This window comes from Pseudomonas imrae, from assembly GCF_046352735.2.
GTDB classification, from domain to species: Bacteria; Pseudomonadota; Gammaproteobacteria; order Pseudomonadales; family Pseudomonadaceae; genus Aquipseudomonas; species Aquipseudomonas imrae.
The window spans coordinates 4,524,235-4,581,905 of sequence record NZ_CP110853.2 but is presented as its reverse complement, the minus strand read 5'-3'; the positions used below and the strand labels follow the sequence as shown (position 1 = coordinate 4,581,905).

The following is a 57,671-nucleotide window of genomic DNA, read 5'->3' as shown; positions in this document are numbered from 1 at the left end:
CTGGCCGGACTCAATCAGCAGTGGCGAGACCAGAATCGCATACGGCGATCGGGCGCGGGCCAGATGGCTGCGAATCTCGTCGCCAATCAGTGGATGCAGGAGTGCTTCCAACCAGCGGCGCTCATCCGGCACCTGGAAAATACGTTTGCGCAAGGCCGCACGATCCAACTGGCCATCAGGCAGCAGGATCTCGGCGCCAAAATGCTCGACGATACTCGCCAGCGCCGGCCGGCCGGGCTCCACTACCCAGCGGGCAGCGTGGTCGGCGTCGATAAGGTCGACGCCAAGGTCGATGAAGTGCTGGGCCGCTGCGCTTTTGCCGCTGCCGATGCCGCCAGTGAGGCCAAGAACCCAAGGTGTCACAGTAGAAGTGGTCATCTGAAACCGGCGGACTGCAAATAGAAGTTGGTTATTTGACCACCCCAGAGCAATGCAATCCAGCCGGCAGTGGCCAGATAAGGCCCGAAAGCCAGGGGCGCTGATGTCTGGGTGCCGCGCAGGCGCATCAGTATCAACCCCGATATGGTGCCGGCCAGCGAAGCGAGCAACAGTGTCATCGGCAGGATTTGCCAGCCCCCCCAGGCGCCGAGCATGGCCAGCAGCTTGAAGTCCCCTTGGCCCATCCCGTCCTTTCCGGTGACCAGTTTGAATACCCAGAATACCGACCACAGGCTCAGGTAGCCGGCAATGACACCCCAAAGTGCGTCGGACAGAGAAGTGAACAGGCCAAAGGAATTGAGGATCAGCCCGAGCCAAAGCAGCGGCAAGACCAGCACGTCGGGCAACAGTTGATGATCGGCATCGATCAGGCTCATGGCCAGCAATCCCCAGCTCAGCAGCAACACGGCGCCCGCCGCCCAGCCAAAGCCGAAATGCCAGGCAACGAAAGCCGAGACAAGCGCGCATGCCAACTCGGTGAGGGGGTAGCGCGCACTGATGGAGGCTTTGCAGTGCGCACAGCGACCTTTAAGCAGCAGGTAACTGAGCAGCGGGATGTTTTCCCAGGGACGAATCGGCTGGGCACAGTGTGGGCAGCGGGAGCCAGGGTGCATCAGGTTGTAGGTTGCGCCGACCGGTTCGTGCTCAAGCCCGAGGATGTCGCGGGCCTGGGCGCGCCAATCCCGTTCCAGGATTATTGGCAGGCGCCATGCCAACACATTGAGAAAGCTGCCGACGATCAAGCCGAGCACCAGCGCGCTCCATATGAATACCCAAGGCTGCTGGGTCAGTAGTTGGCTCAGCGTCATGTTCAGAACGCCGTGCCGAGCTGGAAGATCGGCAGGTACATGGCGATCACCAGTGCCCCGACAATGCTGCCAAGCACCAGCATGATCAGCGGTTCCATGAGGCTGGTCAGGTTGTCCACCAGATTATCCACGTCCGCTTCGTAGTGACTGGCGACCTTTTCCAGCATGCTGTCCAGGGTGCCGGACTCTTCACCGATGACAGTCATTTGAATTGCCATGCCGGGAAACAGCCCGCTGGCGGCCATGCTTGTGTTCAATTGCATCCCTGTGGCCACATCCTGGCGCATACGGTTGATTGCCTGTTTGAATAACCCGTTACCGGTGGCTCCTGCCACCGAATCCAGTGCTTGTGCCAGCGGTACTCCGGCCGAAAAAGTAGTCGAGAGCGTGCGCGCGTACCGGGCAACGGCTGACTTTTTCAGCAGTGTGCCTGCCAGCGGTACTTTCAACAAACCGGTATCCAGCCACAGGCGAAATCCAGATGAGTGACGATAGCCGTGGCGCAGCCCCAAAACACTGGCACACAAGGCCATGAGCAGCATCCACCAGCTGTGCTGGAGAAACTCCGACAGCGCGATAACCGTCAAGGTGAAGCCCGGCAGTGGCGTGTCGATCCCGGCAAACAGCCCTCGGAACTGCGGCACTACGTGAATCAGCAAAATGCTGCTGACGAGCGTGGCTACGATCAATACCACCAGCGGATACGTCATGGCTTTCCTGATCCTGGCCTTGAGTCGTTGGCTCTTTTCCAAATGGGTCGCGACGCGTTCCAGCAGGATTTCCAGGGCTCCGGCCAGCTCGCCGGCCGCGATCAGGTTGCAATACAGCGTATCGAAGTAATGTGGCTTTTTCAGCAGCGCCAGCGACAGGCTGCTGCCGGCAGCGATGTCTTGCTTCAACTCCTGCAGCAATGAGCGCATGTGCCGGTTGTCGAAACCGTCGCCGATGATATCGAACGCTTGCAGCATGGGAATACCGGCTTTTGAAAGTGTCGCCAGTTGCCGAGTGAAGAGCGTGATTTCGGTGGGGCTTACAGGGCTTCTCAGGCTTGAAAGTACGGCGGATTTTACGCGAACCCGGCTCGGATTGATGCCTTGGCGGCGTAGTTGTGCCTTGATCAGCGCGGGGTTGTGGCCGCGGGTTTCGCCGGATACTTTACGGCCATTGTGAAGGGTGCCTTCCCAAGCATAGGTGGTTGGCGCGTTGTTCATGGCTTGGTCACACCAATGCTTGTCGTGTCGAGGAGCAGATTGTTCATTTCGCGCTACCGCAAGTGGACAGGTGAAGCTATACAGCTTAGTCAGGCGCTTGTGTCCGTCAGGCCCGCACAGGGTGGAAAAATGTCAGATTGTACGTCTTGTGAGGGATTGGTCCGGCATGGATGAGTACACTGGCGTGGCTGCTGAGAGCCGGGCGCAGGATGTGCCTTGCATGCTGTTTTATTCTGGAGAGTGAAAGTAATGCGTCAGAAAGGATTTACCCTGATCGAGTTGTTGATCGTTGTAGCGATCATCGGGATTTTGGCCACGATTGGCTTGCCCATGTATACCAAGCACCAGGCCAAGGCGAAGTTCACTGCGGGCTTGGCTGAAGTCTCGGCATTGAAGGCCGGTTTTGAAGACACCTTCAACCAGGGCACCGCGCCGACGCTGCCATTGATCGGCGGTACCAGCCCGACGGCCAATTGTGCAATTACCGTCACGGGCGATCTCGCCACGGGTGCAGGCTCGATTGCCTGTGAGATCCTCGATGCACCGCCGCTTGTCCTGGGCAAGACCATTACTTTGACCCGCAGTGCCACCGACGGTTGGAAGTGCGTCACCACGGTCGAAGAGCAATATGCTGCAAAAGGCTGTACAGCTGGCGGCGCATGACAGCTTGAACCGGGCAAGCCGAACGTTATCAAGGCAGTGTCCGGTTCACCCACCCCCTCCACAAGGATGTAGAAGTCGCCCATGACGTTATCCACGCAGCAACGAGGACGTGTGTTTCTGGTGGTGGCGTTGTGTCTGCTGACGCTATGTATCACCGCCTCTTTCAGCACCCACGACTGGCAACGCACAGTGCAGATCAGTATTGGGTTGTGTGCGCTGCTTTATGGGATGTCGATGGCCACCGCTCACCGCGAGCAGCTATTGATAGACAGGCCTACGTCTATCGGGCTGGTGATCATTCTGGGGTTGGGCCTGGTGTCTGTGGGGTTTGCGCATCAGCCGCTCTGGGCGTTGACTGAATGGGCGCTGCTGATCACCTGCGGGTCTATCGCCGTAGCTTTTGCCGTGTTGCGGCGCAATGGTGACGAAACCCTTGATCGTGTACTGATTCTGTTTGTGCTGCTGCTGTGCTTGATAAAAAGCCTTCAGTACGGCCACTCGGCCTTCCTGGCGTTTACCCGAGGTGCGTCGATACTGGATATGGACCTGTTGCTCTCGGGTTTTTCCAATAAGCGCTTTTATGGCCAGTTCCAGACCTTTACCTTGCCGCTGCTGGCATTGCCCTTGCTGCTCTCGACCACCTCGCGTACTGCGCGCGGCCTGGTGTTCGTGCTGTTGTGTGCCTGGTGGCTGATCGCGATCAGTGGCGGCACCCGTGGTACCTGGCTTGGCATGGGGGCTGCGGCCATGGTCCTGGTTTTCCTGGGGCCCTGGGGCCGTCGCTGGCTCGCCTGGCAAGTCACTGCACTGGGCTGTGGACTGTTTTTCTACTGGTTGCTGTTCAGCGTACTGGCGCGGCACCTGGGCGTGGAAGTTTCCAATTTTGCGGATGAACGCCTGACGGCAAGCCTTTCGAACCGGGAGGTCATCTGGTGGCAAGCGTGGGACATGATTCGTGAGCGGCCATTGTCAGGTTTTGGGCCGATGCATTTTGCCGATATTGCCAACCCTGTCGCTGCTCATCCGCATCAGGCTATTTTGCAATGGGCCAGCGAATGGGGCGTGCCGTCAGCCCTGTGTGTAATGGTCTTGGCCTTGCGTGCATCCTGGGCAACCCTCATGGTTGTACACCAGCGCGCGCAGACACGGGTATCGGCAGACCTGCTGCGTCTGTGTCTATTCGCCGCGCTGATCGGCGCACTGGCCCAATCGATGGTCGATGGCGTCATCGTAATGCCCAACTCGCAATTATGGTTGGCGCTGGTGGTAGGCTGGTTGATGGCATTGCATCCGTGGCAAGTCCCCGGCAGGGCAATACCTTCGCTGTATAGGGCGTGGACGGTGCTGGCTGCGTTGTCAGTGGCATTGCTGATATTTGTTGCTTGCCGGGACCTGCCTTACACCAAGGAGCGCAACCAGCAATATATGGACGCCGGCAAAACGCATCTGCAGCCACGTTTCTGGGTCCAGGGCGTCATTGCCCATGAAGGGCGCTGAGTTGCCGGACGTCCAAGGCAGTGCTAGCTTTAGCCCACCGCCCGTGTAGCTCAGTTGGTAGAGCAGCGCACTCGTAACGCGAAGGTCGCAGGTTCGACTCCTGTCTCGGGCAAAAAAGGCACCACAGTTTTCAGATGATCCCAGAATGGTTCTGAAGGCCAGATGAACCGGTATTCATGCCCGTTCTTTTGTATCTGCGCGACCTTGATGACCCAGATGCATCCCCATTCCTCGATCTAAGAGAACGACATGACCACGACAGAAATGACCCAGGAAGTTCGGCACCAGGCAGCCCTCGATAAATACCTTGAGGAATCGCCGCAGCTTAAACAAGAGATCAAGGAGCTGAGCGCCGATGATCAGCGCGACCAGATCCAGTGGGCATTCGAGGACGAGGCCGAGAGCCAGGGCTTGCAGCCCTGGGAATTGACCCTTAAGTACACCAGCACGCCGGAGGAATTTGAAGCGGCACGTCTGGTCTTGCACAAAGAGGCCGCTGAAGTGCTGGGTGTCGAGTGGAACGAGTACTGCGAGATGAACAATCTGGTGGTCTGAAACCAGCAACAAGCGACAAGCCGCACGCTGCAAGTGGTCACCGACCCTCTTGCAGCGTGCGGCCTCTTCAGATGCTAAGGCGCATCGACAAGTCCACCGCCTTCACATCCTTGGTCATCGCACCAATAGAGATGTAGTCCACACCAGTTTCGGCAATCGGCAGCAACGTGCGTTCATTGATTCCGCCGCTGGCTTCCAGCTTGGCCTTGCCGCCGTTCAATCGCACCGCCTCGCGCATGTCATCCAGGCTCAATTCATCCAGCATGATGATATCGGCACCCGCCGCCAGTGCTTCGCGCAGTTCCTGCAGGCTTTCCACCTCGACCTCCACCGGCTTGCCCGGGGCAATTCTGTGGGCGGCCTCGATGGCTTGGGCAATGCCCCCGCAGGCGGCGATATGGTTTTCCTTGATCAGGAAGGCGTCGTACAGGCCGATGCGGTGATTGTGGCAACCGCCGCAGGTCACCGCATATTTTTGCGCCAGTCGCAGGCCCGGCAGCGTCTTGCGAGTGTCCAGCAGCTTGACCTGCGTGGTGGCGACAAAATCCGCAAGGTACTGCGCACGCGTTGCAACGCCTGACAGCAGTTGCAAAAAATTCAACGCGCTACGTTCACCGGTCAGCAACGAGCGAGCGGGGCCCTCGAGGTGGAACAACACCTGGTCGGGGCTGACGCGCTCGCCATCGTGCACTTGCCAATGCACGGCGACACGCGGATCGAGTTGACGGAACACGGTATCGACCCAGGCGGTACCACTGATGACCGCGGCATCGCGGGTGATGATCGTGGCTTTGGCCAGCCGTTCGGCCGGGATCAGTTGCGCGGTGATGTCGCCGCTGCCGACGTCCTCCAACAATGCGCGGCGCACGTTGGCTTCGATTTCGGCGGTCAGGTCGGCGAGACGTAGATTCGGCATAACGGGCTCCACAAACAAAGTGGCCCAATTATAGGGCTATGGCGGCGCCTAACCCAAGGCGCTAGAGAGGGGCAATTGGCCAGGCCTGCCTGATTGCAAAGCAAATACAGAGTTTGCTGGCGCGACAGGGCCTGTTTGCAAGATAATCCTGCGCCTTGCAATTGGCGCCATAGCTTTGACGTACCGGTGGCGTCCAGATAGTTGTGGTGATAAACCGACCCCCGCCGTTTTCAGGAGGCCAGGATGCACAATGACGCACAGGTGACACCGACACCGCTCGCCCGTCTACCGGTGGTTGTGCTTCAGGTTCGTGATAAGGCGGCGCAGCAACTTGCTCGGGGTTTGCAGGAGCTGTTCGATAACGCCGATGACACGTTGTTCGAAATGGCTGACAAGGCCCGTAACAACTTTGACCAGAACATTTTCTTTGAAGCCATGCGCGACCTGCGCCTCAAGCGCAAGAATTTCGAGCGTGGCTTCATGGAGCAGTTTTTCCAAGCGTTCGACAACCTCGGGCTGGCCGGGCAGGGCGAGATGTAATTGCTGCCGAAGGTGTCCTACGAGGCACAATCTGGCATGTCGGTTGATGACAGCGGAAAAGCTGTCGCACTGGAAGCCATGCTGGGCAGGACCTTACACCGTGACGGCCTGGCCCTTGGGCATTTGACGGCCCGCTTGGGGGCGCTGCTGGGTAAGCGGCTCGATGAACGCAAAAACCCTCTTGGCCCGGCGCTGCTCTGCGAGTACTTCCTGCATGCGGGGCGAACCCTGGGAGTCGAGATCCGGGTCAAGTTGATCATGCTCAAGCTGTTTGAACAGTACGTGCTCAGCGATGCGGATCAATTGTATGGCGACGCCAATCAATTATTGGTCGCCACCGGTGTATTGCCCGAACTCAAGGCGGTACCTTCGCGGCGCTCCGGTGAGCGTTGCAGCCGGGTCAGCCCGATCGTCGAGGTTAGTCCTGTGGATGAGTACCTGGCGGATAGCGACCAGCAGGTATTCGCCGCTCTGCAAGAGCTGTTGTTTACTGTACGCGGTCGTGTGGCGCCGACCCTGGAAGCCAGGGCCCAGGCCCAGCCAATCTCGACTCGCGACTTGCTGCGCTTGCTGTCCCATTTACAGCAATACGTGCCAGAACCCGCAGCCGAGGATGACTTTGATCTGCGCAACCAGTTGGAAGAACTGTTGACCCGAGTCAGCGTCAAGAGTGGTAAATCGCGGGTGGTAGACGTTGCTGACGAAGACGTGATCAACCTGATCGCAATGCTGTTCGAGTTCATCCTTGACGACCCTGCCTTACCCGATTCCCTCAAGGTGCTGATCGTCCGCCTGCAGATTCCTCTGTTAAAAGTCGCAGTGTTGGACAAGAGCTTCTTCAGCCGTGGCAGCCACCCGGCGCGGTGCTTGCTGAATGAAATCGGCATGGCAGCCATGGGGTGGGGCAGGCTGGACGGCCCTCAGCGCGATAGTCTGTACCTGCGCATCGAGCAAGTGGTGCAGTGCCTGCTGAACGAGTTTGGTGATGATCCGACGATTTTTTCCCGGCTATTGCAGGAATTCACCGCCTTTACCCATGATGAGCGACGTCGCAGTGAGCTGCTTGAACAGCACACGCGATCGTGCAACGGCGGGGCACGGACTCTGGATCAAGTGCTGCTGTTTGATCGAGCGCTGGCCTCGGTGGTCGGCAATCTGCGTCAACTCAATCGCGTCAAATGATCGCAACCACAGGGCTGATCGCGGCATACTGAGTCCCCCAGTCTTGCTCAAGGAACCCGTATGCAGTTGGACCCCACCAGTGGTTGGTGCCAGGGCATCCGGCATTGCCCATCGCCCAACTTCAATGAACGTCCCGGCGGCGAGATTTCCCTGCTGGTGGTGCACAACATCAGCTTGCCGCCGGCGCAGTTCGGCACCGGCAAAGTGCGGGAGTTTTTCCAGAATAACCTGGACGTCACGGAACATCCCTACTTTGAAAGTATTGCCGCGCTACGGGTGTCGGCGCATTTTCTGATTGAGCGCGATGGTGCCGTGACGCAGTTTGTCTCTTGCCTGGCGCGAGCCTGGCACGCAGGTGTGTCGATCTTCGAGGGGCGTGAAACGTGCAATGACTTTTCCCTGGGAATAGAGCTTGAAGGTACCGACGACCAGCCGTTTACCGATGACCAATATCACTCGTTAATCGAACTGAGTCGCCTATTGCTGGCGGCCTATCCGGACATCACCCGCCAGCGCATTTGTGGCCATAGCGACATCGCCCCGGGACGCAAGACCGATCCTGGACCGGCTTTTGATTGGGCGCGTTTTCGCAGCGCCTTGCAGGATGGAGGACACGCACAATGAGTTTTCTGGTTTTATTGCTGGCGGTGTGGATCGAGAAATTCTCGGCCTTGCGCCAGCGGGTACAACGCGACGCTGGCTGGTTGCGCGAGCTGGCCAAGCTTGAATCCAGCTCGCGCCTGGGCACGCAGCCATGGCTGATTCTGGTGTTGCTGGTCTTGTTGCCGGTGATGCTACTGGGTCTGTTATTGCTAGTGCTGGAACCGGTGGCTTATGGGTTGCTGGCGCTGCCGGTGCATCTGTTGGTGGTGATCTACAGCCTGGGGCGCGGTGACCTGCTCGCCGGGCTTGGGCCGTTTCGCGATGCGTGGCGTCGTGGCGACTTGCAAGCGGCTGAGCATGTAGCCGAGCGCGACCTGGGGATCGGCGCGGACAGCGGCGAACAACTGCTGGAGAAAGTCCAGGGGTATTTGCTGTGGCAGGCCTATCAGAGTTTCTTTGCGGTGATTTTCTGGTATTTCCTGTTAGGTCCTGTGGCGGCCTTGGCTTATCGCTTGCTGGCGCTGGCCAGTGAGCAGGCACAAAACCCGATGCTGGCAGAGCGCGCCGGGCAATTGCGCCACGCGTTTGACTGGCTGCCGGTGCGCCTGTTGGCCGCCAGTTTCGCCCTGGTGGGCAATTTTGTCGCGGTCAGCCGCGTCATGCTGCATGAGCTGCTGAGTTGGGATATCAGTGCGGCACAGTTGGTCGAAAAAGTCGGCCTTGTTGCCGGCGAGATTCCCCCACCGATAGTCGGTGCCGACGGTATCAACAGCCTTGATCGCTTGTGGGAGTTGCTGCTGCGTGCCGCGGTGCTGTGGTACGCAGGGTTTGCAATATGGACGGTTTTGCCCTGAGGCCCGGTCCTTTTTAAGGTATTTGAGAGGTTGGTCGTGTTTGGTTGGGGTTGGGGTTGGGGCATATCCGTTGCTGCGGTTATGGCTGATATTGGTTCCGCCCTTACGGCGGGTCACTTTTGGAAAAGAGCCCCAAAAGTAACCAAAAGCGCTCTTGCCCCACCACTCGGTGTCTCGCTCAGGCTCGGCATGCCCGCAGTCCGACATTGATTCGGGGGGGCCGCCGCGATGGGCCATCCATGGCCCAGCGCGGCTAAACCGGCGTCCTGCCGGTTTACCCCCCAAATCAATATCGGACTGCGGCCAGCGTGGTTTAACGGGGCGCCTAAGATCAAAGTCAAAATCAAAAACAGAGCGCGGCGGCCTGACAGCCGACCTGATCGTGAGCGTACGCGCTGTTGCCTTTACATCCTTATTCGCTGACAACGTCAGCGGTCTGTTGATCTGCTCTGGCTCTTGATTGTGATCTTGATCTTAGGCGCCCCGTTAAACCACGCTGGCCGCAGGCAGGTATTGCGCAGTGGGCACCCCGGCAGGATGCCGGGGTAGCTGCCCCCGGCCATGGATGGCCGATGGCAGCGGGCCCACGGAGCAATGCCTGAATGCGGGCACACCGAGCCTGAGCGAGGTGCCGAGTGGTGGGGCAAGAGCCCTTTGGTTACTTTGGGGCTTTTCCAAAGTGACCCGCCGTAAGGGCGGAACCCATATCAGCCATAACCGCAGCAACGGATATGTACCCCAACCCAAACGACTGCTCTCCTCAACAACCTTGAAGTGCTGACCCTTAGGCCGTTCAAAAAATCATTCCCGCACCTATCAAATAACCCGCTTTCCCCTCGCGTTAACCTTAAGTTACAAACCCCCCCGCCGATTTAAGCTATATAGACAGCGCGCCCGGTAGTGGCAATCTGCCGCCGCCCCTGCGGCTCAATAAAAATAAAAGAAAAGGGAGTCCATCTGTGAAGAGCTTGCTCTATCCCGCCATCGCGTTAATGAATCGCCTGAGCTTCGGCATGAAGTTCAGCTTGATCAGTGTGTTGTTTTTTCTGCCGATGCTGGTGACCAATTACTATCTGGTGCGCGATTCCTGGCGCGAGTTCCAGGGCACACAGGTTGCCCTGCAGAGCCTGGACCTGCTGGGCAGCAGCCTGGCTCTGCGCCGCGACCTTGAAACCCTCAACAATCAGGTGCAGATCAACGCGACCCTGGGGCAATCGGGCAAGGCCGGCGATATAGAAAGCAAGATCGGCGCACTGGAGCAAAACGTGCTGCAGCGCTTGCAGGGTTTGCAAACCATGGCCGCCGATCCGCAGCAAGTTGCGGAGTTTGATGGCAAGCGCGACGAAATGATTGCGGCCTTCCAGTCCCAACAAGCTGAGTCCTCTTTGCTGAGCAAAAGCGCGCTGATCGGCAAGCTGCTCAACAAGGCGCAGATGTTCAGCCAGATCATCGCCAGCCAGTCAGGCTTGAGCCGCGACCCGCAAAGTGACTTACGGCAACTGAGCGAACTGATTACCGGCGTCACGCCACACATCACGCAAACCCTGGGCGAGGGGCGGGCAATGGGCGCGTATTCCTTGGGGCAGGGCTTTCTCAACTCGTCCTCCAGCACGCGTTTTGACGAGTTGTTGCAGCAACTGGAAAAACTGCAGGCCGAATACGGCCTGAAGCTGCAGGACGCCCTGGGGGCCAGCAAAGCCGCCCATGCCGCACTTGATGGTGCAGCCCAGGCCAGCCAGGCCAGCCTCAAGCAAGGTAGCGAGCTGTTCGAAGAGCAGGTGGTGATGGCACAGATCCTTGATGCGCCGTGGCAGGGCTTTTACGACGAAGTCAGTGGGCTGATGGCCAAGACCTATCAATTGGACGATGCGACACTGTCCTTTCTCGACCAGCAACTGCAACAACGCCTGGCGCAAAACCGCACGCATATGCTGGTGCTGGTTGCAGCGCTGGCGGCGGTATTCTTGCTGATCGTCTATTTGTACGGCGGGTTTTATGCCTCCACCCTCACCACGCTACGGCGATTGGGGGCGATGATGGAGAAAGTCGCGGCGGGCGACATGACGGTCAGCTTCAAGGGCGACAGTCGTGATGAGCTGGGAGATCTGGGCCAGGTCTTCAATGGCACCGTGGCCAAGATTCACGACTTGATCGAGCAGGTCGGGCAGACTATCCAGCAAGTCGAGCACCAGGCCAGGCAGGTCGAGTCGGTTTCGGCTCGCAGTAACCAGGCGGTTTCCAGCCAGCGCAGTCAGATTGAACAGGTGGCAACCGCCATGAACCAGATGTCTGCCACTGCCCATGAGGTGGCGCGCAGCGCAGCGGCAGCTGTCAGCAGCGCTCACAGCGTCAATGATGAAACCCTCAGCGGTCGGGGCCTGGTGCAATCCCAGCAAGGCAGCATTGCGCGACTGGCGGACGAGATCGATCAGTCAGTGCAGGTCATCAACCAATTGGCAATCGATAGCCAGGCGATCAGCACGGTGCTGGAGGTGATCAAGAGCATTGCCGAACAAACCAACCTGCTGGCGCTGAATGCCGCCATCGAGGCGGCGCGGGCGGGTGAACAGGGGCGTGGTTTTGCCGTAGTCGCGGACGAAGTGCGAAACCTGGCGCGGCGCACCCAGCAATCGACCGAGGAAATCGAGCAAATGATCACCAAGCTGCACAATGGCGTGGGTGCTGCAGTGAAGGCCATGGGCAGCAGCCATCAAATGGCCAGTGGCACGGTCGGGCAGTCGGAAAAAGTCCAGTCAGCCCTGGAAAACATTCTCGGTGCGGTGGGCATGATCGTCGATCAGAACCAGCAGATCGCCGCCGCCGTGGAGCAACAGACGGCAGTGGCTCAGGATATTGACCAGAACATCGTTGAAATCAATCGCGCTGGCGAACACGCAGCCCAGGGTGCGCATCAGACCGAAGCGGCCAGCCGGCAGTTATCCTTGCAGGTCATTGAACTCAAGCAACTGATTGGCGCGTTTCGGGTGTGAGTTCGGCGGGCCGTTACCAATTGAATACTTCGCAGGCATTGCGGGTGCTCGCTTCGGCCAGCATCGATGGGCTGATGGCCATTTTTTCGGCCAGGGCGCGGCAGATGTCCGGCAGGTGAGCGGGGCTGTTTCGCTGGCCGGGGTACATGGCGGGTGCCATGTCTGGCGAGTCGGTTTCCAGTACCACCGATTCCAGTGGCAATTGGGCGATGACCTTGTGCATGCGCAAAGCCTGGGGCCAGGTCGCGGCGCCGCCCAGGCCAAGCTTGAAACCCAGCTTGATGTATTCGCGGGCTTCTTCGCGGCTGCCGGCGAAGGCATGGATGATGCCGCCCCTGGGCAGGCGAATACGCTTGAGGGTGGCGATGGTCGCCGCATGGCTGCGGCGCACATGCAGCAAGGCTGGCAGTTGGAAGTCTACGGCCAATTGCAGTTGGGCTTCGAACAGCGCCCGTTGGCGTTCGCGGTCTAGCTGTTCTAGGAAATAGTCCAGGCCAATCTCGCCCACCGCGCACACTTGGCGATGGCCTTTGAGACGGGCCAGCCAGTCGCCAAGCTCAGTGATATCGGCGGCGCGATGCTCATCCAGGTACACCGGATGCAAGCCGAAAGCCGCGTATAAGTCGGCGTCCTGTTGCACCAGGTTCCACAACCGTTGCCAATTGCGTTGATAAACCCCCAGCACCACCATGCGCCGCACGCCCAGTTGGCGACTGCGCTTGAGGACTTCGTCACGGTCGTCGTCGAAGTCCTTGAAGTCCAAATGCGTGTGGCTGTCGACCAGGTCCACCGTCAGGCCTCGTGGATACGCTGTTTGAATGTGCGGCCAATGGCGTGGACACCTGGCTGGTACTGCTGCTGTTCAATCGCTGTCAGCGCCAGGCGCAGGGCGGTATCGGCAATCAGCGAATGCTGTTGGGCCATGGCGTTGACCGGCAATGGCAGGAAGTCCAACAGTTGGGTATCGCCAAAGGTGCCCAGGCGCAGCGATCGGGACCTGAGCGGAAAATCATGCAGCGCGTCAAACACCCCTTGCAGCAGGACATAAGAGGTCGTCACCAGCGCTTCAGGCAAATGCCCCAGGCTTTGCAGCAATTGCTCCATCAGTTGCCGGCCGCAATCGCGGCTGAAGGCTTCGCCGTGCTCGACCAGCGCGTCCCCCTTGAAATCCTTGAGCGCTTGCCGAAAGCCTGCCGCGCGCTCCTGGCTGATGCTCAGTTCCGGGCGAGCGCCGATCAGCACGATTTGCCGTGGCACGGGTTGCAGCAGGCTGCTGGTCAGTTGCTCACAGGCCTGGCGGTCATCGCTGACTACCGAGCAAAACTGCGTAGACTCCATCACCCGGTCAATCGCAATGACCGGCAAGCCTTTGGCTTGCAGCTCGCGGTAACTGTCGTCGCTGGCGGGCAGGCAACTGGCAACGAATAACGCATCACAGCGCCTGGCGCGGAACAGTTTCAGCAACTGGCGCTCGCTGTTGGCATCGTCGTCGGAACTGGCGATCAGCAACTGGTAGCCACGGGCCCGTGCGCCTTGTTCCAGCAGCTTGGCGATCCGTGCGTAACTGGGGTTTTCCAGATCCGGCAAGATAAAGCCCAAGGTGCGCGTGTGCCGGCTGCGCAGTCCGGCGGCCTGGGGGTTGGGCGTGAAGCCATGTTCCTCAACCACCGCACGCACCCGTTCGACGGTCGCGCTGCTGATCCGTTGCTGTTCGGCCTTGCCGTTGATGACGTAGCTGGCGGTGGTGACTGATACACCGGCCAGACGAGCAATATCACTGAGTTTCAAACCGGGATTTCCTTGTTTTCTGAAGCTTGCCCCGACATTTTGTCCAATCGTAACCGATTACTGCAGATGACTCTTGTCAGCGCACATGCGCCGAGTGGCGCTTCAAGGATGAAGAATTAACAAGTAATCTTCCATAAATTCTAGATTAAACGTTTCAGCAAGGGTATTTTTACGACGTTCGCGGCTGATTGATCACTGCCATCTGACCGATCAGTCAGTAATTCGCAACCCGCTTACCCTGATTTGTTCAAAACAATACCTAGTGCGCACCTCGCACTAACTAGGAGAAAGGCATGCTTGAGCTCACCGTAGAGCAGATATCCATGGGCCAGACGGCTGTGGATAAATCTGCTGCCTTGCAATTGCTGGCTAACAATCTGGTGGCCAGCGGCCTGGTTGCCGAAGGCTACTTGAGTGGCTTGCAAGCCCGTGAAGCTCAAGGCTCGACCTTTCTAGGCCAAGGTATTGCGATTCCCCACGGCACCCCAGAAACCCGAGATCAGGTATTCGCCACGGGGGTGCGCTTGCTGCAATTCCCCGAAGGGGTGGATTGGGGGGATGGCCAGATCGTCTACCTGGCGATTGGCATTGCCGCCAAATCCGATGAACACCTGCGGCTGCTGCAATTGTTGACCCGTGCCCTTGGCGAGACCGATCTGGGCCAGGCCTTGTCGCGCGCCAGTTCTGCCGAAGCGTTGCTCAAACTGCTGCAAGGTGCCCCGCAAGAGCTGGCCCTGGACGCGCAGATGATTGGCCTGGGCGTTTCGGCAGACGATTTTGAAGAGCTGGTCTGGCGCGGCGCCCGGCTGTTGCGCCAGGCCGATTGCGTGAGCAATGGCTTTGCTGCCGTATTGCAACAAGTCGACGCTCTGCCCCTGGGGGATGGTCTGTGGTGGTTGCACAGCGAGCAAACGGTCAAGCGCCCCGGCCTTGCCTTCGTCACTCCGGACAAACCCATGCGTTACCTGGGGCAGCCGTTGAACGGTCTGTTCTGCCTGGCTAGCCTGGGTGAAGCCCATCAAGCCTTGCTCGAGCGCCTGTGTGCGTTGCTGATCGAAGGACGCGGCCATGAACTGGGGCGCGCCACCAGCAGCCGTGCCGTACTGGAAGTGCTCGGCGGCGAACTGCCTGCCGACTGGCCGAATGCACGCATTGCCCTGGCCAATGCCCACGGCCTGCATGCGCGCCCGGCAAAGGTCCTGGCGCAGATGGCAAAAAACTTCGAGGGTGAAATCCGTGTGCGCATTGTCGACGGGCAGGGTGCTGCGGTGTCGGTGAAAAGCTTGAGCAAACTGCTCAGTCTCGGGGCCCGTCGTGGCCAGGTACTGGAATTTATTGCTGAGCCCGGCATCGCTGCCGATGCCTTGCCGGCCATGGTGGCGGCGGTAGAAGCGGGCTTGGGTGAAACCGTCGAGCCGTTACCGGCAGTCAGCGCCGTGGTTGAAATGGTCGAGGCCGAGCCGCGGCTCTGCGCGCCGGCATCCGGCAGCCTGGTCCAGGCTATCGCCGCTGCTCCCGGCATTGCTATCGGCCCGGCGCATATTCAGGTATTGCAGCCCTTTGAGTATCCGTTACGTGGCGAGTCTGCGGCCATTGAACGCGAGCGCCTGCACGCTGCTCTGGCTGATGTGCGTCGCGATATCCAGGGGTTGATCGAGCGCAGCAGTTCCAAGGCCATCCGCGAGATTTTCATCACGCACCAGGAAATGCTCGATGACCCGGAGTTGACCGATGATGTCGATACCCGCCTCAAGCAAGGCGAAAGCGCCGAGGCCGCGTGGATGAGCGTGATCGAAGCCGCCGCCAGGCAGCAGGAATCCCTGCAGGATGCCTTGCTCGCCGAGCGTGCCGCCGACCTGCGGGATATCGGCCGTCGGGTGCTGGCACAACTGTGCGGTGTTGAAACCGCCCAGGAACCTGAAGAGCCTTACATCCTGGTGATGGATGAAGTCGGCCCCTCGGACGTGGCTCGCCTGGATCCAGCGCGAGTCGCCGGGATTCTCACCGCGCGAGGTGGGGCAACCGCCCACAGCGCCATCGTCGCGCGGGCCCTGGGGATCCCGGCGCTGGTCGGCGCAGGCCCGGCAGTGTTGCTGCTGGCCGCAGGTACGCCATTGTTGCTCGACTGCCAGCGTGGCCGCCTGCATGTGGACGCCGACGCCAGCACCTTGCAACGCGCCACCTTCGAGCGCGACAGCCGCGAGCAACGTCTGCAGGCTGCCGCCGCGCAACGTCATGAGCCGGCCCTGACCCGCGATGGGCATGCCGTCGAAGTCTTTGCCAATATCGGTGAGAGCGCAGGCGTCGCCGCAGCAGTGGAGCAGGGCGCCGAAGGCATCGGTCTGTTGCGCACCGAGCTGATTTTCATGGCCCACCAGCAAGTTCCGGACGAAGCGACCCAGGAAGCCGAATACCGGCGCGTCCTCGACGGGCTGGACGGACGACCGCTGGTGGTGCGCACCCTCGACGTCGGCGGCGACAAACCGTTGCCCTACTGGCCGATCGCCAAGGAAGAAAATCCCTTCCTCGGCGTGCGTGGTATTCGCCTGACCCTGCAGCGTCCGCACATCATGGAAGCGCAACTGCGTGCGTTGTTGCGTTCGGCAGACAACCGGCCGCTGCGCATCATGTTTCCCATGGTCAGCAGCGTCGATGAGTGGCGCCTGGCCCGTGAGATGACCGAGCGCCTGCGCCAGGAAATCCCGGTAGCGGACCTGCAACTGGGGATCATGATCGAAGTCCCGTCGGCCGCATTGCTGGCCCCGGTACTGGCCAGGGAAGTGGACTTTTTCAGCGTCGGCACCAACGACCTGACCCAGTACACCCTGGCCATCGACCGTGGCCACCCGACCCTTTCGGCGCAGGCCGATGGCCTGCATCCGGCGGTATTGCAGTTGATCGACATCACCGTGCGCGCCGCCCATGCCCATGGCAAATGGGTCGGGGTGTGCGGTGAATTGGCGGCAGACCCTCTGGCCGTGCCGGTGTTGGTTGGCCTGGGGGTTGATGAGTTGAGCGTGTCGGCCCGCAGCATTCCTGAGGTGAAGGCGCGGGTGCGTGAATTCAGTCTGAGCGAGGCCCGGGGCCTGGCGCAAAAAGCACTGGTGGTGGGCTCGCCCGCCGAAGTGCGAGCCCTTGTGGAGGCCGTGTAAATGGCAAGGATTTTAAGTCTGACGCTGAACCCGGCGCTGGACCTGACCGTACGCTTGGCGCGTTTGCAGCCGGGTGAGGTCAATCGCAGTGAAACCATGCTCACCCATGCGGCCGGCAAAGGCCTGAATGTGGCCCAGGTACTGGCCGACCTAGGTCATCAGGTGACCGTCGGCGGCTTTCTCGGTGAAGACAATCCCCAGGCGTTCGAGGCCTTGATCGCCCGTCGCGGTTTTGTCGATGCGTTTATCCGGGTGCCGGGCGAAACCCGCAGCAATATCAAGATTGCCGAGCAGGACGGTCGGGTGACTGACATTAATGCGCCGGGGCCATTGGTCAGCGAGCAGGCACAACAGGCGTTGCTCGATGAGTTGGTGCGGATTGCGCCGGGGCATGACGCAGTGGTGGTCGCCGGCAGCCTGCCTCGCGGTGTCACTGCGCAGTGGTTGCTCACGTTGTTACTGCAATTGAAAGGCCAGGGCTTGAAAGTTGCCCTGGATACCAGTGGTGATGCCTTGCGCGCCGCCCTGGCTGCTAGCCCGTGGTTGATCAAGCCCAACACGGTCGAGTTGGCCGAGGCCCTGGACTGCCCGACAGATACCGTCACGCAACAGGCCCAGGTGGCCCAGCGCTTGCACCTGCAGGGCATCGAGCATGTGGTGGTTTCCCATGGCGCCGACGGCGTCAATTGGTTCAGCCCAGGCACCACGCTGCACGCGACACCGCCGAAGGTCAGCGTCGCCAGCACGGTTGGCGCGGGTGATTCGTTGTTGGCCGGGATGCTCCACGGTTTGCTTGAGGGAGACCAGCCCGAAGCAACCCTGACCCGTGCCACCGCGATTGCCGCCATGGCTGTGATGCAGATCGGTTTTGGCATTACCAATGACGCGCAGTTGAAGCGCCTCGAAAGCGGCGTTGTCGTGCGCCCGCTGACAGAAAAATAAGAGGGTTTGCCATGAAGTTAGCCATTGTTACCGCCTGCCCGAATGGCATGGTCACCAGTGTGCTGTGCGCCCGCTTGTTGGACGCAGCCGCGCAGCGCCAGGGTTGGAGCACCAGCGTCGAAGTGGTGGATACCCAACATCCAGAGCGTGCGTTGTCCCAAGCCACCATCGACGCCGCCGAGTGGGTGCTGCTGGTAAGCAGTACACCGGTGGATATGCAGCGTTTTGTCGGCAAGCGAGTGTTCCAGAGCACCCCGGCCCAGGCCCTGCAGGAAGTAGAGGCCGTGCTGCGCAGGGGAGCAGAAGAGGCTCAGGTATACGTCGAGTCTGAGGCACCGCAAGCGACGCAAAATGTGCCACGCATCGTGGCAATCACTGCTTGCCCGACAGGTGTGGCGCACACTTTCATGGCCGCCGAGGCCTTGCAGCAAACGGCCAGGCGCCTGGGCTATGACTTGCAGGTGGAAACCCAGGGCTCCGTCGGCGCACGCACGCCTTTGAGCCCGCAGGCCATTCGCGATGCCGACGTAGTCCTGCTGGCGGCAGATATTGACGTCGCCACCGAGCGTTTTGCAGGCAAGAAAATTTACCGCTGTGGCACCGGGATTGCGCTCAAGCAGTCGCAAGCGATCCTTGATAAGGCCCTCGCCGAAGGCGCACTGGAAAGTGTGGCCAGCGGTGCGCCGGCCAAATCCGAGAAGACCGGCGTTTACAAGCATCTGCTGACCGGCGTGTCGTATATGTTGCCGATGGTGGTGGCCGGTGGTTTGCTGATCGCGCTGTCGTTTGTCTTCGGCATTCATGCCTTTGAACAGCCAGGCACTTTGGCGGCGGCGTTGAAAAGCGTCGGCGACCAGGCATTCATGCTGATGGTGCCGCTGCTCGCGGGGTATATCGCCTACTCGATTGCCGATCGTCCGGGGCTTGCGCCCGGCATGATTGGTGGCTTGTTGGCCAGCACCTTGGGCGCAGGGTTTATCGGTGGGATTCTCGCCGGTTTCCTGGCGGGCTATTGCGTGAAGCTGATCACCCGTGCGGTGCGTTTGCCCCAGAGTCTGGAAGCGCTCAAACCCATCCTGATCATCCCGTTGCTGGCAAGCTTGTTCACCGGCCTGGCGATGATTTATCTGGTCGGCCCACCCGTGGCGAAGATGCTCGTCGGGCTGACGGATTTCCTCAGCAACATGGGCACGGCCAACGCGGTGCTGCTGGGCATTTTGTTGGGTGGGATGATGTGCGTCGACCTGGGCGGGCCGATCAACAAGGCCGCCTATGCATTCTCTGTGGGGTTGCTGGCGGCCCAGAGTGGCGCACCGATGGCCGCCGTCATGGCCGCTGGCATGGTGCCGCCGATTGGTATGGGCATCGCGACCTTTCTGGCTCGCCACAAGTTTGCCCAGACCGAGCGCCAAGCTGGCAAGGCCGCGTTGGTCCTGGGCATGTGCTTTATTTCCGAAGGGGCGATTCCGTTTGCCGCCAAGGACCCGCTGCGGGTGATCCCGGCGAGTATTGTCGGGGGCGCGCTCACCGGAGCGTTGTCGATGTATTTCGGTTGCAAGCTGATGGCGCCCCACGGCGGCTTGTTTGTGATGCTGATCCCCAACGCGATCAATCATGCGCTGCTGTATTTGCTGGCAATTGTTGCCGGCAGCTTGTTGACTGGGTTGGTGTATGCCTTGATCAAGCGTCCGGAAAAGGTCGAGTTAGCGATTGGCCCTGTGAAAGCCTGATCCGTTGGCATACCTTTTTCGGGTATTGAAACAACTGATTGGTGAACGGCAAAAAAATCGAATGGTTGTTCTGTAGCGGCGCATTTGCGTTCACCAAATGCGTAAGTTCCTCCCCTGGCGTCTGCCTACCATAGGCCTGCGATAACCATCGCACCTAGACGCCGGGAGCCCGCCATGCCTAATGCAAATGCCATCAAGCAATACCTATTGAATGCCAAACCCACCGTGGGATGTTGGGTGACGCTCGCCAGCCCGGCAGTCACCGAGTTGATTGCCCACTGCGGGTTTGACTGGCTGGTTATCGATGTCGAGCACGGCCCTGGCGATAACCAAGATATTGCAGCGCAACTGCGAGCTATTGACGCAGCCGCTGCTAATGGTTCAAGGGCTGCTGGCGCGGTGCGGGTGACCGCCAACGACCCGGCCCAGGTCAAGCGCGCGATGGATTGTGGGGCGCAAACCATCATCTTTCCAAACATCGACAGTGCCGCTCAGGCTCAGGCCGCCGTGGCCTCCATGCGTTTTGCGCTCAAGGGGCGGGACGGTGTCAGAGGCATTGCCGGTATGGTCCGGGCGGGACGTTATGGGTTGGATGCCAGCTATGTCCTGTCCGCGAACAACCAGGCCTGCACCATTGTTCAGATCGAGTCTGCCGCAGGTGTTGAGCAGGTCGATGCCATTGCGCAAGTCGAAGGCGTGGATTGTCTGTTCATCGGTACCGCTGATTTGTCCGCCAGCATGGGGCTGTTGGGGCAAGTCGGCCATAACGATGTAACGACCGCCATCGACACAGTGCTGCAAGCCGGCCGCCGGCATTCAAAAGCAGTGGGGATCTTTGCTACGTCAGTCGAACAGGCCAGCCATTACCAGGCGCTGGGCGTGATTTTTATCGCACTGCATTCCGATGCTGGTTGGTTGGCCAAAGGCGCAACTGATGCCGTTGAAGCATTCAGCCTGAAATCATCCAAATAATGAACGATGACCCCTTGCGGGGCTTGGAGGCATAGCCATGTCGATGTCTGATCGTGACGGAAAAATCTGGATGGATGGCGAGTTGATTGAATGGCGCGCCGCCAACGCGCACATCTTGACCCATACCCTGCATTACGGACTGGGGGTATTTGAAGGCATCCGTGTCTACGAAACGGCACGAGGCCCTGGGGTTTTCCGTTTGAACGAGCATGTCCGGCGTCTGTTCAATTCGGCCAGGATTTTTCAGTTGGATATTCCATTCGATCCTGCGGCGATTCGTAATGCCTGCGAGCAAGTAGTAAGAGCGAACCACTATCGCGCTTGCTACTTGCGGCCATTGGTGTGGATAGGCGCGGATGTCCTGAGCATTGCGGCCACGGATAATCGGGTTCATGTGGCAGTCGCCGGATGGACCATGGGTACTTACTTGGGCGATGAAGGCATGGAGAAGGGGATTCGGGTGAAAACCTCATCGTTTACCCGCCATCATGTCAATGCTTCGATGGTCCGCGCCAAGGCGTGCGGTTATTACATCAACTCGATCCTGGCAAGCCGGGAGGCTACATCGCTGGGGTTTGACGAGGCGCTGTTGCTGGATACCGAGGGATATGTAAGCGAGGGCGCCGGAGAAAATATCTTCGTGGTGCGCGATGGGGTGATTTACACCCCCGACCTGGCCTCTTGCCTGGATGGCATCACCCGGAACTCGGTGAAAGTCATCGCGCAAAATCTCGGGTTTGAAGTCCTGGAAAAACGCATCACCCGTGATGAGGTGTATTGCTGCGACGAAGCGTTCTTTACCGGTACAGCGGCGGAAGTCACACCCATTCGCGAGCTCGATGGGCGAACAATCGGCGACGGGGGGCGGGGGGGAATCACGCGGCAAATCCAACAAGCTTACTTCTCAGCCGTACAAGGGGTTGATGAGGCTTATGCCCATTGGCTCACCTATGTCTGACCGGCCGAACACCTCGCCCATTCGCACTGCCTGGCACCGGTTTTTGCTCAACCCCCTGTTACTGTTGTTGGTTCTTTTAGCCGTCCTGCTGTGTCTTGATTGAGGAAGTTTTGCTGGATGTTTAGGACATGCAGGCCTTAAAAGTCGTGTGTTAACGTCCTGTTCGTTGCAGCGACCGGGCACAAGACTTCCAGGCTGGGTGAGGTGAACCAAGGTGGCAAAAGTAAAAATAGATGCTACTGATCGTCGATTGCTCGCTGCACTTCAGCGCGACGCCAGGCTTTCCTGTGCACAACTTGCCGAATGGGTGTCCTTGAGCGCTTCGCCCTGCTGGCGCCGGGTCAAGAGGCTTGAAGAGGCCGGTGTGATTCGTGGCTATCATGCCAACATCGATGCTCAAACACTCGGCTACGCTGTTTGCGCGTTTGTGCAGGTGGCGCTGGAGCAAAAAGATACGGCGCACATGCAGGCGTTTGAAGCGTCCATTAGCGCATTTGAGCAGGTCATTGCCTGTCACTGTGTTTCTGGGACTTTTGACTATCAACTGACAGTCTTGGCCACCGACCTGGCTGCATTCAGTGAGTTCGCCAGGCAGCATATAAATGGTTTTCCCGGGGTCAAGGATGTCTGCACCGCGTTTGTCGTCAAGGAGCTCAAGGCGCCGGTAACGATGATGGCCCCTCAGTTTTAGATCATTTTGCAGCGGTTGCCGGGTGTCACACCTCATTCATCCAAGCGTGATGTAGTTACCTTTTGGGTCTTCGAGGCAAACATCATGAGCCACTTTGATCTCGGCCGCCGCCGTGTGGTGCAAGCTGTTGGCGCAGGTCTGTTGATGCCAGGCCTGGCTCCGGCGGTGATCGCTTCGGTCAAGGATCTGCCGCAATTGACCGATGGCGTGCAGTCCGGCGACTTGCTCGGCGACCGTGCAATGATCTGGAGCCGTTGCGACCGCCCGGCGCGGATGGTGGTCGAGTGGGATACCCGCAGCCTGTTCAGCAACCCGCGCAGGTTCGTCTCGCCTCTGGCCGATAGTCGCAGTGATTTCACCGCCCGCGTCGAGTTGAGCGGATTACCTGCCGATCAAGCGATTTTCTATCGCGTGTATTTCGAAGATGCCCAGACCGGCGTGGCCAGCGAGCCCTGGTTCGGCCATCTGCGCAGCGTGCCGCAACAGCGTCGCGATATCCGTTTTGTCTGGAGCGGTGACACCGTTGGCCAAGGCTTCGGGATCAACCCGGACATCGGCGGCATGCGCATCTACGAAGCCATGCGCCTGCGCCTGCCGGACTTTTTTATCCACAGCGGCGACACCATCTACGCCGACGGCCCGGTACCGGCGCAACTGGCCACCGAAGACGGACGCATCTGGCGCAACCTCACCACCGAAGCCAAAAGCAAGGTCGCCGAAACCCTGGATGAATATCGAGGCAACTACCGCTACAACCTGATGGACGAGAATGTCCGTCGTTTCAACGCCGAGGTGCCGCAGATCTGGCAGTGGGACGATCACGAAGTGGTCAATAACTGGTCACCCGGCAAACAACTGGATGAGCGTTATCAGACCAGGGACATCACTGCCTTGGTCGGCCGTGCGCGTCAGGCCTGGCTGGAATATGCGCCGATGCGCCTGCAGAGTGCCGACCAGGACGCACGCATCTACCGCAAGCTCGGTTATGGGCCGTTGCTGGACGTATTCGTGCTCGACATGCGCAGCTATCGCACGGCCAACGACGATAACCTGGGCGGCGCCAAACCCTTCCTGGGGCGTGCGCAGCTGGATTGGCTCAAGCGTGAACTCAAGGCCTCCAAAGCCCAATGGAAGGTAATCGCCGCCGACATGCCAATCGGCCTGGGCGTGCCGGACGGTGAAGTCAGTCCCGGCGTGCCGCGTTGGGAAGCGGTTGCCAACGGTGACCCGGGCGCCGCCCAGGGCCGCGAGCTGGAAATCGCCGAGCTATTGGGGTTCCTGCGGGCGCAACAGGTACGCAACTATGTGTGGTTGACCGCCGACGTGCACTATTGCGCCGCGCATCACTATCATCCGGAGCGTGCGGCGTTTCAGGATTTCGAGCCGTTCTGGGAGTTCGTTGCCGGGCCGTTGAATGCCGGCAGCTTTGGGCCTAATCCACTGGATAAAACCTTCGGCCCCGAAGTGGTATTCGAGAAAGCCCCGCCGGCGCAAAACACCTCTCCGTTCGCCGGGTTTCAGTTCTTCGGCGAAGTGCAGATTGACGGGCAGACAGCGGAGTTGACGGTTATTTTGCGCGATCTGGATGGGGTGTCGGTGTTTGAGCAGAAATTGCAGCCGGTGTGATGGTGTGCAGGATCTGTTCGGCCTCTCCCCATGCCCCGTGGGGAGAGGGTTAGGGAAGTCAGTACACATCCCGCCGATATCGGCCCTGCTCAATCAGCCGTTCCACCGTCTCATTGCCCAGAATATCCACAAGAGTCTGGTCCACCCCGCTCGCCATTCCCTGCAAACTCCCACACACATAAATCGCCGCGCCATCCGCTAGCCACTTACGCAGCACTTCGGCCGATTCGCGCAAGCGATCCTGCACGTAAATCTTTTCCTCCTGATCGCGGCTGAATGCCAGGTCCAGCAATGCCAGGTCACCGCTGGCCAACCAACCCTGCAGTTCGTCCTGGCAGAAATAGTCATGGGCGATATTACGTTCGCCGAACAACAGCCAGTTGCGCTGCTGGCCGTCGGCAATCCGGGCCTTGAGCAAGCTGCGCAAGCCTGCCAGGCCGGTGCCGTTGCCCAGTAGAATCAGCGGCACCGGGGCCGCGGGCAGATGGAAGCTGCTGTTGCGGCGTAGACGCAGGCTGATCGTCGAGCCCAAGGACGTGTGTTCGCTGAGCCAACCCGACGCCAAGCCCAGGCTGCCGTCCGCGTGACGTTCCTGGCGCACGATCAGCTCCAGCACGCCATCACTGGCAATCGAGGCGATGGAGTATTCGCGCATGCTCAACGGCACGAGTGCATCCACCAGCGCCTGGGCATGCAGACCCACCAAGTGCGCACGGTTGCCGGGCAACTGGCGGCTGGCCAGTGCCTGGTCGAGGCGCTGGGCCAGGCCATCGACGACTACATCTTCGGCACCGGCAATACCCAGGCCATCCAGCAAATGCTCAATGGCGCCGTGGCCGTTGCGCGGCAGGACTTCCACCAGGTCACCGGCCAGCCAGTCTCTGGGGGCGGGTGGGGCAAGCCCGATCAGGTAGACACCCGAGCCGCTGCTGCCAGGGTTGAGCAAGGTGCGTTGGCTCAACGTCCAGCCTTCATAGCTGGCGCTGGCCCATGTTGCGGTCGGTGCATGGCCGGTGATCTGGCTCAGTTGTTGTTGCCAGTGCAGCAAGGCATCTTGATCACCGCTGTCGACTTCAACCGGCGCAAACAAAGGGGTGCCGCCTTGATTGGTCAGCCAGAAATGCAGGCGCCGGGCAAACCCGCAGAAGTGTTCATATTGGCGATCTCCCAGGGCCAGCACTGAATAGTTCAAGCCCTTGAGGGAGAGCTCGTGGCCCAACACGTTGCGTTCGAACCCGCGTGCGTTGTCGGGCGCTTCGCCATCGCCGAAAGTGCTGACGACGAACAGCACATGGTCCGACTGACGCAAATCATCCTTGCTGACGCTGCCAAGCGATTGCACTTTCACCGCCAACCCTGCGGCTTGCAGTTGCCCGGCGGTCTGCCAGGCCAGTTGCTCGGCGAAGCCGCTTTGGCTGGCGAAGCCGATCAACCAGGCCGGTGCGTTACTGTGGTGATCTACCAGGCCCTGGCGGGCATTGCGGACCTGGCGCTTTTTGCGGCGGCGGTCCAGGTACAGCAACCAGCCGGTAATAAAGAACAGCGGCATGCACAGCGAGGTGATGGTGAGGATGATCCTGCCGGTGAGGCCGAAATAGCTGCCGACATGCAGCGCATAGACACTGGTCAGCAACTGTGCCTTGAGGCTTTTGTCGTTGTAGCGGGCATGGCTTTTGATTTCGCCGGTGGCCGGGTCGAGGTTGATCTGATTCAGGGCGCGGTCATGGGGCGATGACTGCAACAGGTAATACACCGTGGCTGGTTGCCCGGCGATCGCAGGCATGCGGATGTTATAGGCGCTCAAGTCCGGGCCGGCGCTGCTGTAGATACTGCTCCACATCGCGCTGTAGTCGGCGGTGGGTGCGGGACCGGCAGGTGCTGGACCACGATGGCGCACCCGCTCATCTTGCGGGGCGTCGGACAGTAACCGGGTCAGGCCATTGCTGTACCACTCGTAGGACCAGAACAGCCCGGTGAGCGCGGCCAGCAGATAGAACAGCAAACACCAGGTGCCGAACACCGAGTGCAGGTCCCAGTTGAAACTGCGGCCTTTTTTGCGCCAGTCCAGGGTCAGCCAGGCGCGCCAACTCGCCACTTGGCGTGGCCAGCGCAGGTATAGGCCAGATAAGCAGAAGAAAATCAGGATCAGCGTACAGGCGCCGGTGATTTGCCGACCGGTGTCACCGATTGCCAGGAAACGGTGCAGTTGCAGCACAAAACCGAAGACCTCCTGGCCGACGGCATCGCCTGTGTAGTTGCCGGTGTAGGGATCGAAGTAGCGCATCTGGCCCCGACGTTCACCCGCAGGCGGCGTGAAGAAGACACGGGCGGCGTTCCCGCTTTCGCTTTCCACCCACAGCATGGACACAACCTTGCCTTCGGTAGCTTCGAGTTTGCGCACCAGTTCGGCGGGCGGGAGTACCCCTGCCGGTTGCTTGTGCACGGTCAGCACTGTGGGGTTGAGTGCCCGCAGTATTTCATCCTGGAACGAGACCGCAGCCCCGGTGATCCCCATCAAGGCCAACACCAGCCCGGCAGTAATGCCGAAAAACCAGTGCAACTGAAACAGGGATTTCTTCAACACGACGGACCGCCTCGCTTGTCTGGATGGGTTTTCTCGGCGCGCATTATGCCGCGAGTTGTCGAGAAACGTTCTTTTTTACACACAAAAGCCCCGGGCAATCGATGCGCGGGGCTTTTGCGTTGAGCAGGTACAAAAAACCCGTGAAAATCACGGGTTTTCTTGCAGCGTACCGCTGCGCTTAGACGTAGAACGATTTCAGCGGCGGGAAGCCGTTGAATTCAACCGCGCTGTAGCTGGTGGTGTACGCACCAGTGGACAACCAGTACAGACGGTCACCGATGGCCAGGTTCAGCGGCAGGCCGTACTTGTAGTTTTCGTACATGATGTCGGCGCTGTCACAGGTAGGGCCGGCGATGACCACTTCTTCCATCTCGCCTTTCTTCTCGGTCCAGATCGGGAACTTGATGGCTTCGTCCATGGTTTCGATCAGGCCGGAGAATTTGCCCACATCCGTGTACACCCAACGCTCGACAGCCGTACGGGATTTACGCGCCACCAACACCACTTCGCTGACCAGGATACCCGCGTTGGCAATCAGCGAACGGCCCGGTTCAAGGATGATTTCCGGCAGGTCGTCGCCGAAGTCTTCCTTGAGGAAACGGATGATTTCCTCGGCGTAGGTTTCCAGGCTGTTGGTACGGGTGATGTAGTTGGCCGGGAAGCCGCCGCCCATGTTGATCAGCTTGAGAACGATGCCGTCTTCTTCTTTCAGGCGCTCGAAGATCACTTTGACCTTGGCGATGGCTGCGTCCCACACGCTGATATCGCGCTGTTGCGAGCCGACGTGGAACGAGATGCCGTACGGCACCAGGCCCAGGTCGCGAGCCAGGATCAGCAGGTCCATGGCCATGTCGGTCTGGCAGCCGAACTTGCGCGACAGAGGCCAGTCAGCCGTGGTCGAGCCTTCGGTGAGGATGCGTACATAGACCTTCGAGCCCGGCGCGGCCTTGGCGATGTTGCGCAGGTCGGCTTCGGAGTCGGTGGAGAACAGGCGCACGCCTTTCTCGTAGAAGTAGCGGATGTCCCGAGACTTCTTGATGGTGTTGCCGTAGCTGATACGGTCGGCGCTGACGCCACGGTCCATGACCTTGTCCAGCTCGTAGATCGAGGCGATGTCGAAGCTCGAGCCCTTGTCTTTCAACAGGTCGATGATCTCGACAGCCGGGTTGGCCTTGACGGCGTAATAGACCTTGGCGAATTCGAAACCGGCACGCAGGTCATCGTAGGCCTGGCTGATCATCGCGGTGTCGATCACCACGAATGGGGTTTCTTGCTTGTCGGCGAACGCCTTCATTTTGTCAAAGGTGGCGCGCGCGAAATAATCTTCGACGTTGATCGACATGCTGGGAACTCCTAAGGGCAAACTGAAATTAGCAATGGGTGCAAATGAACGTCCTCCGTATCCCCACTTTGGTTCGCCTACTTCCCAAGGCATGTCGCCGAAAGCAAAAAGGCCATGGGATCAAGCTTCCCTTGGCCTTGCTGTCTCGTCGTCAGTACTTGAGCCGGATGGATCGTTTCCAGCATGGACGTTCGGCGCGAACTTTAGGGCTTGATGGGGCTGGGATCAACTAAAAATGTCGCGTTTTTGCACGCGTTCGTCGCGCGGCCACGTGCAGCTACTTATGTAACCGACCGGTGTGACGGATTGATGTTCCCCGGATGGGGCGAATCAGGGGGATTTGTGGTGTCTGCATCGCGGGCAAGCCTGGCTCCCACAGGGATCTGCGTTATTGCTGACAACGCGATCAAATGTGGGAGCTGGCTTGCCTGCGATAGTGATTGATCAGGCCAGCGCAGTCTCAGCAGGTGAAACGATGCTCGTCTTACCCCCACGCGACTTACCCGAGCTCAGGTACTCAGCAATCGACTCCTGCGTCACTTCACCCAGGAACACCCGCTCCGCGTCCATCACCGGCAACCACGAGCGGTTGAACTCGTACATGCGCGACAACAGGATGCGCAAATGCTCGTCATACGCCGCCGTGGCATTGAACTCGCGCAGGTATTGACCGCAAGTGCCGGTCTGGCGGTGCAGGTCGCGACGTCGTACATAACCCAGGGCCTTATTCTCGGCGCATGTGACCACCACGTAGCGACGGTCATGCTCGTCCATCAACTCCAGGGCCTCGGCCACCGATGTCTCGGGGCTCACCGACGGTGCGTTGTCCGCCGCGTCTTCGGCTTTCACCAGCAGCAGGCGCTTGAGGGTGCTGTCCTGGCCAACGAAATTGCTTACGAACTCGTCGGCAGGGTGCGCCAGCAACGTGTCCGGATGGTCGATCTGCAGCAGTTTGCCGGCGCGGAAAATGGCGATCTTGTCACCGAGCTTGATGGCTTCGTCGATGTCATGGCTGACCATGATCACCGTCTTGTTCAAGGCGCGCTGCATCTCGAAGAATTCGTTCTGGATCATCTCGCGGTTAATCGGGTCGACCGCGCCGAATGGCTCGTCCATCAGCAGCAACGGTGCGTCAGCCGCCAGGGCGCGGATCACGCCGATGCGCTGTTGCTGGCCGCCGGACAGTTCGCGCGGGTAGCGATGCAGGTATTGCTTGGGTTCGAGTTTGATCATGCTCATCAACTCGCGGGCACGGTCGTGGCATTGCTGCTTGTCCCAGCCGAGCAGTTTCGGCACGACCACGATGTTTTCCTCGATGGTCATATTCGGGAACAGGCCGATCTGCTGGATCACGTAGCCGATGTTGCGACGCAAGGTCACTTCATCCAGGTCGGTAGTGTCTTCGCCGTTGATCAGGATTTTGCCCGAGCTGGGCTTGATCAGGCGGTTGATCATTTTCAGCGTGGTGCTTTTACCGCAGCCCGATGGGCCGAGGAATACGCAAATCTCGCCTTCATTGACAGTCAGGCTTACGTCGTTGACGGCAGTGATGGTCTTGCCGTTGCTTTGGAAGGTCTTGGACAGGTTTTGAAGTTCGATCATTTGAGCAGTCCTTTTGGAGTCAGCGAGCGTTGCAGCCATTGCAGAAGCAGGTCGGCGAGGATGGCCAGGAGACTGACCAGCACGGCGCCAACGATCAGCATCGACATGTCGCTGCGGCTGATGGAAGCCAGAATAAGAACACCCAGGCCACCGGCGCCGATGGTGGCGGCGATGGTCATCACGCCGATATTCATCACCACGGCGGTGCGCACACCGGCAAGGATCACCGGCACCGCGATGGGCAGCTCGACCATGCGCAGGCGCTGGCCGAAGGTCATGCCAATGCCACGTGCGGCTTCGCGGATGCCCGGTTCAACGCCGGTCAGGGCCAGGTAGGTGTTACGCATGATCGGCAGCAGGGAATAGAGGAACACGGCAGTGATCGCCGGCATCGGCCCCAGGCCTTGGCCGAACTTGGAGTAGAACGGCAGCAGCAGACCGAACAGGGCGATGGACGGCACCGTCAGCAGCACGGTGGCGCTGGCTTGCAGTGGGCCGGCCAGGCTCGGGAAGCGCGTCATCAGCACGCCCAGCGGCACGCCGACAACAATTGCGAAGATCACGGCGATGCCGACCAAGGTGATGTGCTGCCAGGTCAGGTGCAGGACCAAGGCCCAATCGAGATGGGAAAAGGCGTTCAGAAATTCCATGTCTTCTCCTCTTTAGTTGAGCGAATGCTGACGCAGGAAATCAGCGGCGACGGAGGACGGGCTTTCATGATCGACGTCGACCCGTGCATTCAACTGGCGCATGGTTTTGTCATCGAACAGCGCCGCCAGGGGTTTGAGCTCGGCTGCCAGTTGCGGATGGGCGTCGAGGTAGGCCTGGCGAATCACCGGTGCGGCGGTGTAGTCCGGGAAGTAGTGCTTGTCGTCTTCCAGCAACTTGAGTTTGAACGCACTGAGGCGACCGTCGGTGGTGTACACAAGGCCGGCAAACACCTGGCCATTGCGTAGCGCGGTGTAGACCAGGCCTGCGTCCATCTGGCGGGTGTTTTCGCGGGTCAGGTTCATGTCGTACAGCGTGACCATGCCGTCCAGGCCGTCGGAGCGGTTGGCGAACTCGGTATCCAGGGCAACCAGGCGGTTCTTTTTGGTGTCTTTGGCCAGCGCTTGGGTCAGGTCGCTGATGGTGTTGATCTGCGGGTACTCCTTGGCCACCTTCTCTGGCAGGGCCAGCGCGTAAGTGTTGCTGAAACGCGAAGGCGCTAGCCAGGTCAGGCCTTTTTTCGCGTCGAGTTCTTTCACCCGAGCGTAAGACTGCTCGCTGTTGAGCTTTTCATCGATATGGTTGTAAGCCACCAGCGACACGCCGGTGTATTCCCAGAGCAGGTCCAGTTGCCCGCTTTCCTGGGCACTGCGCGCCAGGTTGCTGCCCAGGCCGCCGGTCACATGGGGGGTATAGCCCTTGGTGCGCAGGTACTGCGAGGTGATTTCGGCCAGCAGGGTCTGTTCAGTGAACACCCGGGCGCCGATGCGAATCAGCGGTTTTTCAGCCGCTTGCGCAATACCTGCAAACAGCAGGATGCAGCTCACTATCAAAGTCAGTTTTTTCATGTCGGTTCCTTTGCCAAGCCTTAAGACGGACGTAACCCGCGTTCCAGCCAGAGGCGGCTGACCATGGTCACCAGGCCGTCAAGCAACAGCGCCAGCAGCGCGGTACACGCGGCGCCGAGCAGCAGTTGCGGCTGATTGTTCAGGGCAATGCCGGGGAAAATCAGGCTGCCCAGGCTGTTGGCGCCAATCAGGAACGCCAGGGGTGCGGTACCGACGTTAATCGCCAGCGCCACGCGTACACCGCCGATGATGATCGGCACGGCGTTGGGCAGCTCCACGCGAAACAGCACCTGGCGCGGGGTCATGCCGATGCCGGTGGCGGCCTCTTTCAGGGAGCCCTGGACGTTTTTCAGGCCTTCGTAGGTGTTACGCACGATGGGTAGCAAGGAGGCGAGGAACAGGGCAAAGATGGCGGGCCCGCTGCCGATGCCGAGGATACCGAGGGCGATGGCCAGTACGGCCAGGGGAGGGACAGTGTTGCCGATGTTGAAGATCTGCATGAAGCGTTCTGCGCGTGCGACCATATTCGGTCGGCTAAGCAGAATACCGGCGGGGATCCCCACAATCAGGGCGGCCAGCATGGAGACAAGGACGAGAATCAGGTGAGCTTGCAGGTAAAACAACAAATCGTCGCGGTACAGTTCGATCGTGTTGATGCCGATCCAGTGGACCAGCAGGGCCAGGAGGGCGACGACAACCGCTCCCCCTATCAGCCCTTTGCCATAGCGAATAGCCACAGGCGGACTCCTATCGTTCAGTCGGCGAGCACATTGCGTCGTGGCATGCCATTTCTGGCCGCCCCTGAATGTGATCGCGAAATGCAGCTCGTCAATACCGGCAAAGCGATATGAGATCGAGCCATGAGCGCAGCCTCGTCAGGCTAACTTGCTGATTTTTCAGCCCCTGTTACGAGTGCGGCAACAGGGAGAGTGGACGTCTCTACCTTTTAAAAGGTTCCACACTTGGCAGTATTTAGCCAGCCCCAACCGGGTGAACGGTGGTCCGGTGCGCTGGGTTTGCGCTATACTCGCCGCCCTTTTTTGACTCACCTGCCAGGCGATTTCCCATGACCCACCAGGCCGCCGAAGTCGCGAAACGCCGCACTTTCGCCATTATTTCCCACCCCGATGCCGGTAAGACCACCATCACCGAGAAGCTCCTGTTGATGGGCAAGGCGATCGCAGTGGCCGGCACGGTGAAATCGCGTAAATCCGACCGCCATGCCACCTCTGACTGGATGGAGATGGAGAAACAACGGGGTATTTCCATTACCACGTCGGTCATGCAGTTCCCGTATCGCGAGCACATGATCAACCTGCTCGACACCCCGGGCCACGAAGACTTCTCCGAAGATACCTACCGCACCCTGACGGCAGTGGACTCGGCCTTGATGGTCCTCGACGGTGGTAAAGGCGTCGAGCCACGGACCATCGCGCTGATGGACGTTTGCCGTTTGCGGGACACGCCAATTGTCAGCTTTATCAACAAACTCGACCGTGATATCCGCGATCCGATTGAGCTGCTGGATGAGATCGAGGCCGTCCTGAAGATCAAGGCCGCTCCGATCACCTGGCCGATCGGTTGCTACCGCGATTTCAAGGGTGTGTACCACCTGGCCGACGACTACATCATTGTCTACACCGCTGGGCATGGTCACGAACGCACCGAAGTCAAAATCATCGAGAAGCTTGACTCCGACGAGGCCCGCGCCCACCTGGGTGACGAGTACGAGCGCTTCGTCGATCAGTTGGAGCTGGTGCAAGGCGCCTGCCACGAATTCAACCAGCAGGAGTTTCTCGACGGTCAGTTGACCCCCGTGTTCTTCGGTACCGCACTGGGTAACTTCGGTGTCGATCACGTACTCGATGCCGTGGTGAACTGGGCGCCGAAACCCTTGGCTCGGGTTGCCAACGAGCGCACGGTCGAGCCGGTCGAGGAAAAATTCACCGGCTTCGTGTTCAAGATCCAGGCGAACATGGACCCAAAACACCGTGACCGTATCGCCTTCATGCGTATCTGCTCCGGCAAGTACGAGAAAGGCATGAAGATGCGCCATGTGCGCACCGGCAAGGACGTGCGCATCGGCGATGCGCTGACGTTCTTCTCCTCCGAGCGTGAGCAACTGGAAGAGGCCTTCGCCGGCGACATCATCGGTTTGCACAACCACGGCACCATCCAGATCGGCGACACCTTCAGTGAAGGCGAAGCCTTGGGTTTCACCGGCATCCCGCACTTCGCACCGGAACTGTTCCGCCGCGTGCGCCTGCGCGATCCGTTAAAGTCCAAGCAACTGCGCCAGGGCCTGCAGCAATTGGCGGAAGAGGGTGCCACCCAGGTCTTCTTCCCCGAGCGCAGCAACGACATCATCCTCGGCGCCGTCGGTGTGCTGCAGTTCGATGTGGTGGCCAGCCGTTTGAAGGAGGAATACAAGGTTGAGTGCTCGTATGAGCCGATCACCGTGTATTCGGCGCGCTGGATCGACTGCAGCGACAAGAAGAAGCTGGAGGAGTTTTCCAACAAGGCTGTGGAAAACCTGGCAATCGACGGCGGCGGTCACCTGACCTACCTCGCCCCGACGCGAGTCAACCTGGCATTGATGGAAGAGCGCTGGCCAGATGTGAAGTTCCGCGCGACCCGCGAGCACCACTAAGGCTCGGCGGTACAAAAAAAGGCGAAGCCACAATGGCTTCGCCTTTTTTATTTTCTAGGTCCGGACTCTTTTTAGAATGAAGCGGTCATCGACGCAAAGTAGGCGCGGCCCGGTTCGTTATAGGTTTGGGCACCGGCGTCGTCGGCATTGCCCTTGCGGTATAGGCGCTTGTCCAGCAGGTTGTTGATGCCCAGGCGTACGCTCAGATTCTTGTTGAACTCATAGCCGCTGCTCAGGCCCATCAAACCGTACGGGTCGACATCTTGCTGCGCCGTGCGATCAAAGTTGTTGCCGCTGCGTGAATTGAGGGTTGGCGCTTCCTGTTTACCGTAATAGGTGCCGCTGACCTGAAACGAGAGTTTGTCTGTGGCCTGCCAGTCCAGCGTGCTGTTGACCGTGTACTTGGGGATGATGCTCAACGGCTCGCCAGTGTCCTTGTCCTTGGAGTCGATCATGTAGGTCAGGTTGGTGTTCCAGTCCAGGTCGTCGCGCAAAGTCATGAACAGGTTGCCCTCGATCCCCTGCACCAGCGCCGCGCCGCTGTTTTCCCACTCCATCACCCGGCGCCCGCCTTCCAGGCGGAAGGCCGCAGTGTTGCTGGCATTGATCTTGTTCTTGTAGTCATTGCGAAAATAGGTCGCGCTGGTACGCCAGGTGCCCTTGTCGAAGGCCAGGCCGATTTCCTTGTTGACGCTGATTTCCGGCTTCAGGTCCGGGTTGCCCACCAGGTAGCAACCACCGGAGTTGGTTTCGCTGGCGTTGCAGCCGTTGCCACGGCTGTACAGCAAATAGTTGGGGTTGGACTGATACAGGTTGGGTGTCTTGTAGGCCCGTGCAATCCCGCCCTTGAGGCTCAGTTCGTCGGTCAACTGGTGCGAGGCGTTGAGGCTCGGGCTCCAGTTGCCACCGTATTCTTCATGATCGTCGAAGCGCAGGCCGGGGGTGATGATGGTCTTGCTGCCCACCTCGATATTGTCTTCGGCGAACAGCGCGTAACTCGACGCGGTGGTTTTGGTGCTGTTGCGGCTGACGCCCGGAATGCTCGGGATGCCCCCGGTGCCAGGATCGAAGCTTTGGGAGCGCAGCGAGCCCGGATCGTTCATCGATTCGTAGAGGTATTCGCTGCCCAGGGTCAGTACCTGCTCGGTACCGAAGCTCAGCGGCAGGTTGACCTCGGCGGTGGCCCGAGTGTTGCGCAAGCGCGATTCGAAACGGCCGGCGGTGGCCGAAGGTGCGCCTTCGCCGGAGCCGGCCAGGCCTTCGTTGAGGCGTTCGTTGCGGGTCAGGTCGTGGGTCAGCGATGCCAGTGTCGAGCCCCAGTCAAACTCACCGCGGTGCGTGGCCGAGAAACTGCTGCGCTGAATCACGCTGGTTTCCTTGCCTACCAGGCTGTCAACGAACTCGCCACCGCCGTTGAGCATCGTGTCGCCGGCGAAGATGTTGCCTTGACGGCTGTAGCTGGCTTCCAGGTCCAGGGTTTGCTCGGGAGTGAATTGCCAACTGAGCAAACCGTTGACGTCCTTGTTACGCACACCCTCGCGGCCAGCGACCAACGAGTCGGCGGAGGCCTGCTCGGCCTGGTTGATGTTGGAATCATCGGCATCGGTTTTGTTCAAACCACCGTAGACCCGAAACGCCAGGGTGTCGCTCAACGGGCCGCTGAGGTTGAAGTTGGTGCGTTTGCTCATGCCCTCGGCATCGTCCTCGGGCAGCGACACGTAGGTAGTCAGCGAGCCGCGCACCTGATCGGTCGGGCGCTTGGTGATGATGTTGATCACCCCACCCATGGCGCCGGAGCCATAGCGGGCGGCGGCCGGACCACGCAGGATTTCAATGCGTTCGACTTCCTCGGCTGGTACCCAGTTGGTTTCGCCGCGGGTGTCACGGTCACCGCTCCAGCCGTAACGCACGGCGTTGCGTGAAGTCGACGGTTTGCCATCGATCAGGATCAGGGTGTTTTCCGGGCCCATGCCGCGCAGGTCGATCTGGCGATTGTTGCCACGGCTGCCGCTGGAACTGTTGCCGGTCAGGTTGACGCCTGGCTCACGCCGAATGATGTCTGACAGATCATTGGTGGGGGGCCGCTTCTTGATGTCTTCGGCGGTGATGATCGACACGCCGGGGGCTTGTTTCAATTCTTCGGCAGCGGTGCCCAGCACACGCGTCTCTTCCAGCTCCAAGGCTTGGGAAGTCCCGTCGACTGGCAGGTCGGTGGCCTCCATCGGTACTGTGCCTCGCTCTCTTTCCAGTGTGTCCGCCAGGAGTAGCGGGGAGGAAAAAGTGGCGATAAACGCAAGGGAGAAATGGCTGAGCCTGAATCGAGACGACATGTCCGCAAAGTCCTTTAGGGAAAGGGAAACTGAGTGAGATGCACCAGAATCGCTTTCCAGCAGCGAGGTCTTCGTTAGCCGACGGTCATATCCGGTGCTCTCCATGCGCACGAATGGTATTGATTCTCAAATAAAAGTAAATTGCATTTACAATCTATACACTTTGGTCGCGAGCTCTTGCGTATACACCAAGAATAAAAAAAGCCCCTCCCACCAGACTGATGCGCAATCTGGCGGGAAGAGCTGTAGGAGTGAGCTTGTGTGGGAGCGGGTTTGCTCGCGATGCAAGCGCCTCGATATATCAGTTACACCGCGGTGATGCTATCGCGAGCGAGCCCGCTCCCACCGGAACTCACGCCACAAATTGCTCTGCATAGTGGCAAGCCACCTGGCGGTTATCCAGCGCTCGCAACAACGGCTCTTCGCTGCTGCATCGCTCGGTCGCATAGGGGCAACGCTTGTGAAACGCGCAGCCCGGAGGCGGGTTCAGCGGGTTGGGCAATTCGCCGACGATCTTGATCTTCGGCTTGTTCGGGTCCGGGTGAATGGTCGGGGTGGCCGACAGCAGTGCCTGGGTGTACGGGTGCAAGGGGCGGGCGTAGATGTCTTCTTTCGGGCCCACTTCCACCGGCCGGCCGAGGTACATCACCATCACGTCGTCGGCGACGTGTTGCACCACCGCCAGATTGTGGGAAATGAACACGTAGGCCGTGTTGAATTCCTGCTGCAAGTCCATGAACAGGTTGAGCACCTGGGCCTGGATCGACACGTCCAGTGCCGAGGTCGGTTCGTCCGCCACCAGCACTTTGGGTTGCAGCATCATGGCGCGGGCCAGGGCGATGCGTTGGCGTTGCCCCCCGGAGAACATGTGCGGGTAGCGTTGATAATGCTCGGGGCGCAGGCCCACCTGTTTCATCATCGCCTGGACCTTTTCCCGGCGCTCGGCGGCGGACAGGTTGGTGTTGATCAGCAAAGGCTCGGCCAACTGATCGCCAACCTTCTGCCGAGGGTTCAGCGAGGCATAGGGGCTCTGGAACACCATCTGCACGTCTTTGCGCAATTGCTTGCGCTGCGCCTTGTCGGCGCCGGCGACTTCCTGGCCGGCGATTTTCAGTGAGCCCGAAGACGGCTCTTCAATCAGCGTCAGCGCACGGGCCAGGGTGGATTTGCCGCAACCCGACTCGCCGACAACGGCGAGGGTCTTGCCGGCTTCCAGTTCAAATGACACACCATTGAGCGCGCGTACCAACGCATGGCCCTTGAACAGGCCACGGGACACTTCGTAGTGGCGGGTCAGGTCGCGGGCGGTAAGAACGACGGCCATTACGCCACCTCCTGGTTCAAGGGGTAGAAGCAGCGTGCCAGGCTGTTGGTTTTCGGATCCAGGGCAGGACGCTCGCTGCGGCAGTTGTCGCGTACGTACGGGCAACGCGGCGACAGCAGGCAACCTTGCGGACGGTCATAGCGGCCGGGCACGATGCCAGGCAGCGTGGCCAGGCGCGTGGCGCCGAGGCTGTGTTCCGGGATCGCCTTGAGCAGCGCTTCGCTGTACGGGTGTGCCGGGATCTCGAACAGTTGCGGCACCTGGCCGACTTCCACTGCCTGGCCTGCGTACATCACGCAGACGCGCTGGGCGGTTTCCGCCACGACCGCGAGGTCGTGAGTGATCAGCACCAGGCCCATGTCCTGCTCTTTCTGCAATGCCAGCAGCAGCTCCATGATCTGCGCCTGGATGGTCACGTCCAGCGCCGTGGTCGGTTCATCGGCGATCAGCAGTTTCGGCTCGCCGGCAATCGCCATGGCAATCGCTACACGCTGGCTCATGCCACCGGACAGTTGATGCGGATAGGCGTCCATCCGGCTGGCGGCGCCAGGGATTTCGACCTTTTCCAGCAGCTCGATCGCCCGTTTGCGCGCTTGCTTGCCAGACATTTTTAGGTGCAGGCGCAGAACCTCTTCAATCTGGAAGCCCACGGTATAGCTGGGGTTCAGTGCGGTCATCGGGTCCTGGAACACCATCGCCAGGTCTTTGCCGACAATCTGGCGGCGCTGGCGATTGCTCAGCTTGAGCATGTCCTTGCCGTCAAAGTTCAGGGCGTCGGCGGTGACGATGCCGGGATGCTCGATCAGGCCCATCAGCGCCATCATGGTCACGGATTTACCTGAGCCCGATTCGCCCACGATCGCCAGTACTTCGCCTTTGTCGACGCTGATGTCGAGGCCATCGACCACCGGCACGGCGGTCTTGTCGCCGAAGCGCACGTTGAGATTCTTGATTTCTAACAGTGACATGGGAATCTCCTCAGGCGGCATTCTTGAGTTTCGGGTCCAGCGCGTCGCGCAGCCCGTCGCCCATCAGGTTGATTGCCAGCACGCTGAGCAAAATGGTCAAGCCAGGCAGGCTCACGACCCACCAGGCACGTTCGATATAGTCACGGGCCGAAGCCAGCATGGTGCCCCACTCCGGCGTTGGCGGTTGTACGCCAAGGCCGAGGAAGCCCAGTGCCGCGGCATCGAGAATCGCCGAGGAGAAGCTCAAGGTCGCCTGTACGATCAGCGGTGCCATGCAGTTAGGCAACACGGTGATGAACATCAGGCGTGGCAAGCCGGCCCCCGCGAGGCGGGCTGCGGTCACGTAGTCGCGGTTCAGTTCGCCCATCACCGCAGCGCGGGTCAGGCGGACATAGGACGGCAGCGAAACGATAGCAATGGCAATCACGGTGTTGATCAGGCCAGGGCCGAGGATCGCTACAATCGCCACCGCCAGCAGCAGCGAAGGCAGGGCCAACATGATGTCCATCAGGCGCATGATGGTCGGGCCCAGCAGGCGCGGGAAGAAACCGGCGAACAGACCCAAGAGGATCCCCGGGATCAGCGACATCACCACCGATGACAAACCGATCAACAGCGACAGGCGTGAACCCTGGATCAGGCGCGACAGCAAGTCACGGCCCAGTTCGTCGGTACCCAGCAGGAACTGGATCTGTCCGCCTTCGAGCCATGACGGCGGGGTCAGCAGGAAGTCACGGTACTGCTCGCTGGGGTTATGCGGTGCTACCCATGGGGCGAAGATCGCGCAGAACACGATCAGCAACATGAACAACAGGCCGGCAACCGCGCCCTTGTTCTTGGAAAAGGCTTGCCAGAATTCTTTGTACGGGGACGGGTACAGCAGGCTTTGATCGACTGCTGACACTTGAGTTGGTGTGGTCATGGTCATGATCTCAGCGCTGGTGACGGATGCGTGGGTTGGCGAAGCCGTAGAGGATGTCGACTACGAAGTTCACCAAAATCACCAGGCAGGCGATTAACAGGATGCCGTTTTGCACCACGGGATAGTCCCGCGCGCCAATGGCTTCGATCAGCCATTTGCCGATGCCGGGCCACGAGAAGATGGTTTCGGTCAAAACCGCGCCGGCCAGCAGCGTGCCGACTTGCAGGCCGACCACGGTCAGTACCGGGATCAGCGCATTGCGTAGGCCATGGACAAATACCACGCGCGCTGGCGACAGGCCTTTGGCCTTGGCGGTGCGGATGTAGTCCTCGCGCAGTACTTCGAGCATCGACGAGCGGGTCATCCGCGCGATCACTGCCAGCGGGATGGTGCCAAGCACGATGGCCGGCAGGATCAGGTGGTGCAAGGCGTCCCAGAACGCGTCCGGTTCGTCTGCCAGCAGGGTGTCAATCAGCATGAAGCCGGTGCGCGGCTCGATGTCATAGAGCAGGTCGATACGCCCGGAAACCGGGGTCCAGCCCAGGCTCACGGAGAAGAACATGATCAGGATCAGGCCCCACCAGAAGATGGGCATCGAATATCCCGCAAGGGAGATGCCCATCACCCCATGGTCGAACAGGGATCCTCGTTTCAAGGCCGCGATCACTCCGGCCAGTAGCCCGAGGATGCCGGCGAACAACAGCGCGGCCATGGACAATTCCAGGGTCGCGGGGAAGAGGGCGGTGAACTCGCTCCACACGCTGGTACGGGTACGCAGGGATTCGCCGAGGTCGCCCTGGGCGAGCTTGCCGATGTAGTCCAGGTATTGCGCATACAAAGGTTTGTTCAAGCCAAGGCGTTCCATTGCCTGGGCGTGCATTTCGGGATCAACCCGCCGCTCGCCCATCATGACTTCCACGGGGTCGCCAGGGATCATGCGAATCAACGCAAACGTCAGCAACGTGATGCCGAAAAATGTGGGGATCAATAACCCCAATCGGCGGGCAATAAAACTAAACATCGTGTGGTGTACCTCAATCAGCCGGTTAGGCAAGTCCGGCACCCTCAACTTCGAAGGGCCGGGCGTTTCTTATTACTTCACCTGGGTGGTGGCGAAGTTGTTGTTGGTCAAGGGACTTTGGGTGTAACCCTCGACATTCTTACGCATGGCCGTGAACATTTTCGGGTAAGCCATGGGAATCCAGGGTTGGTCCTTGTCGAAAACGGCCAGGGCTTGTTTATAGAGTGTGGCGCGTTCAGTGGGTTCAGCGATGGCGCGCGCCTTGTCGATCAGCCCCTGAAACTCTTCGTTACACCAGCGGGCGTAGTTTTGACCGTTCTTTGCGGCGTCGCAGCTCAGGTTCGGCGTCAGGAAGTTGTCCGGATCACCGTTATCTCCCGCCCAGCCAGCGGACACCATGTCGTGCTCGCCGGCTTTCGCGCGCTTGAGCATTTCACCCCATTCCATGACCTTGATATTGACCTTCAGGCCGATCTGGGCCAGATCCGCCTGCATACGCTGAGCGCCAAGCATTGGGTTGGGGTTGGTCGGGCCGCCGCCGTTACGGGTGAACAGGGTGAACTCGGTGCCTTCTGGTACGCCGGCTTCCTTGAGCAGGGCGCGTGCCTTGTCCAGATCACGGGGCGGGTTCTTCAGCGTGTCGTTGAAGCCCAGCAGGGTCGGCGGGTACGGGCCGGTGCCTACAACTGCGTTGCCTTTGCCGTACAGCACCTCGGTGTAACCGGCTTTGTCGAACGCGATGTTGATCGCGTGTCGTACGCGGGCGTCGCTCATGTATTTGCGGGTGGTGTTCATGGCGGTGTAGCTGGTAGTCATGGCCGCCAGTTCATCGATTTTCAGGTTGGGGTCTTTCTTGATGCTCGGCAGGTCATCGGGCTTTGGATACAACGCGATCTGGCACTCGTTGGCCTTGAGCTTCTGCAGGCGCACGTTGTTATCCACGGAGATGGCCAGGATCAGCGGATCGGCGGGCGGTTTGCCGCGGAAATATTGCGGGTTGGCCTTGAATCGCACCTGGGCATCTTTCTGGTAGCGGGTAAAGATAAATGGCCCGGTGCCAATCGGCTTGCTGTTGAGCTGTTCGGTCTTGCCGGCGGCGAGCAGCTTGTCGGCGTACTCGGCGGAATGGATAGCGGTAAAGGGCATAGCGACATCGGCAAGGAACGGTGCTTCAGGGCGCGTGAGGGTGAAGACCACGGTGTGATCATCTGTCTTCTCGACGCTTTTGAGCAGTTGCTTGAAACCCATGCTTTCGAAATAGGGGAAACCGGTGGTGGACTTGTTGTGCCACGGGTGTTTCGGGTCCAGTTGACGCTGGAAACTCCAAAGCACGTCGTCGGCATTCAGGTTACGCGTGGGGGTGAAGTAGTCGGTGGTGTGGAACTGGACGTCATCGCGCAGGTGGAACGTATAGGTCAGGCCGTCTTCGCTGATATCCCAGGATTTGGCGAGTGCCGGAACGATCTCGGTGGTCCCTGGCTTGAAGTCCACCAGGCGGTTGAACATGGTTTCGGCAGCGGCGTCAGCCGTGACCGCCGTGGTGTACAGGACCGGGTCGAAACCTTCCGGGCTGGCTTCGGTGCAGACCACCAGCGGCTTTGCCGAAATGCCAACCGCCACGCTCAACAGCGCAGCGGCAATGGCAGCTTGTAACGGGAGCGTTTTCATCGATGAGCCCTCTGTAATCGTTTCAACCAGACAAGCGTAGGCGGCGGGTTCTTCCTGAACCCACCGTCTACCTGGCGCTAATTAAAGAATGTTGAACGGGATGGTGGTAACCAGGCGGAACTCTTTGATGCTGCCGTCCGACTGGTTTTCACTGCCACGGTGCTCAACATAGGTCGCACGAATAGCGGTGGCCTTGAGCGGGCCGCTCTGCACGGCATAGGCTGCGCCGATACCGTATTCCTGATGCTTTTCGTCGTCCTGGGACTGGATGCCATCATAGGCAAACCCGGCTCGGCCACCGTTGCCGCGGTAGTGGGTGCCGTCGATGCCCCAGCCGCGGGCGGAGTAGATGTTGAACTTCAAGCCCGGGACGCCGTATTCGGCCATATTGATGCCGTAGGCGACCTGGAAGGATTTCTCGTTCGGGCCGTTGAAGTCGGACGTCAGGGAGTTGGCCAGGTAGATACCGTTGGTTTCGTGCAGGTAATCGAAGTATTCGTTACCGTTCACGGCCTGGTAGGAGAAGGTCAGGCTGTGCGCCTGGTGAGCCAGGCCCAGGGACAGGGAGAAAGTATCGTTGTCGATTTCCCCCATCTCTTTTTTGCCTTCATCGACGGTTTTGTAATAGTTGAAGCCGGTGGTCAGTGCCAGTTGTTGGCTGTCGCCCAGCTCGTGGGTTGCGCCGAAGTAGTACTGGTTCCAGAAGTCCTTGACGTTGGCGCCGAAGAAGCTGGTCTTCAGGCTCTTGAACGGCTGGTAGTTCAAGCCGGCGGTGTAGACCTTGTCGGTTTCGGCGCCGTTGCCGTATTCGGTACGGAATTTCGACAGGCTCTGTTCGGTACGCGGGGATACGCGGTCAAAGATCCCGCCCTGGAACGACAGGTTGCTGAACTCCTGGCTGTCGATGCTCACGCCCTGGAAGCTTGAAGGCAATGCACGGTTGCCGATGGTGTCGACGATACCGCTGCTGAAGTTCTGGCGGCCGGCGGTCAAGGTGGTGTTCGAGACACGGAACTTGACGTTGGCCAGGCCCAGTTTGCTCCACTGGTCTACGGCGTCGCCGTTGGAGTCGGCCAGGGTGCGGTTGGAACCACCTTTGATGTCGCGTTTGCTGCGGTCCAGAACCAATGCGTTGTACACCGCCACTTCGGTGCTTACGCCGACGGTGCCTTGGGTAAAGCCCGAGGTCGCGTTGATGATGGTGCCCTGGACCCAGTTCTCACGGCGGCGGTCGGTTACGGTTTGACCGTGCTTCTGGTAGGAGAAGCTACCGCCCCGGTATTTCTGTTCATTGGAGTACCAGTTACGGGTACTGCCGCCCAGACTGAAGTCTTCGACGAAGCCTTTGGCCTCGCTTTGGGCGCTGGTGCCGGCCAGTGTGGTGGGAACGAAGTCCTGGCTTGCAGGCTCAGCATAGGCGGTTGCCGTGATGCTGCTGATGGCCAGGGCCAGAAGCGCTTTGCTGCTCAGTTTCATGGGTGAAGCTCCTTTGGTTCTTTTTTTTAATGCCGGTCTTTTTAGGTGAACCGGCTATTGGGTGTGGAACTCTTTTCAGCAGTGCAAACGTTTGCCGATCGAAAAAACTTGAATTAAGGCTGCACGTTTGCAGCAAGGCGAGTTATTGCCCTGCGCAATCCGGTTATTTTCTTATGGGTTGATACTCACGCCCGAGAACACGTTACGGCCGAATGGACTCACCTTGAAACCTTCGACTTTGGCGCTTAACGGCTGGTTGACCGTCGAGTGGGCGACGGGCGTGATCGGCACCTGCTGCTTGAGCAGTTGCTGTGCCTGTTTGTACAGAACCGTCCGTTGTTCGCGGTCGGTCACGACCTTGGCTTGCTTGATCAACTTGTCATACGCCGGGTCACACCACATGGAGTAGTTGTTCCCGCCGATGGCATCGCAGCTGTAAAGGGTGCCGAGCCAGTTGTCCGGGTCACCGTTGTCGCCGGTCCAGCCGATCAGGCTGATATCGTGCTCGCCATTTTTGGTGCGCTTGATGTACTCGCCCCATTCATAGCTGACGATCTTGACCTTGAGCCCGATCTTGGCCCAGTCGTTCTGCAGCATCTCGGCCATCAACTTGGCGTTGGGGTTGTACGGCCTTTGCACCGGCATCGCCCACAGGGTGATCTCGGTACCTTCCTTCACGCCGGCGGCCTTGAGCAACTCCTTGGCTTTTTCCGGGTTGTAGGCCGCATCCTTGATGGTGTCGTCGTAGGACCACTGGGTCGGTGGCATGGCGTTGACCGCCAATTGGCCTGCGCCCTGGTAGACGGCGTTGAGAATGCTCTGCTTGTTGACCGCCATATCCAGCGCCTGGCGTACTTCGAGCTGGTCGAAAGGCTTGTGCCGCACGTTGTAGGCAATGTATCCGAGGTTGAACCCCGGCTTGGTCAGCAGTTGCAGCTTGGGGTCGGCCTTGAGGGCGTCGACATCGGCCGGGCGCGGATGCAGGGTGACCTGGCATTCGTTGGCCTTGAGCTTCTGCACGCGAACCGAGGCGTCAGTGTTGATGGCGAAAATCAGTTGGTCGAGCTTGACCCGGCTTGGGTCCCAGTACTGTTTGTTGGCGGTATAGCGGATCTGCGAGTCTTTCTGGTAACGCTGGAACACAAATGGACCAGTGCCGATCGGCTTCTGGTTGATATCGCTGGGCTTTGCGGCCTTGAGCAGATGGTCGGCGTATTCGGCGGACAGAATGGCGGCGAAGCTCATCGCGATGTTCTGGATAAACGCGGCATCTACCGTATTGAGAGTCATCACCACGGTGTACGGATCGGTTTTTTCGACCTTGGCGATGTTCTTGTTCAGGCTCATCCCGTTGAAATACGGAAACTCGGTAGGGTAGGCCTTGCGAAACGGATGGTCGGCATTGAGCATGCGGTTGAAGGTGAACAGCACGTCGTCGGCGTTGAAGTCACGGGTTGGCTTGAACTCCTTGTTGCTGTGGAACTTCACCCCCTCACGCAGATGGAAGGTGTAGGTCAGGCCGTCTGGCGAAATGTCCCACTTTGTGGCGAGTGCCGGTACTACGCCGGTTTCACCTTTTTCGAACTCAACCAACCGGTTGTAGAGCGGCTCGGCCGCATCGTTGTCGGTGGCGGTGGTGTATTGCGCGGTGTCGAAACCGGCCGGGCTGCCTTCGGAGCAGAACACCAGGCTCTTCTTGTCGGCAGCCTGGCCCATCGAGGCGACGGCCAGCAAGCCGGTGCCCAATATCGCGGATAGAACGGTGGTATGGCGCATGACGATCCCCAATCCATTTTTATCATTCGTCAGTGAGCGTTTGCCATGCCCGCTACGGGACATGGAAAGAACACTGATCCCTTTTCAGCAGTTGCCGTGCTGGAACTGCATCTCTGCCGTCCATGACACTAGGGGTCGAGGGATAGGCAGTAAATGTGCAGAACCAAACAAACCTTGTAGGCCTCGGCCGGTACATTTGCAGTCAATCGCTGTAAGACGGCAGCGGTCGCGAATGTAGTTCGAGTCCTGTGGTCATGGCGGATGCAATGACGGCGACGTTATGAAGCGTCGCCGTCAATGGTCCTTACTTGCTGACGCTCACGCCGTAGAAGGAATTCAAGCCAAACGGGCTGATCTTGAAGTCCTGCACGGTGTTGCGCATGGGTTGATACACCGTCGAGTGCGCGATAGGTGTCATCGGGACTGCATCTTTGAGGATGTGTTGCGCCTGCTTGTACAGTTCGGTGCGCTTGGCTACATCCGATGTGGCCTTGGCTTGTTTCACGATGCCGTCAAATTTCTTGTCACACCATTTGGAGAAGTTGTTGCCGGCCAGGGAATCGCAGCCGAACAGCACGTTCAGCCAGTTGTCCGGGTCACCGTTATCACCGCTCCAACCAATGATCATGGCCTGGTTCTCGCCGCCTTTGGAACGCTTGATGTACTCGCCCCACTCGTAGCTGACGATGCTCACGTTCAGGCCGATCTGTTTCCAGTCGTTCTGCAGCATTTCCGCCATCAGTTTGGCATTCGGATTGTAGGGACGCTGTACCGGCATCGCCCACAGGACGATCTTGGTGCCTTCCTTGACCCCAGCCTCTTTGAGCAGTTCCTTGGCTTTTGCAATGTCCTGCGGGGTGTCCTTGATGGTGTCGTCATAGGACCATTGGGTCGGTGGCATGGCGTTGACCGCCAGTTGGCCCGCGCCTTGGTAAACGGAGTCGATGATCTGCTGCTTGTTCACCGCCATGTCCATGGCCTGGCGTACTTTCAGGTCGGCCAGTGGGTTCGGTTCAGTCTGGCCCTTGAGCACGGGCATTACGTTGTAGGCGATATAGCCCAGGTTGAAGCCGGCCTGGTGCGGCATTTTCAGGCTCTTGTCTGCTTCCAGCGCCTTGAGGTCGGCCGGACGCGGGAACAGGGTGACCTGGCACTCATTCTTCTTGAGCTTCTGGATACGTACCGACGGGTCGGTGGTGATGGCGAAGATCAGGTTGTCGATCTTCACGTCTTCAGGCTTCCAGTAATCCTTGTTGCCGGTGAAGCGGATGTTGGAGTCTTTCTGGTAGCTCTTGAACACGAACGGGCCAGTGCCCACAGGCTTCTGGTTGATGTCCTGGGGCTTGCCTTCCTTGAGCAGTTGGGCGGCGTATTCAGCCGACTGTATGGAGGCGAAGCTCATGGCCAGGTTCTGGATGAAAGCCGCGTCCACGGTGCCAAGGGTGAACTGGACGGTGTGGTCGTCGATCTTCTCGATGTTCTTGATGTTGGTGTCCATCCCCATGTCCGTGAAGTACGGAAACTCTGTGGGGTAGGCTTTGCGGAACGGGTCGTCTTTCTTGATCATGCGGTTGAAGGTAAACAGCACGTCGTCAGCGTTGAATTCACGAGTCGGCTTGAAGTACGGCGTGGTATGGAACTTGACCCCTTCACGCAGGTGGAAGGTGTAGCTCAGGCCGTCTTCGGAAACGTCCCACTTGGTGGCGAGGCCAGGAATCACGGCGGTGCCGCCGCGTTCGAACTGGCTGAGACGGTTGAACATGGTTTCGGCCGAAGCATCGAAGTCTGTTCCGGTGGTGTACTGGCCTGGATCGAAACCGGCCGGGCTCCCTTCGGAGCAGAACACCAGATTAGTCGCCGCTTGGGCGAAAGGTGCAGCGGCCATTAAACCGGCGCTGACTAAAAACGGAATGACTGCGTGTTTAAGCATGTTGGCCTCATGATTTGTTGTCATTTTTGGTAGTGAGGGCGACCTCGTGAGTCGACCTGCGGATACTTATGCAGGCCCCATACCCATTGCAAGATGTTGAGAGGCTACAAGCGCTAAACAGTGGTACGAACGTACAGGAATGTCGCATACGTATAACTTTCGACACAAAAACATCTTTTTGGGCATGTTTTCGGTGCTCCAGGCGCACCGTAAATGCTCATTCCAGGCCTCTGGCGCACCTGATTTGGGCGTGGCTGTTACTTATCCAGACCGGCACCACAGTCCGCCTGGATCGAGCCTGGAGTTCCGCCCGGTCTTTTGGTAGTGGTGGAAAACCGTCTATTTCAGAACAGACTTTCCAAGTGTTTGTTATTGCGGTTTTTTCCTGGCGGTTAATACCAGTTGAGAGAGGCTTCGCGGTTGCGCTGACCCCGGTCGTGCGCATCGTTTTTCCGGATAGCGGCATATGCCGCTCAACCCGGTGCTACTGTTGATGAGGGCACAACGGTAGGGCACGCCCACTGCGACTCTGCTTCCTATGGTAGCGCCCCAGGGGGCTGCGCCTTCCAGAGCGCTTGCCGGATATTCGTACGATAAGACCACTGGCATTCAGCGGGATGTTTGTGCCAATTGTCCGGCGTTTGGCCAAAAAAAACGGCGGTCACCGAAGTCTCCGCCGTCTTGGTCAAACAGCCAGGCGTTATGGCATCTGGACTTCGATCACACCATCGGCGCTCATGTTGACCTGGCTGGTGCCGGCCTCAACTTGCGGGGTTGGCGCTGCATCCATGGCTTCAGCTTTCATCATCATGGCGCCGCTACGGGCGTAAGGTTGTGGATAACCATTGCTGTTGAAGTTCAGATTGACGATTTTGTAGCCTTTGCCACCCAGCGCATCGGTAGCCAGTTGAGCACGTGCCTTGAAGGCACTGACCGCTTCCTTGAGCAGGGCATCTTCGCTGGCCTTGCGGGTCGGGTCTGCGATGGCGAAGTCCATGCTGTCGATCTTCAGGGTGGTGAGCATCTCGCCGGTGAGCTTTGACAGCGCGGCAAAGTCCGAACTTTCCATGCGCAACTCGGCGCGTTCGCGCCAGCCGGTGATTTTCTGGTTCTTGTTGTCGTAGATCGGGTAGCTGTTGCGGCTGCCCTGGCGCAAGGTGACACCTTTGACTTCACGGGCCTGGGCCAGCGCCTTGTTCATGGAGTTGGTGATTTCGGCGGCCAGCTTGCCTGGATCGCTGTTCTGGGATTCGGTGTAGAGCGTGACGATCATCTGGTCACGGGCAACTTCCTGGCTGACTTCTGCACGCAGGGATATCTGGTTGTAATGCAGCGTGTCGGCGGCCAGCGCAGGCAGGCTGGCGACGCTGCCCAGGCTAAGAGCGATAAGGGTGGCACTGCGAGTGAAACGAGTCATGAAAGCTCCTTGATGTGATCGTGTTCGATAAGACTGTAGACGCAGGGGTGGGGTTCATCGGGTTAAAAGTTTTTAGCGGCAAGCTGAAGTTGAAGCTTGCCGCTTTCCTCTCCTGCGTCAAAGGGCCACACACGCGCTGCCTGTACTGTTGCTTCGTTTATACTTGGTGCGATCCGCCTGGAGCGCTCATCAGGAGAGCTCATGCTCACCCCCCTAAAATTGACTTCCGCCACTCGCCAGAACCTCTGGCGCCTGACGTTTATCCGCACGCTGGTACTGGCCGCTCAGGCCGGCTCTGTCGGGCTTGCCTATTGGTTAGAGTTGCTGCCGCTGCCGTGGTTGCAGCTGGGCGTGACGCTGGCCTTTTCCACGGTGCTGTGCGTTTTTACCGCCATTCGCTTGCGCACCACTTGGCCGGTGACAGAGCTGGAATACGCGCTGCAACTGGCCTGTGACCTGTTTATCCACAGCGTGCTGCTCTATTTTTCCGGTGGATCTACCAACCCTTTCGTCTCCTATTATCTGGTGCCGCTGACGATTGCCGCCGTGACGCTGCCATGGCGTTATTCGGTGGTGCTGTCCGGGATCGCGCTCACGCTGTACACCCTGTTGCTGGCGCAGTTCTATCCGTTGCAGACCTTTCCCATCGCTCGGGAAAACCTGCAGATCTATGGCATGTGGTTGAGCTTTGCCCTGGCGGCCGCCGTGATCACGTTCTTCGCCGCGCGCATGGCAGAAGAACTGCGTCGCCAGGAAGAACTGCGCGCCATTCGCCGCGAAGAAGGTTTGCGGGACCAGCAATTGCTGGCGGTCGCCACTCAGGCCGCCGGTGCTGCTCATGAGTTGGGCACGCCGCTGGCAACCATGAGTGTCTTGATCAAGGAAATGCGCCAGGATCACCATGATCCGGCATTGCAAGACGACCTCGGCGTGCTGCAGGAGCAGGTCAAGCAGTGCAAGCAAACCTTGCAGCAACTGGTGCGTGCCGCCGAAGCCAACCGCCGTCTGGCGGTGGACATGCAAGACGTCACGCAATGGCTGGACGAGGCGCTGAACCGCTGGCACTTGATGCGCCCCGAAGCCAGTTACCGCTTCCACTTGCTGGGACAGGGCACGGTACCGCGCATGGCGCCACCGCCGGACTTGACCCAAGCGCTGCTGAACCTGCTCAACAACGCCGCCGACGCCTGCCCGGAAGGGTTGGAAGTGCAGTTGGACTGGGACGCGGAGAACCTTACGATCAGTATTCGCGACCACGGTGCCGGCGTGCCGCTGGCCATTGCCGAACAGATCGGCAAACCTTTCTTTACCACCAAGGGCAAAGGTTTCGGCCTGGGCCTGTTTTTGAGCAAGGCCAGCGTGACTCGCGCCGGCGGCTCCGTGAAACTTTACCCCCATGAGGAAGGCGGCACGCTCACCGAGCTGCGCCTGCCCCGTGTCGTTCGAGGAGACATCGATGAGTGACGAGATCCAAGTCGAAGGCGAAGAACTGCCGCACCTGTTGCTGGTAGATGACGACGCTACTTTCACCCGAGTCATGGCCCGCGCCATGAGCCGGCGCGGCTTTCGCGTCAGTACGGCGGGCTCGGCCGAGGAAGGCCTGACCATTGCCCAGGCCGACCTGCCGGATTACGCGGCACTGGACCTGAAAATGGACGGTGACTCGGGCCTGGTGCTACTGCCCAAGTTGCTGGAACTGGACCCGGAAATGCGCGTGCTGATCCTCACCGGATACTCCAGCATCGCTACCGCCGTCGAGGCCATCAAGCGCGGCGCTTGCAACTACCTGTGCAAGCCGGCCGATGCCGACGACGTGTTGGCCGCCTTGCTCTCCGAACACGCAGACCTCGACACCCTGGTGCCGGAAAACCCGATGTCGGTGGACCGTCTGCAGTGGGAGCACATCCAGCGCGTGCTGACCGAACATGAAGGCAATATTTCCGCCACTGCCCGCGCACTGGGCATGCACCGCCGAACCTTGCAGCGCAAGTTGCAGAAGCGCCCAGTACGGCGCTGAACCGGGCTCGGCCAGTGTGGTGAGCGGGCTTTTTGTGGGAGCGAGCAAGCCCGCCCCCACATTTGATAAGCGTAAATCCAATAAAAAGCCCGGTTGATCATCGATCCGCCGGGCTTTTTTGTATCGCTTGAAATGACTTACTTTTTCAAACCGTAATGCTCATCCAGCATGCCAGGGGCATTGGGCGTCTTGGGGGCGTAGTCCCGAGGCGGCTCCTGATCCTCACGAGGCGGCGTCAGGCGTTCCCGTGGGGTTTGCACCGCATCTGAATGCAATGCGGCCAGCAAACGCTGGCGGGTGATGTCGTCCAGGGCGAGGCGGTTGGCGCCCTCGGCGAGGTGATCTTGTACTTCCTGATAGCTCTGGGTGAGTTTTTTTACCAGGGTCGCGGTGCTGTTGAAGTGGGTAACAACCTCGTTCTGATAACTGTCAAAACGTTCCTGAATGTCATCCAACTGACGCTGCGTGCGGTTAGGCGCGGCATTCGGCAGCAGGCGAGCAACCAGAAATCCAATGGCGACACCGGCAACCAGGGCAAGAGTCGGCAACAACCAAACTAAGAGCGAGTGTTCCACGAGTCCTTCCTCTATAAACGGCTTTGCTTTACGTTAACGGCTCGGACCTGCGCTGTATACCGCGATTAAGCTCGCAATGATGCCATGCACAGACTTTTAGCTAGACGAGTCGACCCTTTGAGAGGTCACGGAGTTCATTCCTTGCTCATGCGTGAAACCCCTGTTTTGATCGATGGCCCGGTAGGCCAACTGGAAGCCCTGTATCTGGATCACCCCGAGCCACGCGGCCTGGCGCTGATCTGCCACCCTAACCCGGTGCAGGGCGGAACCATGCTCAACAAAGTGGTTTCCACCTTGCAACGCACGGCGCGCGATGCCGGCTTGATCACCCTGCGCTTTAATTATCGCGGCGTTGGCGCCAGTGCCGGTTCCCACGACATGGCCAGCGGTGAAGTGGACGATGCCGAAGCGGTCGCCACCTGGCTGCGCGAAAAACACCCCGGGCTGCCGATGACCTTGCTGGGATTCTCCTTTGGCGGATTTGTTGCGGCAAGTCTCGGCGGTCGCCTGGAAGCCAAGGGCGAGAAACTCAATCACCTGTTCATGGTAGCGCCTGCCGTCATGCGCCTGCGTGATGAAGACGTGTTGCCGCAGGACTGTCCATTGACCCTGATCCAGCCGGAAACCGACGAAGTTGTCGACCCGCAGCTTGTCTACGACTGGTCTGCAGCCTTGAATCGCCCCCATGAGCTGCTGAAAGTGGCAGAATGCGGGCACTTTTTTCATGGCAAGCTCACCGATCTCAAGGATCTGGTGCTGCCACGTCTTTCGAATTGATAGCAGTCTGATAAGCGATTACCCATGACGACTCGTACCCGTATCCTCACCGGCATCACCACCACCGGCACGCCGCACCTGGGCAACTACGCCGGTGCCATCCGCCCGGCGATCCTCGCCAGCCAGGATGCCAATGCCGACTCGTTCTACTTCCTGGCCGACTACCACGCCCTGATCAAGTGCGATGACCCGCAGCGCATCCAGCGTTCGCGCATGGAAATCGCCGCGACCTGGCTGGCCGGTGGCCTGGATGTGAACCGGGTGACGTTCTACCGTCAGTCCGACATCCCGGAAATTCCCGAGTTGACCTGGCTGCTGACTTGCGTGGCGGCCAAAGGCCTGCTCAATCGCGCCCACGCCTACAAGGCTTCAGTGGACAAGAACCTGGAAAACGGCGATGACCCGGATGCAGGAATCAGCATGGGCCTGTACAGCTACCCGGTGTTGATGGCCGCAGACATTCTGATGTTCAACGCGCACAAGGTGCCGGTGGGGCGCGACCAGATCCAGCACGTGGAAATGGCCCGTGATATCGGCCAGCGCTTTAATCACCTGTTCGGCAATGGCAAAGAATTTTTCGCCATGCCCGAGGCACTGATCGAAGAAAGCGTTGCCACCTTGCCGGGCCTGGATGGCCGCAAGATGTCCAAGAGCTACGACAACACTATCCCGTTGTTCACCAGCGCCAAGGACATGAAGGACGCGATCTCGCGGATCGTCACCGACTCCCGTGCGCCCGGTGAAGCCAAGGATCCGGACAACTCACACTTGTTCACCCTGTACCAGGCGTTCGCCACTGCGCAGCAGGAACAGCAATTGCGCAGCGAACTGCTCGACGGCCTGGGCTGGGGCGAGGCGAAGAACCGTCTGTTCCAACTGCTGGACGGCCAGTTGGGTGAGGCCCGTGAGCGTTACCACCAATTGATGTCCCGCCCATCGGACATGGAAGACTTGTTGTTGGTCGGCGCCAAAAAAGCCCGTGCCGTCGCTGCTCCGTTCCTGCAGGAGTTGCGTGAAGCGGTGGGTCTGCGTTCCTTCGTCAACCAGGCCAGCGCTGCTGCCAGCACCAAGAAGAAGGTGGTGAAGGCTGCACGTTTTGTCAGCTTCCGCGAGGATGACGGCAGTTTCCGTTTCCGTCTGTTGGCCGCCGACGGCGAGCAATTGTTGCTGTCGCGTAACTTTGCCGACGGTAAAGCGGCGGGCGCGGTGACCAAGCAGCTGCAATCCGGACAGGCGCTGGATGTGCGCAGTGATGCGTTGAGCTTCAGTGTGTGGCTGGACGGTGCATGCGTGGCCGACAGCCCTGCATTCGCTGACAGGGCTGCGCGTGACGCCGCTGTTGAAGCTTTGCGTGTGGCGTTGACTCCCCTCGAGGACTGACCCGACCAAGGGTTGATTGCCATTATCCGGGGCCGTCGTTACAGTGGCGGCCCGTTTTTGTTGCCTTGCTAACGAAATTATGACGCCCCTAGAACGATATCAAGCTGATCTGAAGCGCCCCGACTTCTTCCACGATGCTGCCCAGGAAACGGCAGTGCGTCATTTGCAGCGCCTGTACGACGATCTGGTCGCGGCCTCGCAGAGCAAGCAGGGGATGCTCAGCAAGCTGTTTGGCAAGAAAGACCAGACACCGGTCAAGGGCCTGTATTTCTGGGGGGGCGTGGGCCGGGGCAAGACCTATCTGGTCGATACCTTCTTTGAAGCGCTGCCCTTCAAGGAAAAATCTCGCACGCACTTCCACCGCTTCATGAAGCGCGTACACGAAGAGATGAAGACCCTGCACGGCGAGAAGAACCCGCTGACCATCATCGCCAAGCGTTTCTCCCAGGAAGCGCGGGTGATCTGTTTCGATGAGTTCTTTGTGTCCGACATCACCGACGCCATGATCCTCGGCACATTGATGGAGGAGCTGTTCAAGAATGGTGTGACCCTGGTCGCCACCTCGAACATCGTGCCTGACGGCTTGTACAAGGATGGCCTGCAACGCGCGCGCTTCCTCCCGGCCATTGCGCTGATCAAGCAGAACACCGATATCGTCAACGTCGACAGCGGCGTCGATTACCGCCTGCGCCATCTGGAGCAAGCGGAACTGTTCCATTTCCCGCTCGACGAAGCTGCGCATGAAAGCCTGCGCAAGAGCTTCCGGGCGCTGACGCCGGAATGCACCCAGGCGGTGGAAAACGATGTGTTGATCATCGAAAATCGCGAGATTCGCGCATTGCGCACATGCGATGACGTGGCCTGGTTTGACTTCCGTGAACTGTGCGATGGCCCGCGCAGCCAGAACGACTACATCGAACTGGGCAAGATCTTCCATGCCGTGATCTTGAGCGGTGTAGAGCAAATGAGCGTCACTACCGACGATATCGCCCGGCGCTTTATCAACATGGTCGATGAATTCTATGACCGCAACGTCAAGCTGATCATCTCGGCCGAAGTCGAACTCAAGGACCTCTACACCGGTGGTCGCTTGAACTTCGAATTTCAGCGCACCTTGAGTCGCTTGTTGGAAATGCAGTCCCACGAGTTCCTGGCGCGGGCACACAAGCCTTAAGTAAACGCTAATCCAAAATGTGGGAGCGGGCTTGCTCCCACATTTGTCTACTGTGCTGGTCTTTGGTTATGCGGCTTGCTGGAATTGCTGCCGATATTGGTTCGGTGACAACTCCGTGTGTTGCCTGAACAGCCGCGCAAAGAAGCTCGCATCGTCGTAACCCACCTCATAGCTGATGGTCTTGATACTTTTACGGCTGCCGGAAAGCAGGCCCTTGGCTGTCTCGATGCGCAGGCGTTGCAGGTAGTGCAGGGGCTTGTCGCCGGTGGCGGTCTGGAACCTTCGCATGAAGTTACGGATACTCATGCCGTGTTCGCGGGCCACATCCTCAAAGCGGAACTTGTCGGCGAAGTGCTCTTCAAGCCAATGCTGGATCTGCAGGATGATCACGTCCTGGTGCAGTTTCTGGCCACCAAAACCGATGCGGCCTGGCGCGTAGCTGCGCTGCACTTCGTAAAGAATGTCGCGGGCCACGGCCTGGGCGATGTTGGCGCCGCAGAAGCGTTCGATCAGGTAAATGTAGAGGTCGCAGGCCGAGGTCGTGCCGCCGGCGCAAAAGAGGTTGTCGGCATCGGTCAGGTGTTTGTCCTGGTTGAGCTGGACTTTGGGGAAGCGCTCGCTGAAGGCATTGAAGAAGCGCCAATAAGTGGTCGCCTCCTTGCCATTGAGCAGGCCGGCTTCGGCCAACCAGAACACCCCGGTGGCCTCGCCGCATAACACCGCGCCGCGCGCATGTTGCTCGCGCAGCCACGGCAGGATTTGCGGGTAGCGTTTGCTCAGGGCGTCGAAGTCATCCCAGAAGGCCGGCAGCACAATGATGTCGGCGTTTTCCAGGCCGCCGTCCACCGGCATGATTACATCGCTGAAGCTGCATACCGATTGCCCGTCGGGGCTCACCAGGCGGGTTTCAAAGGCTGGCGTGAGGCCCAGGCCTTGCTGTTTGCCGTAACGCAGGCTGGCTAAGTGGAAAAAATCCTTGGCTTGCATGAGGGTTGAAGCGAATACCCGATCAATGGCCAAAATGCTGACGCGCCGCAAGGGCGTGGAGATTTGGTTAGACATAATTTCATTTATTCTTATAGGGGAAAGTGGTCACCAGACGGCTGGATCGTCTTATTTTTTGTCGCATGTGTCCAGTGTCCTGTGACGATCGTGCAGCTTAGGCTCTGTGTTCTTGTTTTTGTCCGACAATCCACGCAGGTGACCCATGATTCCCAGAACCTTGTTCAGCTCGGAGCACGAACTCTTCCGCCAAAGCGTGCGTACGTTCCTCGAAAAAGAGGCGGTGCCGTTCCATGGGCAATGGGAGAAACAGGGGCATATCGATCGCGCTCTGTGGAGCAAGGCAGGGGAGGCGGGGATGCTGTGTTCACATCTGCCCGAAGAGTACGGCGGCCTGGGGGCGGACTTTCTCTACAGTGCGGTGGTGATCGAGGAGATTGGTCGGTTGGGGTTGACCGGAATCGGCTTTTCACTGCACTCGGATATTGTTGCGCCATATATCCTGCATTACGGCAGCGAGGCCCTGAAGCACAAGTATTTGCCCAGGCTGGTTTCCGGGGAGATGGTCACGGCCATCGCCATGACCGAACCGGGCGCCGGGTCTGACCTGCAAGGGGTCAAGACCACCGCGGTGCTGGATGGCGACGAATACGTAATCAACGGCTCAAAGACTTTTATCACCAACGGTTTTTTGGCGGACCTGGTGATTGTGGTGGCCAAGACCGATCCCAAGGCTGGCGCCAAAGGCACCAGCCTGTTCGTGGTTGAGGCCAATACGCCGGGCTTCGACAAGGGCAAGCGCCTGGAGAAGGTCGGGATGAAGGCCCAGGACACTTCCGAACTGTTCTTCCAGGATGTGCGCGTCCCCAAGGATAACCTCCTCGGGCAGGCCGGAATGGGCTTCGCTTACCTGATGCAGGAATTGCCCCAGGAGCGCTTGACCGTGGCGGTTGGCGCCTTGGCTTCGGCTGAAGCGGGGCTGCAATGGACCTTGGACTACACCCGCGAGCGCAAGGCGTTCGGCAAGGCGATTGCTGATTTTCAGAACACTCGCTTCAAGCTGGCAGAGATCGCTACTGAGGTGCAGATCGGTCGGGTATTTGTCGATAAGTGCTTGGAACTGCATCTGCAAGGCAAGCTGGATGTGCCCACGGCGGCGATGGCCAAGTACTGGACCACGGATCTTCAATGCAAGGTGCTCGATGAGTGCGTGCAGTTGCATGGCGGCTATGGGTTCATGTGGGAATACCCGATTGCCCGAGCCTGGGCGGATGCGCGGGTGCAGCGGATTTATGCGGGGACCAACGAGATCATGAAGGAGATCATTGCGCGAGCGCTCTGAATCTTCAGTGTTTTTGAAGTCGCCATCGCGAGCAAGCCCGCTTCCACACTTGGAATGCATTTCAAATGTGGGAGCGGGCTTGCTCGCGAAAGCGATCTACAGATCAATCAAGGCGCAGGATTCGGATGATCCTTCTGAATCGCCTCAATCCCCTCCAGCACTTCCTTCGACAGCTTCAGATCTGCGCTGGCGATGTTGCTCTCCAGCTGCTCCAGCGTCGTGGCACCAATGATGTTGCTGGTCACGAACGGCTGTTGCGTGACAAACGCCAATGCCATTTGCGCCGGGTCCAGACCATGTTCCCTTGCCAGTGCCACATAACGGCTGCACGCCGCTTCCGACTGCGGGTTGAAATAACGGCTGAAGCGGCTGTATTCCGTCAGGCGTGCCTTTGCTGGGCGCGCGCCGTTCTCGTACTTGCCACTGAGCATGCCGAACGCCAGGGGCGAATAGGCGAGCAGGCCGCACTGTTCACGAATGGCGATTTCCGCCAAGCCCACTTCAAAGCTGCGGTTGAGCAGGTTGTAGGGGTTCTGGATCGACACGGCGCGGCTCCAGCCACGGGCTTCGGCCAGGGCCAGGAACTTCATGGTGCCCCACGGTGTTTCGTTGGACAGGCCGATATGACGGATCTTGCCGGCCTTGACCTGTTCGTCCAGGGCTTCGAGGGTTTCCTCCAGCGGGGTCAAGTCCGGCTCATCCTTGTGCTTGTAGCTCAATT

45 protein-coding genes, 1 tRNA gene and 2 pseudogenes (2 of these 48 only partly in view) are annotated in these 57,671 nt (G+C 59.3%); 23 read left to right on the top strand and 25 right to left on the bottom strand.

The genetic code is table 11. The features are described from left to right. The 3 genes in view from coaE to OQ460_RS20750 are tightly spaced (at most 8 nt apart) and all read right to left on the bottom strand, a layout consistent with a single transcriptional unit that may run on beyond the window. On the bottom strand, window positions 1–378 hold the 5' portion of the coding sequence (gene coaE / locus OQ460_RS20760) for a dephospho-CoA kinase (RefSeq protein WP_410019221.1). The gene continues 246 nt to the left of window position 1, outside the view; 378 of the gene's 624 nt are visible here — the first part of the coding sequence; its start codon is at window positions 376–378; the stop codon falls past the left edge of the window. Then, on the bottom strand, window positions 375–1,241 hold the full coding sequence (locus tag OQ460_RS20755) for a prepilin peptidase (protein WP_410022071.1): 867 nt from the start codon (window positions 1,239–1,241) through the stop codon (window positions 375–377). The genes coaE and OQ460_RS20755 overlap by 4 nt, the downstream gene beginning before the upstream one ends. Window positions 1,242–1,249: 8 nt before the next feature. Then, the gene (locus OQ460_RS20750) at window positions 1,250–2,458 is read right to left on the bottom strand and encodes a type II secretion system F family protein (protein ID WP_410019220.1); all 1,209 of its coding nucleotides are present in this window, start codon (window positions 2,456–2,458) and stop codon (window positions 1,250–1,252) included. 249 nt (window positions 2,459–2,707) lie between these two features. Between OQ460_RS20750 and OQ460_RS20745 the strand changes: the two genes are divergently transcribed. The 4 genes from OQ460_RS20745 to OQ460_RS20730 all read left to right on the top strand — a co-directional run bounded on the left by OQ460_RS20745 (window position 2,708) and on the right by OQ460_RS20730 (window position 5,173). Further along, on the top strand, window positions 2,708–3,121 hold the full coding sequence (locus OQ460_RS20745) for a pilin (RefSeq protein WP_410019219.1): 414 nt from the start codon (window positions 2,708–2,710) through the stop codon (window positions 3,119–3,121). An 81-nt stretch (window positions 3,122–3,202) separates the two neighbouring features. Next, entirely contained in the window at window positions 3,203–4,618 is a 1,416-nt protein-coding gene (locus OQ460_RS20740; RefSeq protein ID WP_410019218.1) for an O-antigen ligase family protein, read from the top strand. A gap of 39 nt (window positions 4,619–4,657) precedes the next feature. Next, window positions 4,658–4,730: transfer RNA gene (locus tag OQ460_RS20735), tRNA-Thr, on the top strand. 137 nt (window positions 4,731–4,867) lie between these two features. After that, window positions 4,868–5,173, top strand: coding sequence for a DUF6388 family protein (locus OQ460_RS20730; RefSeq protein WP_410019217.1), 306 nt, complete (start codon window positions 4,868–4,870; stop codon window positions 5,171–5,173). Window positions 5,174–5,240: 67 nt separating this feature from the next. Here OQ460_RS20730 and nadC read toward each other — a convergent pair whose 3' ends face one another. Next, a complete protein-coding gene (gene nadC, locus OQ460_RS20725; protein ID WP_410019216.1) occupies window positions 5,241–6,089 on the bottom strand; it encodes a carboxylating nicotinate-nucleotide diphosphorylase in 849 nt (282 codons plus the stop codon). A gap of 243 nt (window positions 6,090–6,332) precedes the next feature. Here nadC and OQ460_RS20720 point away from each other — a divergent pair. The 5 genes and pseudogenes from OQ460_RS20720 to OQ460_RS20700 all read left to right on the top strand — a co-directional run. After that, window positions 6,333–7,724, top strand: a pseudogene (locus tag OQ460_RS20720) (DUF1631 family protein); the annotation flags it as partial. Between the two features lie 147 nt (window positions 7,725–7,871). Next, window positions 7,872–8,435 carry a 1,6-anhydro-N-acetylmuramyl-L-alanine amidase AmpD gene (gene ampD / locus OQ460_RS20715; RefSeq protein ID WP_410019215.1) on the top strand — a complete coding sequence of 188 codons (564 nt, stop codon included), beginning with the start codon at window positions 7,872–7,874 and terminating at the stop codon, window positions 8,433–8,435. Continuing rightward, window positions 8,432–9,268 carry a regulatory signaling modulator protein AmpE gene (gene ampE, locus OQ460_RS20710; RefSeq protein ID WP_410019214.1) on the top strand — a complete coding sequence of 279 codons (837 nt, stop codon included), beginning with the start codon at window positions 8,432–8,434 and terminating at the stop codon, window positions 9,266–9,268. The genes ampD and ampE overlap by 4 nt, the downstream gene beginning before the upstream one ends. 992 nt (window positions 9,269–10,260) lie before the next feature. Next, window positions 10,261–11,352: pseudogene (locus OQ460_RS20705) on the top strand (methyl-accepting chemotaxis protein); the annotation flags it as partial. Next, entirely contained in the window at window positions 11,329–12,258 is a 930-nt protein-coding gene (locus OQ460_RS20700; protein WP_410022070.1) for a methyl-accepting chemotaxis protein, read from the top strand. The pseudogene OQ460_RS20705 and the gene OQ460_RS20700, both read left to right, overlap by 24 nt. Before the next feature lie 13 nt (window positions 12,259–12,271). Here OQ460_RS20700 and OQ460_RS20695 read toward each other — a convergent pair whose 3' ends face one another. Continuing rightward, window positions 12,272–13,048: a TatD family hydrolase gene (locus OQ460_RS20695; protein ID WP_410019213.1), complete on the bottom strand. Its 777-nt coding sequence runs from the start codon at window positions 13,046–13,048 to the stop codon at window positions 12,272–12,274. A gap of 2 nt (window positions 13,049–13,050) precedes the next feature. Continuing rightward, window positions 13,051–14,046 carry a catabolite repressor/activator gene (gene cra, locus OQ460_RS20690; protein WP_410019212.1) on the bottom strand — a complete coding sequence of 332 codons (996 nt, stop codon included), beginning with the start codon at window positions 14,044–14,046 and terminating at the stop codon, window positions 13,051–13,053. A 293-nt stretch (window positions 14,047–14,339) separates the two neighbouring features. Between cra and ptsP the strand changes: the two genes are divergently transcribed. From ptsP to OQ460_RS20655, 7 genes are all read left to right on the top strand, one after another. After that, window positions 14,340–17,198, top strand: coding sequence for a phosphoenolpyruvate--protein phosphotransferase (gene ptsP, locus OQ460_RS20685; protein ID WP_410019211.1), 2,859 nt, complete (start codon window positions 14,340–14,342; stop codon window positions 17,196–17,198). After that, window positions 17,199–18,140, top strand: a complete 942-nt coding sequence (gene pfkB / locus OQ460_RS20680) for a 1-phosphofructokinase (protein ID WP_410019210.1) — start codon at window positions 17,199–17,201, stop codon at window positions 18,138–18,140. It begins immediately after the preceding gene. A gap of 11 nt (window positions 18,141–18,151) precedes the next feature. Next, window positions 18,152–19,870, top strand: a complete 1,719-nt coding sequence (locus OQ460_RS20675; RefSeq protein WP_410019209.1) for a PTS fructose-like transporter subunit IIB — start codon at window positions 18,152–18,154, stop codon at window positions 19,868–19,870. 174 nt (window positions 19,871–20,044) lie between these two features. After that, complete coding sequence (locus tag OQ460_RS20670; RefSeq protein WP_410019208.1) at window positions 20,045–20,842, top strand: HpcH/HpaI aldolase family protein; 798 nt, start codon at window positions 20,045–20,047, stop codon at window positions 20,840–20,842. A 37-nt stretch (window positions 20,843–20,879) separates the two neighbouring features. After that, the gene (locus tag OQ460_RS20665) at window positions 20,880–21,800 is read left to right on the top strand and encodes a branched-chain amino acid transaminase (RefSeq protein WP_410019207.1); all 921 of its coding nucleotides are present in this window, start codon (window positions 20,880–20,882) and stop codon (window positions 21,798–21,800) included. Window positions 21,801–22,014: 214 nt separating this feature from the next. Further along, window positions 22,015–22,491 (top strand): Lrp/AsnC family transcriptional regulator, encoded by a 477-nt coding sequence (locus OQ460_RS20660; protein WP_410019206.1) that lies wholly within the window; start codon window positions 22,015–22,017, stop codon window positions 22,489–22,491. A gap of 84 nt (window positions 22,492–22,575) precedes the next feature. Then, window positions 22,576–24,117 (top strand): alkaline phosphatase D family protein, encoded by a 1,542-nt coding sequence (locus OQ460_RS20655; RefSeq protein ID WP_410019205.1) that lies wholly within the window; start codon window positions 22,576–22,578, stop codon window positions 24,115–24,117. Between the two features lie 58 nt (window positions 24,118–24,175). On the opposite strand, the gene OQ460_RS20650 is transcribed toward OQ460_RS20655, so the two are convergent. The 6 genes from OQ460_RS20650 to OQ460_RS20625 all read right to left on the bottom strand — a co-directional run bounded on the left by OQ460_RS20650 (window position 24,176) and on the right by OQ460_RS20625 (window position 31,938). Continuing rightward, entirely contained in the window at window positions 24,176–26,701 is a 2,526-nt protein-coding gene (locus tag OQ460_RS20650) for a PepSY domain-containing protein (RefSeq protein ID WP_410019204.1), read from the bottom strand. Window positions 26,702–26,879: 178 nt separating this feature from the next. Beyond that, window positions 26,880–28,043: a type III PLP-dependent enzyme gene (locus tag OQ460_RS20645; RefSeq protein WP_410019203.1), complete on the bottom strand. Its 1,164-nt coding sequence runs from the start codon at window positions 28,041–28,043 to the stop codon at window positions 26,880–26,882. Between the two features lie 444 nt (window positions 28,044–28,487). After that, entirely contained in the window at window positions 28,488–29,645 is a 1,158-nt protein-coding gene (locus OQ460_RS20640; protein ID WP_410019202.1) for a betaine/proline/choline family ABC transporter ATP-binding protein, read from the bottom strand. Further along, entirely contained in the window at window positions 29,642–30,295 is a 654-nt protein-coding gene (locus OQ460_RS20635) for an ABC transporter permease (protein WP_410019201.1), read from the bottom strand. The genes OQ460_RS20640 and OQ460_RS20635 overlap by 4 nt, the downstream gene beginning before the upstream one ends. Window positions 30,296–30,307: 12 nt before the next feature. Next, entirely contained in the window at window positions 30,308–31,201 is an 894-nt protein-coding gene (locus tag OQ460_RS20630; protein WP_410019200.1) for a glycine betaine ABC transporter substrate-binding protein, read from the bottom strand. 20 nt (window positions 31,202–31,221) lie between these two features. Beyond that, entirely contained in the window at window positions 31,222–31,938 is a 717-nt protein-coding gene (locus OQ460_RS20625; RefSeq protein ID WP_410019199.1) for an ABC transporter permease, read from the bottom strand. 329 nt (window positions 31,939–32,267) lie between these two features. Here OQ460_RS20625 and OQ460_RS20620 point away from each other — a divergent pair, with 329 nt between their 5' ends. Continuing rightward, window positions 32,268–33,851 carry a peptide chain release factor 3 gene (locus tag OQ460_RS20620; protein ID WP_410019198.1) on the top strand — a complete coding sequence of 528 codons (1,584 nt, stop codon included), beginning with the start codon at window positions 32,268–32,270 and terminating at the stop codon, window positions 33,849–33,851. A 71-nt stretch (window positions 33,852–33,922) separates the two neighbouring features. On the opposite strand, the gene OQ460_RS20615 is transcribed toward OQ460_RS20620, so the two are convergent. The 10 genes from OQ460_RS20615 to OQ460_RS20570 form a co-directional block, all read right to left on the bottom strand. Beyond that, window positions 33,923–36,181, bottom strand: a complete 2,259-nt coding sequence (locus OQ460_RS20615) for a TonB-dependent siderophore receptor (RefSeq protein WP_410019197.1) — start codon at window positions 36,179–36,181, stop codon at window positions 33,923–33,925. A 352-nt stretch (window positions 36,182–36,533) separates the two neighbouring features. Then, window positions 36,534–37,505, bottom strand: coding sequence for a peptide ABC transporter ATP-binding protein (locus OQ460_RS20610; protein ID WP_410019196.1), 972 nt, complete (start codon window positions 37,503–37,505; stop codon window positions 36,534–36,536). Continuing rightward, window positions 37,505–38,473 carry an ABC transporter ATP-binding protein gene (locus tag OQ460_RS20605; RefSeq protein ID WP_410019195.1) on the bottom strand — a complete coding sequence of 323 codons (969 nt, stop codon included), beginning with the start codon at window positions 38,471–38,473 and terminating at the stop codon, window positions 37,505–37,507. Before OQ460_RS20605 ends, OQ460_RS20610 begins: the two co-directional genes overlap by 1 nt. Window positions 38,474–38,483: 10 nt before the next feature. Further along, window positions 38,484–39,395 (bottom strand): ABC transporter permease subunit, encoded by a 912-nt coding sequence (locus OQ460_RS20600; protein ID WP_027604858.1) that lies wholly within the window; start codon window positions 39,393–39,395, stop codon window positions 38,484–38,486. Between the two features lie 10 nt (window positions 39,396–39,405). After that, entirely contained in the window at window positions 39,406–40,416 is a 1,011-nt protein-coding gene (locus tag OQ460_RS20595) for an ABC transporter permease subunit (RefSeq protein WP_410019194.1), read from the bottom strand. Between the two features lie 72 nt (window positions 40,417–40,488). Further along, on the bottom strand, window positions 40,489–42,084 hold the full coding sequence (locus tag OQ460_RS20590) for an ABC transporter substrate-binding protein (RefSeq protein ID WP_410019193.1): 1,596 nt from the start codon (window positions 42,082–42,084) through the stop codon (window positions 40,489–40,491). A gap of 81 nt (window positions 42,085–42,165) precedes the next feature. After that, window positions 42,166–43,560 carry an OprD family porin gene (locus OQ460_RS20585; protein WP_410019192.1) on the bottom strand — a complete coding sequence of 465 codons (1,395 nt, stop codon included), beginning with the start codon at window positions 43,558–43,560 and terminating at the stop codon, window positions 42,166–42,168. Between the two features lie 171 nt (window positions 43,561–43,731). Continuing rightward, entirely contained in the window at window positions 43,732–45,336 is a 1,605-nt protein-coding gene (locus OQ460_RS20580; protein WP_410019191.1) for an ABC transporter substrate-binding protein, read from the bottom strand. Between the two features lie 304 nt (window positions 45,337–45,640). Further along, entirely contained in the window at window positions 45,641–47,266 is a 1,626-nt protein-coding gene (locus OQ460_RS20575) for an ABC transporter substrate-binding protein (RefSeq protein WP_410019190.1), read from the bottom strand. A 700-nt stretch (window positions 47,267–47,966) separates the two neighbouring features. Continuing rightward, a complete protein-coding gene (locus OQ460_RS20570; protein WP_410019189.1) occupies window positions 47,967–48,683 on the bottom strand; it encodes an SIMPL domain-containing protein in 717 nt (238 codons plus the stop codon). A gap of 201 nt (window positions 48,684–48,884) precedes the next feature. On the opposite strand from OQ460_RS20570, the gene OQ460_RS20565 reads away from it, so the two are divergent. Together OQ460_RS20565 and OQ460_RS20560 are read left to right on the top strand one after the other, a co-directional pair. Next, a complete protein-coding gene (locus tag OQ460_RS20565; protein WP_410019188.1) occupies window positions 48,885–50,147 on the top strand; it encodes an ATP-binding protein in 1,263 nt (420 codons plus the stop codon). Continuing rightward, a complete protein-coding gene (locus OQ460_RS20560; protein WP_029291924.1) occupies window positions 50,140–50,700 on the top strand; it encodes a response regulator transcription factor in 561 nt (186 codons plus the stop codon). Before OQ460_RS20565 ends, OQ460_RS20560 begins: the two co-directional genes overlap by 8 nt. A 137-nt stretch (window positions 50,701–50,837) precedes the next feature. On the opposite strand, the gene OQ460_RS20555 is transcribed toward OQ460_RS20560, so the two are convergent. After that, on the bottom strand, window positions 50,838–51,275 hold the full coding sequence (locus OQ460_RS20555; protein ID WP_410019187.1) for a YhcB family protein: 438 nt from the start codon (window positions 51,273–51,275) through the stop codon (window positions 50,838–50,840). A gap of 147 nt (window positions 51,276–51,422) precedes the next feature. Here OQ460_RS20555 and OQ460_RS20550 point away from each other — a divergent pair, with 147 nt between their 5' ends. The 3 genes from OQ460_RS20550 to zapE all read left to right on the top strand — a co-directional run bounded on the left by OQ460_RS20550 (window position 51,423) and on the right by zapE (window position 54,606). After that, window positions 51,423–52,052, top strand: a complete 630-nt coding sequence (locus tag OQ460_RS20550) for an alpha/beta hydrolase (protein WP_410019186.1) — start codon at window positions 51,423–51,425, stop codon at window positions 52,050–52,052. A gap of 24 nt (window positions 52,053–52,076) precedes the next feature. Continuing rightward, on the top strand, window positions 52,077–53,432 hold the full coding sequence (locus tag OQ460_RS20545) for a tryptophan--tRNA ligase (protein WP_410019185.1): 1,356 nt from the start codon (window positions 52,077–52,079) through the stop codon (window positions 53,430–53,432). A 79-nt stretch (window positions 53,433–53,511) separates the two neighbouring features. After that, window positions 53,512–54,606, top strand: coding sequence for a cell division protein ZapE (gene zapE, locus OQ460_RS20540; protein ID WP_410019184.1), 1,095 nt, complete (start codon window positions 53,512–53,514; stop codon window positions 54,604–54,606). A gap of 66 nt (window positions 54,607–54,672) precedes the next feature. Here the strand turns inward: zapE and OQ460_RS20535 are convergent, their stop codons facing one another. Next, on the bottom strand, window positions 54,673–55,593 hold the full coding sequence (locus OQ460_RS20535) for a GlxA family transcriptional regulator (protein WP_410022069.1): 921 nt from the start codon (window positions 55,591–55,593) through the stop codon (window positions 54,673–54,675). Between the two features lie 220 nt (window positions 55,594–55,813). On the opposite strand from OQ460_RS20535, the gene OQ460_RS20530 reads away from it, so the two are divergent. Further along, the gene (locus OQ460_RS20530) at window positions 55,814–56,950 is read left to right on the top strand and encodes an acyl-CoA dehydrogenase family protein (RefSeq protein WP_410019183.1); all 1,137 of its coding nucleotides are present in this window, start codon (window positions 55,814–55,816) and stop codon (window positions 56,948–56,950) included. 107 nt (window positions 56,951–57,057) lie between these two features. Here OQ460_RS20530 and OQ460_RS20525 read toward each other — a convergent pair whose 3' ends face one another. Further along, window positions 57,058–57,671, bottom strand: partial view of an NADP(H)-dependent aldo-keto reductase gene (locus tag OQ460_RS20525; protein WP_410019182.1) — the 3' portion only. The gene runs 427 nt beyond the window's last position; only the last 614 of its 1,041 coding nucleotides appear in the window; its start codon lies off the right edge, out of view — the gene reads right to left on this strand; it ends in the stop codon at window positions 57,058–57,060.

What these genes read in the sequence shown, in the direction of transcription:
- OQ460_RS20655 (WP_410019205.1), top strand. Translation starts at nt 22,576, where the DNA reads ATGAGCCACTTTGATCTCGGCCGCCGCCGTGTGGTGCAAGCTGTTGGC.
- OQ460_RS20605 (WP_410019195.1), bottom strand. Translation starts at nt 38,473, where the DNA reads ATGTCACTGTTAGAAATCAAGAATCTCAACGTGCGCTTCGGCGACAAG.
- OQ460_RS20550 (WP_410019186.1), top strand. Translation starts at nt 51,423, where the DNA reads ATGCGTGAAACCCCTGTTTTGATCGATGGCCCGGTAGGCCAACTGGAA.
- OQ460_RS20620 (WP_410019198.1), top strand. Translation starts at nt 32,268, where the DNA reads ATGACCCACCAGGCCGCCGAAGTCGCGAAACGCCGCACTTTCGCCATT.
- OQ460_RS20565 (WP_410019188.1), top strand. Translation starts at nt 48,885, where the DNA reads ATGCTCACCCCCCTAAAATTGACTTCCGCCACTCGCCAGAACCTCTGG.
- OQ460_RS20585 (WP_410019192.1), bottom strand. Translation starts at nt 43,560, where the DNA reads ATGAAACTGAGCAGCAAAGCGCTTCTGGCCCTGGCCATCAGCAGCATC.
- zapE (WP_410019184.1), top strand. Translation starts at nt 53,512, where the DNA reads ATGACGCCCCTAGAACGATATCAAGCTGATCTGAAGCGCCCCGACTTC.
- OQ460_RS20615 (WP_410019197.1), bottom strand. Translation starts at nt 36,181, where the DNA reads ATGTCGTCTCGATTCAGGCTCAGCCATTTCTCCCTTGCGTTTATCGCC.
- OQ460_RS20670 (WP_410019208.1), top strand. Translation starts at nt 20,045, where the DNA reads ATGCCTAATGCAAATGCCATCAAGCAATACCTATTGAATGCCAAACCC.
- pfkB (WP_410019210.1), top strand. Translation starts at nt 17,199, where the DNA reads ATGGCAAGGATTTTAAGTCTGACGCTGAACCCGGCGCTGGACCTGACC.
- OQ460_RS20630 (WP_410019200.1), bottom strand. Translation starts at nt 31,201, where the DNA reads ATGAAAAAACTGACTTTGATAGTGAGCTGCATCCTGCTGTTTGCAGGT.
- OQ460_RS20610 (WP_410019196.1), bottom strand. Translation starts at nt 37,505, where the DNA reads ATGGCCGTCGTTCTTACCGCCCGCGACCTGACCCGCCACTACGAAGTG.
- OQ460_RS20740 (WP_410019218.1), top strand. Translation starts at nt 3,203, where the DNA reads ATGACGTTATCCACGCAGCAACGAGGACGTGTGTTTCTGGTGGTGGCG.
- OQ460_RS20560 (WP_029291924.1), top strand. Translation starts at nt 50,140, where the DNA reads ATGAGTGACGAGATCCAAGTCGAAGGCGAAGAACTGCCGCACCTGTTG.
- OQ460_RS20730 (WP_410019217.1), top strand. Translation starts at nt 4,868, where the DNA reads ATGACCACGACAGAAATGACCCAGGAAGTTCGGCACCAGGCAGCCCTC.
- OQ460_RS20675 (WP_410019209.1), top strand. Translation starts at nt 18,152, where the DNA reads ATGAAGTTAGCCATTGTTACCGCCTGCCCGAATGGCATGGTCACCAGT.
- OQ460_RS20590 (WP_410019193.1), bottom strand. Translation starts at nt 42,084, where the DNA reads ATGAAAACGCTCCCGTTACAAGCTGCCATTGCCGCTGCGCTGTTGAGC.
- OQ460_RS20535 (WP_410022069.1), bottom strand. Translation starts at nt 55,593, where the DNA reads ATGCAAGCCAAGGATTTTTTCCACTTAGCCAGCCTGCGTTACGGCAAA.
- OQ460_RS20750 (WP_410019220.1), bottom strand. Translation starts at nt 2,458, where the DNA reads ATGAACAACGCGCCAACCACCTATGCTTGGGAAGGCACCCTTCACAAT.
- OQ460_RS20580 (WP_410019191.1), bottom strand. Translation starts at nt 45,336, where the DNA reads ATGCGCCATACCACCGTTCTATCCGCGATATTGGGCACCGGCTTGCTG.
- OQ460_RS20595 (WP_410019194.1), bottom strand. Translation starts at nt 40,416, where the DNA reads ATGTTTAGTTTTATTGCCCGCCGATTGGGGTTATTGATCCCCACATTT.
- OQ460_RS20600 (WP_027604858.1), bottom strand. Translation starts at nt 39,395, where the DNA reads ATGACCACACCAACTCAAGTGTCAGCAGTCGATCAAAGCCTGCTGTAC.
- ampE (WP_410019214.1), top strand. Translation starts at nt 8,432, where the DNA reads ATGAGTTTTCTGGTTTTATTGCTGGCGGTGTGGATCGAGAAATTCTCG.
- OQ460_RS20640 (WP_410019202.1), bottom strand. Translation starts at nt 29,645, where the DNA reads ATGATCGAACTTCAAAACCTGTCCAAGACCTTCCAAAGCAACGGCAAG.
- OQ460_RS20530 (WP_410019183.1), top strand. Translation starts at nt 55,814, where the DNA reads ATGATTCCCAGAACCTTGTTCAGCTCGGAGCACGAACTCTTCCGCCAA.
- OQ460_RS20545 (WP_410019185.1), top strand. Translation starts at nt 52,077, where the DNA reads ATGACGACTCGTACCCGTATCCTCACCGGCATCACCACCACCGGCACG.
- OQ460_RS20665 (WP_410019207.1), top strand. Translation starts at nt 20,880, where the DNA reads ATGTCGATGTCTGATCGTGACGGAAAAATCTGGATGGATGGCGAGTTG.
- OQ460_RS20645 (WP_410019203.1), bottom strand. Translation starts at nt 28,043, where the DNA reads ATGTCGATCAACGTCGAAGATTATTTCGCGCGCGCCACCTTTGACAAA.
- nadC (WP_410019216.1), bottom strand. Translation starts at nt 6,089, where the DNA reads ATGCCGAATCTACGTCTCGCCGACCTGACCGCCGAAATCGAAGCCAAC.
- OQ460_RS20635 (WP_410019201.1), bottom strand. Translation starts at nt 30,295, where the DNA reads ATGGAATTTCTGAACGCCTTTTCCCATCTCGATTGGGCCTTGGTCCTG.
- ptsP (WP_410019211.1), top strand. Translation starts at nt 14,340, where the DNA reads ATGCTTGAGCTCACCGTAGAGCAGATATCCATGGGCCAGACGGCTGTG.
- OQ460_RS20700 (WP_410022070.1), top strand. Translation starts at nt 11,329, where the DNA reads ATGACGGTCAGCTTCAAGGGCGACAGTCGTGATGAGCTGGGAGATCTG.
- ampD (WP_410019215.1), top strand. Translation starts at nt 7,872, where the DNA reads ATGCAGTTGGACCCCACCAGTGGTTGGTGCCAGGGCATCCGGCATTGC.
- OQ460_RS20570 (WP_410019189.1), bottom strand. Translation starts at nt 48,683, where the DNA reads ATGACTCGTTTCACTCGCAGTGCCACCCTTATCGCTCTTAGCCTGGGC.
- OQ460_RS20745 (WP_410019219.1), top strand. Translation starts at nt 2,708, where the DNA reads ATGCGTCAGAAAGGATTTACCCTGATCGAGTTGTTGATCGTTGTAGCG.
- OQ460_RS20575 (WP_410019190.1), bottom strand. Translation starts at nt 47,266, where the DNA reads ATGCTTAAACACGCAGTCATTCCGTTTTTAGTCAGCGCCGGTTTAATG.